Annotated in this window: 53 protein-coding genes, 2 tRNA genes and 1 pseudogene (1 of these 56 cut by a window edge); 37 read left to right on the top strand and 19 right to left on the bottom strand. The window is 65.5% G+C overall.

The features are described 5' to 3' along the window. A pseudogene (locus J2X37_RS10945) lies at window positions 1-188 on the bottom strand (biotin synthase); the annotation flags it as partial. Window positions 189-559: 371 nt separating this feature from the next. Here J2X37_RS10945 and J2X37_RS10950 point away from each other — a divergent pair. From J2X37_RS10950 to J2X37_RS10965, 4 genes are all read left to right on the top strand, one after another. Next, entirely contained in the window at window positions 560-1048 is a 489-nt protein-coding gene (locus J2X37_RS10950; RefSeq protein ID WP_310021115.1) for a PAS domain-containing protein, read from the top strand. 4 nt (window positions 1049-1052) lie between these two features. Beyond that, window positions 1053-1811, top strand: a complete 759-nt coding sequence (locus J2X37_RS10955; RefSeq protein ID WP_310021117.1) for a Crp/Fnr family transcriptional regulator — start codon at window positions 1053-1055, stop codon at window positions 1809-1811. Window positions 1812-1913: 102 nt separating this feature from the next. Next, the gene (locus J2X37_RS10960) at window positions 1914-5348 is read left to right on the top strand and encodes a CheR family methyltransferase (RefSeq protein ID WP_310021119.1); all 3435 of its coding nucleotides are present in this window, start codon (window positions 1914-1916) and stop codon (window positions 5346-5348) included. A 196-nt stretch (window positions 5349-5544) separates the two neighbouring features. Beyond that, window positions 5545-5925 carry a PepSY domain-containing protein gene (locus J2X37_RS10965; RefSeq protein WP_310021121.1) on the top strand — a complete coding sequence of 127 codons (381 nt, stop codon included), beginning with the start codon at window positions 5545-5547 and terminating at the stop codon, window positions 5923-5925. A gap of 87 nt (window positions 5926-6012) precedes the next feature. On the opposite strand, the gene J2X37_RS10970 is transcribed toward J2X37_RS10965, so the two are convergent. After that, window positions 6013-6270, bottom strand: a complete 258-nt coding sequence (locus J2X37_RS10970) for a DUF2171 domain-containing protein (protein ID WP_310021123.1) — start codon at window positions 6268-6270, stop codon at window positions 6013-6015. Between the two features lie 508 nt (window positions 6271-6778). Between J2X37_RS10970 and J2X37_RS10975 the strand changes: the two genes are divergently transcribed. Continuing rightward, on the top strand, window positions 6779-7837 hold the full coding sequence (locus J2X37_RS10975) for a ribonucleotide-diphosphate reductase subunit beta (RefSeq protein WP_310021125.1): 1059 nt from the start codon (window positions 6779-6781) through the stop codon (window positions 7835-7837). A 159-nt stretch (window positions 7838-7996) separates the two neighbouring features. Beyond that, the gene (locus J2X37_RS10980; RefSeq protein WP_310021127.1) at window positions 7997-8827 is read left to right on the top strand and encodes a hypothetical protein; all 831 of its coding nucleotides are present in this window, start codon (window positions 7997-7999) and stop codon (window positions 8825-8827) included. 301 nt (window positions 8828-9128) lie between these two features. Here J2X37_RS10980 and J2X37_RS10985 read toward each other — a convergent pair whose 3' ends face one another. Next, complete coding sequence (locus tag J2X37_RS10985) at window positions 9129-10040, bottom strand: IS1595 family transposase (protein ID WP_310021129.1); 912 nt, start codon at window positions 10038-10040, stop codon at window positions 9129-9131. Between the two features lie 441 nt (window positions 10041-10481). Between J2X37_RS10985 and J2X37_RS10990 the strand changes: the two genes are divergently transcribed. Both J2X37_RS10990 and J2X37_RS10995 read left to right on the top strand, forming a co-directional pair. After that, window positions 10482-11288 (top strand): class I SAM-dependent methyltransferase, encoded by an 807-nt coding sequence (locus tag J2X37_RS10990; RefSeq protein ID WP_310021131.1) that lies wholly within the window; start codon window positions 10482-10484, stop codon window positions 11286-11288. A gap of 157 nt (window positions 11289-11445) precedes the next feature. After that, window positions 11446-11808 (top strand): zf-TFIIB domain-containing protein, encoded by a 363-nt coding sequence (locus tag J2X37_RS10995; RefSeq protein WP_310021133.1) that lies wholly within the window; start codon window positions 11446-11448, stop codon window positions 11806-11808. 53 nt (window positions 11809-11861) lie between these two features. Here J2X37_RS10995 and J2X37_RS11000 read toward each other — a convergent pair whose 3' ends face one another. From J2X37_RS11000 to J2X37_RS11010, 3 genes are all read right to left on the bottom strand, one after another. After that, window positions 11862-12209 carry a DMT family protein gene (locus tag J2X37_RS11000; protein WP_310021135.1) on the bottom strand — a complete coding sequence of 116 codons (348 nt, stop codon included), beginning with the start codon at window positions 12207-12209 and terminating at the stop codon, window positions 11862-11864. A gap of 222 nt (window positions 12210-12431) precedes the next feature. After that, on the bottom strand, window positions 12432-13205 hold the full coding sequence (ppk2, locus tag J2X37_RS11005; protein ID WP_310021136.1) for a polyphosphate kinase 2: 774 nt from the start codon (window positions 13203-13205) through the stop codon (window positions 12432-12434). Continuing rightward, window positions 13205-13621: a hypothetical protein gene (locus J2X37_RS11010; RefSeq protein WP_310021138.1), complete on the bottom strand. Its 417-nt coding sequence runs from the start codon at window positions 13619-13621 to the stop codon at window positions 13205-13207. The genes ppk2 and J2X37_RS11010 overlap by 1 nt, the downstream gene beginning before the upstream one ends. A 131-nt stretch (window positions 13622-13752) precedes the next feature. Here J2X37_RS11010 and J2X37_RS11015 point away from each other — a divergent pair, with 131 nt between their 5' ends. Further along, entirely contained in the window at window positions 13753-15405 is a 1653-nt protein-coding gene (locus tag J2X37_RS11015; protein ID WP_310021140.1) for a lysine--tRNA ligase, read from the top strand. A gap of 1 nt (window position 15406) precedes the next feature. Next, on the top strand, window positions 15407-15799 hold the full coding sequence (locus tag J2X37_RS11020; RefSeq protein ID WP_310021142.1) for a metallopeptidase family protein: 393 nt from the start codon (window positions 15407-15409) through the stop codon (window positions 15797-15799). A 30-nt stretch (window positions 15800-15829) separates the two neighbouring features. Here the strand turns inward: J2X37_RS11020 and J2X37_RS11025 are convergent, their stop codons facing one another. Then, window positions 15830-16504 (bottom strand): 2OG-Fe(II) oxygenase, encoded by a 675-nt coding sequence (locus J2X37_RS11025; protein ID WP_310021144.1) that lies wholly within the window; start codon window positions 16502-16504, stop codon window positions 15830-15832. Between the two features lie 123 nt (window positions 16505-16627). Here J2X37_RS11025 and J2X37_RS11030 point away from each other — a divergent pair, with 123 nt between their 5' ends. Continuing rightward, window positions 16628-17185, top strand: coding sequence for a cytochrome b (locus tag J2X37_RS11030; protein WP_310021146.1), 558 nt, complete (start codon window positions 16628-16630; stop codon window positions 17183-17185). Between the two features lie 74 nt (window positions 17186-17259). Here the strand turns inward: J2X37_RS11030 and J2X37_RS11035 are convergent, their stop codons facing one another. Both J2X37_RS11035 and ettA read right to left on the bottom strand, forming a co-directional pair. Next, on the bottom strand, window positions 17260-18219 hold the full coding sequence (locus J2X37_RS11035; RefSeq protein ID WP_310021147.1) for an RcnB family protein: 960 nt from the start codon (window positions 18217-18219) through the stop codon (window positions 17260-17262). A 176-nt stretch (window positions 18220-18395) separates the two neighbouring features. Beyond that, complete coding sequence (ettA, locus tag J2X37_RS11040) at window positions 18396-20069, bottom strand: energy-dependent translational throttle protein EttA (RefSeq protein ID WP_310021149.1); 1674 nt, start codon at window positions 20067-20069, stop codon at window positions 18396-18398. 207 nt (window positions 20070-20276) lie between these two features. On the opposite strand from ettA, the gene J2X37_RS11045 reads away from it, so the two are divergent. Then, the gene (locus J2X37_RS11045; RefSeq protein WP_310021151.1) at window positions 20277-20876 is read left to right on the top strand and encodes a beta/gamma crystallin-related protein; all 600 of its coding nucleotides are present in this window, start codon (window positions 20277-20279) and stop codon (window positions 20874-20876) included. A 57-nt stretch (window positions 20877-20933) separates the two neighbouring features. Here J2X37_RS11045 and J2X37_RS11050 read toward each other — a convergent pair whose 3' ends face one another. From J2X37_RS11050 to J2X37_RS11065, 4 genes are all read right to left on the bottom strand, one after another. Beyond that, window positions 20934-21482, bottom strand: coding sequence for a superoxide dismutase family protein (locus J2X37_RS11050; protein ID WP_310021153.1), 549 nt, complete (start codon window positions 21480-21482; stop codon window positions 20934-20936). A gap of 158 nt (window positions 21483-21640) precedes the next feature. Continuing rightward, window positions 21641-21717, bottom strand: a tRNA-Pro gene (locus J2X37_RS11055). 39 nt (window positions 21718-21756) lie between these two features. After that, window positions 21757-21829, bottom strand: a tRNA-Ile gene (locus tag J2X37_RS11060). Window positions 21830-21885: 56 nt separating this feature from the next. Beyond that, entirely contained in the window at window positions 21886-23547 is a 1662-nt protein-coding gene (locus J2X37_RS11065) for a histidine kinase dimerization/phospho-acceptor domain-containing protein (RefSeq protein ID WP_310021155.1), read from the bottom strand. 257 nt (window positions 23548-23804) lie between these two features. On the opposite strand from J2X37_RS11065, the gene J2X37_RS11070 reads away from it, so the two are divergent. After that, window positions 23805-24266 (top strand): Lrp/AsnC family transcriptional regulator, encoded by a 462-nt coding sequence (locus J2X37_RS11070; RefSeq protein WP_310021157.1) that lies wholly within the window; start codon window positions 23805-23807, stop codon window positions 24264-24266. A 40-nt stretch (window positions 24267-24306) separates the two neighbouring features. Then, window positions 24307-25218, top strand: a complete 912-nt coding sequence (locus J2X37_RS11075; protein WP_310021159.1) for a sulfotransferase domain-containing protein — start codon at window positions 24307-24309, stop codon at window positions 25216-25218. A 374-nt stretch (window positions 25219-25592) separates the two neighbouring features. Here the strand turns inward: J2X37_RS11075 and accC are convergent, their stop codons facing one another. The 3 genes from accC to J2X37_RS11090 form a co-directional block, all read right to left on the bottom strand. Continuing rightward, complete coding sequence (gene accC / locus J2X37_RS11080; protein WP_310021161.1) at window positions 25593-26942, bottom strand: acetyl-CoA carboxylase biotin carboxylase subunit; 1350 nt, start codon at window positions 26940-26942, stop codon at window positions 25593-25595. Window positions 26943-26955: 13 nt separating this feature from the next. Further along, window positions 26956-27447 carry an acetyl-CoA carboxylase biotin carboxyl carrier protein gene (gene accB / locus J2X37_RS11085; protein WP_310021163.1) on the bottom strand — a complete coding sequence of 164 codons (492 nt, stop codon included), beginning with the start codon at window positions 27445-27447 and terminating at the stop codon, window positions 26956-26958. Between the two features lie 101 nt (window positions 27448-27548). Further along, window positions 27549-27962, bottom strand: a complete 414-nt coding sequence (locus tag J2X37_RS11090) for a holin family protein (protein ID WP_310021165.1) — start codon at window positions 27960-27962, stop codon at window positions 27549-27551. Between the two features lie 133 nt (window positions 27963-28095). Between J2X37_RS11090 and J2X37_RS11095 the strand changes: the two genes are divergently transcribed. The 4 genes from J2X37_RS11095 (at window position 28096) to maiA (ending at window position 32069) form a co-directional block, all read left to right on the top strand. Continuing rightward, complete coding sequence (locus tag J2X37_RS11095; protein ID WP_310021167.1) at window positions 28096-28683, top strand: GNAT family N-acetyltransferase; 588 nt, start codon at window positions 28096-28098, stop codon at window positions 28681-28683. A 139-nt stretch (window positions 28684-28822) separates the two neighbouring features. After that, window positions 28823-30121 carry a homogentisate 1,2-dioxygenase gene (hmgA, locus tag J2X37_RS11100; RefSeq protein ID WP_310021169.1) on the top strand — a complete coding sequence of 433 codons (1299 nt, stop codon included), beginning with the start codon at window positions 28823-28825 and terminating at the stop codon, window positions 30119-30121. Then, complete coding sequence (fahA, locus tag J2X37_RS11105; protein ID WP_310021170.1) at window positions 30118-31425, top strand: fumarylacetoacetase; 1308 nt, start codon at window positions 30118-30120, stop codon at window positions 31423-31425. Before hmgA ends, fahA begins: the two co-directional genes overlap by 4 nt. Next, window positions 31422-32069 carry a maleylacetoacetate isomerase gene (gene maiA / locus J2X37_RS11110; protein ID WP_310021171.1) on the top strand — a complete coding sequence of 216 codons (648 nt, stop codon included), beginning with the start codon at window positions 31422-31424 and terminating at the stop codon, window positions 32067-32069. Before fahA ends, maiA begins: the two co-directional genes overlap by 4 nt. Here the strand turns inward: maiA and J2X37_RS11115 are convergent. Continuing rightward, window positions 32066-32959, bottom strand: a complete 894-nt coding sequence (locus J2X37_RS11115; protein ID WP_310021173.1) for a LysR family transcriptional regulator — start codon at window positions 32957-32959, stop codon at window positions 32066-32068. The genes maiA and J2X37_RS11115 overlap by 4 nt on opposite strands. A 118-nt stretch (window positions 32960-33077) precedes the next feature. On the opposite strand from J2X37_RS11115, the gene J2X37_RS11120 reads away from it, so the two are divergent. The 18 genes from J2X37_RS11120 (at window position 33078) to J2X37_RS11205 (ending at window position 52301) form a co-directional block, all read left to right on the top strand. Further along, the gene (locus J2X37_RS11120) at window positions 33078-34190 is read left to right on the top strand and encodes an S-(hydroxymethyl)glutathione dehydrogenase/class III alcohol dehydrogenase (RefSeq protein WP_310021175.1); all 1113 of its coding nucleotides are present in this window, start codon (window positions 33078-33080) and stop codon (window positions 34188-34190) included. Window positions 34191-34225: 35 nt separating this feature from the next. Next, complete coding sequence (locus J2X37_RS11125) at window positions 34226-34621, top strand: VOC family protein (protein ID WP_310021177.1); 396 nt, start codon at window positions 34226-34228, stop codon at window positions 34619-34621. 11 nt (window positions 34622-34632) lie between these two features. Continuing rightward, complete coding sequence (fghA, locus tag J2X37_RS11130; protein ID WP_310021689.1) at window positions 34633-35472, top strand: S-formylglutathione hydrolase; 840 nt, start codon at window positions 34633-34635, stop codon at window positions 35470-35472. Beyond that, a complete protein-coding gene (locus tag J2X37_RS11135; RefSeq protein ID WP_310021179.1) occupies window positions 35469-35891 on the top strand; it encodes a ketosteroid isomerase-related protein in 423 nt (140 codons plus the stop codon). Before fghA ends, J2X37_RS11135 begins: the two co-directional genes overlap by 4 nt. Beyond that, on the top strand, window positions 35878-36294 hold the full coding sequence (locus J2X37_RS11140; protein WP_310021181.1) for an NAD(P)H-dependent oxidoreductase subunit E: 417 nt from the start codon (window positions 35878-35880) through the stop codon (window positions 36292-36294). The genes J2X37_RS11135 and J2X37_RS11140 overlap by 14 nt, the downstream gene beginning before the upstream one ends. Continuing rightward, entirely contained in the window at window positions 36291-37832 is a 1542-nt protein-coding gene (locus J2X37_RS11145) for an NADH-ubiquinone oxidoreductase-F iron-sulfur binding region domain-containing protein (protein ID WP_310021184.1), read from the top strand. Before J2X37_RS11140 ends, J2X37_RS11145 begins: the two co-directional genes overlap by 4 nt. Continuing rightward, complete coding sequence (gene fdhD / locus J2X37_RS11150) at window positions 37829-38644, top strand: formate dehydrogenase accessory sulfurtransferase FdhD (protein ID WP_310021186.1); 816 nt, start codon at window positions 37829-37831, stop codon at window positions 38642-38644. Before J2X37_RS11145 ends, fdhD begins: the two co-directional genes overlap by 4 nt. Next, a complete protein-coding gene (gene fdhF, locus J2X37_RS11155; protein WP_310021188.1) occupies window positions 38644-41508 on the top strand; it encodes a formate dehydrogenase subunit alpha in 2865 nt (954 codons plus the stop codon). Before fdhD ends, fdhF begins: the two co-directional genes overlap by 1 nt. Continuing rightward, complete coding sequence (locus J2X37_RS11160) at window positions 41505-41780, top strand: formate dehydrogenase subunit delta (RefSeq protein ID WP_310021190.1); 276 nt, start codon at window positions 41505-41507, stop codon at window positions 41778-41780. Before fdhF ends, J2X37_RS11160 begins: the two co-directional genes overlap by 4 nt. 90 nt (window positions 41781-41870) lie before the next feature. Beyond that, window positions 41871-42713, top strand: a complete 843-nt coding sequence (locus J2X37_RS11165) for a cytochrome b/b6 domain-containing protein (RefSeq protein ID WP_310021192.1) — start codon at window positions 41871-41873, stop codon at window positions 42711-42713. Then, entirely contained in the window at window positions 42710-43459 is a 750-nt protein-coding gene (locus J2X37_RS11170) for a molybdopterin-dependent oxidoreductase (protein WP_310021194.1), read from the top strand. The genes J2X37_RS11165 and J2X37_RS11170 overlap by 4 nt, the downstream gene beginning before the upstream one ends. Window positions 43460-43643: 184 nt before the next feature. Next, a complete protein-coding gene (locus J2X37_RS11175; protein WP_310021195.1) occupies window positions 43644-44813 on the top strand; it encodes a class I SAM-dependent methyltransferase in 1170 nt (389 codons plus the stop codon). Continuing rightward, entirely contained in the window at window positions 44810-45181 is a 372-nt protein-coding gene (locus J2X37_RS11180; RefSeq protein WP_310021197.1) for a hypothetical protein, read from the top strand. The genes J2X37_RS11175 and J2X37_RS11180 overlap by 4 nt, the downstream gene beginning before the upstream one ends. 120 nt (window positions 45182-45301) lie before the next feature. Beyond that, window positions 45302-45949, top strand: a complete 648-nt coding sequence (locus tag J2X37_RS11185) for a GntR family transcriptional regulator (RefSeq protein ID WP_310021199.1) — start codon at window positions 45302-45304, stop codon at window positions 45947-45949. A 236-nt stretch (window positions 45950-46185) separates the two neighbouring features. Beyond that, a complete protein-coding gene (locus J2X37_RS11190; protein WP_310021201.1) occupies window positions 46186-47127 on the top strand; it encodes a hydroxymethylglutaryl-CoA lyase in 942 nt (313 codons plus the stop codon). Then, the gene (locus J2X37_RS11195; protein ID WP_310021203.1) at window positions 47120-49183 is read left to right on the top strand and encodes a hydantoinase/oxoprolinase family protein; all 2064 of its coding nucleotides are present in this window, start codon (window positions 47120-47122) and stop codon (window positions 49181-49183) included. The genes J2X37_RS11190 and J2X37_RS11195 overlap by 8 nt, the downstream gene beginning before the upstream one ends. 17 nt (window positions 49184-49200) lie before the next feature. After that, window positions 49201-51093: a hydantoinase B/oxoprolinase family protein gene (locus J2X37_RS11200; RefSeq protein WP_310021205.1), complete on the top strand. Its 1893-nt coding sequence runs from the start codon at window positions 49201-49203 to the stop codon at window positions 51091-51093. Further along, window positions 51090-52301, top strand: coding sequence for a CoA transferase (locus J2X37_RS11205; protein WP_310021207.1), 1212 nt, complete (start codon window positions 51090-51092; stop codon window positions 52299-52301). Before J2X37_RS11200 ends, J2X37_RS11205 begins: the two co-directional genes overlap by 4 nt. Window positions 52302-52393: 92 nt before the next feature. Here the strand turns inward: J2X37_RS11205 and J2X37_RS11210 are convergent, their stop codons facing one another. Next, window positions 52394-54793, bottom strand: a complete 2400-nt coding sequence (locus tag J2X37_RS11210) for a TonB-dependent receptor domain-containing protein (protein ID WP_310021210.1) — start codon at window positions 54791-54793, stop codon at window positions 52394-52396. Window positions 54794-55180: 387 nt separating this feature from the next. On the opposite strand from J2X37_RS11210, the gene J2X37_RS11215 reads away from it, so the two are divergent. Then, a complete protein-coding gene (locus J2X37_RS11215; protein ID WP_310021212.1) occupies window positions 55181-56239 on the top strand; it encodes an LLM class flavin-dependent oxidoreductase in 1059 nt (352 codons plus the stop codon). 34 nt (window positions 56240-56273) lie between these two features. Here the strand turns inward: J2X37_RS11215 and J2X37_RS11220 are convergent, their stop codons facing one another. After that, window positions 56274-56764, bottom strand: partial view of a UDP-N-acetylmuramoyl-tripeptide--D-alanyl-D-alanine ligase gene (locus J2X37_RS11220; protein WP_310021214.1) — the end only. 1144 nt of this gene lie beyond the right edge of the window; only the last 491 of its 1635 coding nucleotides appear in the window; the start codon falls outside the window, past its right edge — the gene reads right to left on this strand; its stop codon occupies window positions 56274-56276.

Below are 56764 nucleotides of genomic sequence, written 5' to 3' on the forward strand. Positions count from 1 at the left end.
TAGCCGCAGTCCTCGGCGCAGCCGCCGGTCTTGATCGACAGCAGCGTGGAAAGCTGGACCTGGTTCGCCGGATGGTTGGCGCGGTGCACCTCGGCAGCGCGGAAGACCAGCTCGGTAAACGGCAGGTCGAACAGCGCGGCGATTTCCTCGCGCGTCCAGTCGCTGCGGGGCGTGGCGGATGCGGTCATGCGAATAAATCCCGTACCAGTCGTGTGGAGGCCGTTTGGCCGCGTTCGCGTCCCCGGTCAATTGCCTGCGGCGCCAAGACGATGGCTCCCGCAAAAAGCAGGACTAGGATCGGACGGCATCGCCTTTTTTAAAGAACGCCCTGCTGGTTTTCGGCGACCGATCCCGTCGCGATGTGCTGAAACAATTCAACCTGTCGCAAAAACCGGAACCGATGACGTTCTGTTCGACTTTAACAAATGTCTATCTTCGTGGCGCGCTTCCGCTAAGGCAGCGCGCGGGTCGTCATCAAGTCGTGCACTGGGAAAAAAACTCGACAATGCCGTTTGAAGCCATGAAGGACTTCCTGAACGCGAGCGGTATTGCCTTGAGCATGGCCGACGCGAGGGCGAAAGACTTCCCGCTGGTCACTGCCAACCCCGCTTTCTGCGCACTGACCGGGTATGAGGTCGATGAGATCGTCGGGCGCAATTGCCGGTTCCTGCAACCGGAGAGCGGTGCCGGGCCGGTCCGGCAGCGCATGCGCGATTTCCTCCACGACGACTCACAGCGCGAGGCGCGGTTCCTTCTGCCCAACGTGCGCAAGAACGGAGAGCGGTTCCTGAACCTGCTCTACATGACCAAGATCCGCGAGGGTGCAAAGGATGCCTACATCCTCGGTTCGCAGTTCGATTTCAGCCGGCACGACCGGCGCGGCATCGACGGCTACGACCAGACCCTGCGCCAGGACGTGCGCGAACTCGGCGTGCTGACCGGCGAGATGGGGATGGTGACGCTCGGCACGTTCCGGTCGCTGGCGACCAGCGCGGCGATCATCGCCGAAGCGCGCCTCGATCCGAACCTGGCCGGAATGCTGGAGTGATGGCGTGGACCTGACGCGCTATCCCAAGACCGGGCGATTCATGGCAGGCCGCGTGCGCCATGCCATGCGCACGCGGGAAAAGGACCTTCTCGAGGACATGATCGAGAAGACCGAACTCTACACCAGCCCGACCGCAATCCTCAAACGCGGGCAGATGGTGAACCAGAGCACGATGCTGATCGACGGTTTCATCGCACGTTCGATCACGCGCGGCGGCAAGCGGCATATCGTCGGTATCCACGTCCCGGGCGATTTCGTCGACCTGCACGGCTTCGCGCTCAAGCGGCTCGACCACGACATCGTCACGGTGGGCCACACGCTCGTCGGCTTCTGCCCGCACGAACGGATCGTCGAAGTGATGAAGACCGAGCCGCACCTGACGCGGCTGCTGTGGTTCGCGACACTGATCGATGCGGCGGTCCACCGCGAGTGGATCCTCAAGCTGGAACAGCTCAACGCCGACGGGCGGCTCGCGCACCTGATGGCGGAGCTCTGGCATCGGCTCAACTTCGTGGGCATGGCCGAACCGCAGAGCTGCGCCATGCCGCTGACGCAGGTGGAACTGTCCGACGCCTGCGGCACCACCGCGATCCACATGAACCGCACGATCCGTTCGATGCGCGAGGCCGGCGTCATCGATTTCGCCCGCGGGCGGGTGATGATCCCCGACATGGCGCGGCTGGAGGCGCTGGCCCATTTCGACACCTCCTACCTCTATGGCGACGGCGATCTGTTCATCGGTCATGCGCTCGACCTGAAGTAGCGGGTCTGAAGAGAGAGCCGCCTTGCCGGCGCGGCAGCCGGTTGGGGGCTGTTTCAAAAGCTGTTGTGACTTGCCGGGTGCACTAGTATCCCGCTGAATAGAATGGGTACGCAAGACAGCTCGCAGCACGTAGACAGGGCGGATTTCCCCGTCGTCGGGGTCGGCGCTTCGGCCGGGGGGCTGGAGGCGCTGCGCGAGATGCTCGGCGGCTATCGCGGCGCGCCGGGCATGGCCTTCGTCATCGTCCAGCATCTCGACCCCAATCACGAATCGCTGATGGCGCAGCTGATCGACCGCTACACCACGATGCCCGTCCGCCAGATTGAGGGCGGGGAGACGATCGAGGTCGACAACGTCTACGTCATCCCGCCGGGCCACGGCCTGTCGGTCGAAAACGGCGTGCTGCGGCTGACCGAGTTCACCGACCCGCGCGGCATGCGGCGGCCGATCGACGATTTCTTCGAGGCGCTGTCAGAGGATCTCGGCCCGCGCTCGGCCTGCGTCATCCTGTCGGGCACCGGCGCGGACGGAAGCCGCGGGCTGCGCGCTATCAAGGAACACCACGGCATCACCATCGCGCAGCAGCCGGAAGACGCGCGCTATGACGGCATGCCGCTGTCGGCGGTCGGCACCGGGCTGGTCGATTACGTGCGTTCGTCGTCCGAAATCATCAATTGCCTTCGCGAGTTCTTCGACAGGGTCGAGGGCGGGCCGGACACTGACACGGCCAGCTACGTGTCCGACCATATCGAGGACCTGTGCACCGCGCTGCGCGACCAGATCGGGCACGATTTCACCGGCTACAAGCGCAACACGCTGGCCCGCCGGATCGAGCGGCGGATGCAGGTGCTGGGCATCCACGACCTGTCGATCTATCTCACCCGCATCCGCAACGATCCGCAGGAATGCCAGGCGCTGTTCCGCGACCTGTTGATCAACGTCACCCGCTTCTTCCGCGACACCGATGCCTTTGCCTCGCTGCGCGAGAACGTGATCCGCCCGATGGTGCGCGAGGCCGACAGCCATACCGACCTGCGCGTCTGGATTCCGGGCTGCTCGAGCGGGGAGGAGGCCTACACCATCGCCATCCTGCTGGCGGAAGAGATGCGCGACCAGAACCGCCACGTCCCGGTCCAGGTCATCGCCAGCGACATCGACGACCAGATGCTGCGCATCGCGCGCGAGGGGATCTATCCCATCGCCGCCCTGGCCGACATCCCCGAACCGATGCGCAGCCGCTACACCGTCGGGCATGGCGATACCTTCGCGATCTGCGCCCCGGTGCGCGAGATGGTCCGTTTTACCCTCCACAGCGTGATCAAGGATCCTCCGTTCGGCCGGATCGACCTGATCAGCTGCCGCAACCTGCTGATCTATTTCGACGACCAGTTGCAGCGATCGGTGCTGCCGCTGTTCCACTACGCCCTGCGGCCCGAAGGCTGGCTGTTCCTCGGCCCTTCGGAAACGATCGGCCAGCATGACGATCTGTTCACCCCGATCGACCGCAAGAACCGCATCTTCCGCCGCGATTCCAGCTTCACCAGCTATCCGCTCGAACTGCCCAGCATGATCAATCGCCAGCCGCATCGCAGCGAACGGCCGGGGCGGCGGGTGCGCGATGCCGGCGGCAAGGAAAGCGACGCGCTGCGCAAGCTGACCGCCACCTATTCGCCGGCAAGCCTGCTGGTCGACCGCGAGGCGTCGATCATCAGCACCTGGGGGCCGGTAGGCCGCTATTTCGATTTCAGCGCCGACCGCGACCGTCGCCTGCACGCGACGACCCTGGCCAAGCCGGGCCTGCGCGAAGTGCTCGGCGTGCTGGTGCGCCAGGCGGCGGAGGACGGCCAGCGTCATGTCGCGCGCGAGGTTTCGGTGCAGACCGATTTCGGCACGCAGCAGGTGCAGATCGTCGCCGATCCGGTGCGCGACGGCACCGTCCTCGTGGTCGTTCGCGAAACCGGCCCGTTCCGCCCGCAGGACGAAGGCGACATGGTCGAACTGGCGCAGAGCGACGATCAGGTCCACCTGCTCGAGGACGAATTGCGCCTGACCCGTCATCGCCTGCGCTCGACGGTGGAGGAACTGGAGACCGCGAACGAGGAGCTGAAAAGCTCCAACGAAGAAATGATGTCGATGAACGAGGAGCTTCAGTCGACGAACGAGGAGCTGACCACGGTCAACGACGAGCTGAAGAACAAGATCGACCAGGTCCTCGTCGCCAAGTCCGATCTCGAGAACTTCTTCGATTCGACCCAGCTTGCGGTCATCGTCCTCGATTCGGGCATGATGATCCGCAGCTTCACCGACGCGGCCTGCGACCTGTTCCCGTTCCAGCCCGGCGACCGTGGCCGCCGGCTGGCCGATGTCACGACGCTGCTCGACAGCACCGAGTATCTCGAGCTTGCCCGTATGGTCGCGCGCACCGGAGAGCAGGCCGAGGCGCGTGCCCGCGTCCCCTCGCTCGATCGCGACTATGCGCTGCGCGTGCTGCCCTATCGCCGCCCCGACAACAGCATCGACGGGGCGACGCTGGTCTTTACCGACATCACCGCGCCGCTGGCTCTGGAACGGCAGCTGACCGAACAGCGCGAGCGGCTCGAACTCGCGATCCGGGTCGCGCGGATCGGGGTGTGGGAATACGATCCGGCAACCGGCATGACCCGTCTCGATGACGTGGAGCGGGAGCTGCTCGATGTCGGCGCCGACGCTTCCGGCGACATGGAGGCGATCCTCCAGCGCGTGCACCCGGAGGATCGCGACGCGGTCAATTCCTCGCTGCGCCGCGCGATGGACGGGACTGAGGATTACGACCAGACCTTCCGCATCGTCACACGGCAAGGGCGCGACCGCTGGCTGCACGGCCTCGCCCGGCGCGTCCGCGTCGGCAACGAGAACCGTTTCATCGGCGTGACCTACGACATTTCGAAGGAACGGGCCGCGCTGGCAGAGCGCGACCTGATGCTGCGCGAGATGAACCACCGCATCAAGAACCTCTTCGCCGTCATCGGCGCGATGGTCTCGATCAGCGAGCGCGAGGCCGGGGACGTGGCGGGCTTTGCCGAGGATCTCAAGCGCCGGATCGCCGCGATGGGCCGCGCCCACGCCCTGACCCAGCGCCGGAAGGTGGACGAGCCGGTGTCGATCAGGGAACTGCTCGAAGTGGTCCTGACCCCGGCGCGCGGCGAACAGGACATCGCCATCACCGGCGAAGAGGTGCTGATCCCGGTCAGCAGGCTCACGCCGCTCGCGCTGATCTTCCACGAATGGGCGACGAACGCGACCAAGTATGGCGTCCTGGCGAGCGAGGGCGGGCGGCTGTCGATCGACATTTCGGCGCAAGGCGACACGGTCGTCGTCGACTGGCGCGAATCCACGCCCGAGCGGTCGAAGATCGTCGAGAGCAAGGGCTTCGGCACGCGGCTGGTCGAGGCATCGGTGCGCCAGCTCGACGCGAAGCTCGACGGCAGCGAGACCGAGACCGAGTTTCGCCGCCGCCTTGCCCTGCGCGACCTGACGGTGGCCGAACCCGCCGAATAGGCGAAAGCGCCTTTCGGCTCGGCTCGGATACGCGCCACCTCAGCTCCGGCAAGCCCCGGCCGGTGATGCGCCTTGCGCGAAAACGACGGCGGAACGTCGCGCAGATACAATTCGCGACATAGGGCTGCTTGCCGGGACAGGTGCTGCGCGTCTAGCTCGCTGCGAATCGTTCGCAACAAATGGCAAAGGTATCTCGATGCGCAAATGGCACCGCTGGCTGTCGGTCTTCTTCGGCGTCTTTCTTCTGTGGATCGCCACGACGGGCGTGTTGAGCCAGGTCGCGGTGCTGTGGCCCTCGAACCGGCCGCCGGCTGAGCTGACCACGCCGCCGCCGGGCTTCGTCTGCCCGGAAGGCTGGCGCTGCATGCCGCCGCGGGCGGAAGGGGGCATGACCTCGCTCGTCGGGCTGTTCCACCACCTCCATTCGGGTGAGACGTTCGGTCCCATCGGCACCGCGATCTCGGTGCTGTCGGGCCTCGTCATGATATTCTTCTCGTTCTCCGGCCTGTGGCTCTACATCCGCATGTGGCGCAACCGGGCGGATCGGAAGCTGGCGCCGCGCTGGTTCTGGAAATAGGCCGGAACGCGAAAGGCTCCCTGCCGCGCGCATGCGGGGCAGGGAGCCTTGGCGTGACGAACCTGCGTTCGTCTGCGTGAAGCGGCCTCAGGCCTCTTCGATGAACAGGTCCGCCGCGTTGGCACCGTTGGCCGACAGGCGCACCTTGTCGCACTCTACATCGGCGACGAGGCCGAGAGACAAGTAGTGGTGGTGCCCGGCGTGGCTTTCGCCTTCGAAGCCGGCGCTGCTGTCCTTCTTGGTCAGCTTGATGCGATCGCCTTCGATCGCGTCGACAGTGCCGACGTGCACGCCGTCTGCGCCGATGACTTCCATGTGTTCGCGGATCTGATCCTTGGTGCTCATGTATGTTCTCCTCGGGTCGCAGGCACGCCATGTCCGCGGGCGGACCGAGTGCCAGGGGTTGCGACCCGTTCACTCCTTTGGGTCGGGACCGCCCGGGGGCGAAGGGGAAGGACACTCCCCGGGCGGCTTGCATGGTAAACGGCTGAACCGCCGCGCCCGTTCCGCCCGTTCTGCCCCATTCGTGCCCCATTCGCGCCGAGTGCGACGACCCGCCAGCCGTGTGCGACGAGCGGCCTTGGCTAAAGGCCCTGCCCGCCGCGCCGACCGGGGAAGCGGGACGCAGCCTAGCACAGCCGGACCCACCCGCACAGCACCCCCTCACCGCGATCAAGACCACTGGCGCACAGCCGGCGCCATCCCCATATTCTCCACATCCATTTCGCGCGGGGCGGATATGCCGCTGGGGAAAAGACGCTAGAGCTACCCCTTGGACCCCCGGTGCCATGCTATATCTTGTGGCTCGGCCCGAATTGGCCAGATTCCCGTTTCCCGCGTCCGGAGGACAAAGATGTCGCTGCTCGAAGCCCGCAAGACCTACAAGCCCTTCGAATATCCCTGGGCCTACGAGTTCTGGAAGCGCCAGCAGCAGGTCCACTGGATGCCCGAGGAAGTGCCGCTGGGCGAGGATTGCCGCGACTGGGCGCAGAAGCTGTCGGACCACGAACGCAACCTGCTGACGCAAATCTTCCGCTTCTTCACCCAGGCCGATGTCGAGGTGCAGGACTGCTACCACGAGAAGTACGGCCGCGTGTTCAAGCCGACCGAGGTCAAGATGATGCTGGCCGCGTTCTCCAACATGGAGACGATCCACATCGCCGCCTATTCGCACCTGCTCGACACCATCGGCATGCCCGAAAGCGAATACGGCATGTTCCTCGAATATGCCGAGATGAAGGACAAGCACGACTACCTGCAGCAGTTCGGCGTCGACAGCGACGAGGATATCGCCCGCACGCTGGCCATGTTCGGCGGCTTTACCGAAGGGCTGCAGCTTTTCGCCAGCTTCGCCATGCTGATGAACTTCCCCCGCTTCAACAAGATGAAGGGGATGGGCCAGATCGTGTCATGGTCGGTGCGCGACGAATCGCTGCACTGCGAGGGGATCACCCGGCTCTTCCACGCCTTCGTCGCCGAACGCGGCTGCCTGACCAAGGCGGTGAAGGAAGACATCATCGACTGCTGCCAGAAGACCGTGCGGCTGGAGGATGCCTTCATCGATCTCGCCTTCGAGCAGGGGCCGGTCCCGGGCATGAGCGCGAAGGAGATCAAGCGCTACATCCGCTACATCGCCGATTGGCGCCTGGGCCAGCTCGGCCTGCCCGAAATCTACATGATCGACGAACACCCGCTGCCTTGGCTGACCCCGCTGCTCAACGGGGTGGAGCACGCCAACTTCTTCGAAACGCGCGCCACCGAATATTCGAAGGGCGCGACCAAGGGCGACTGGAACACCGTCTGGTCCAACTTCGACAACCGCCGCGCCGGTGCCAAGGCCGCGGCCGGCGCGAACGACGTGGTCGAGGACGAGGGGCCGGGGCTATTCGGGGATACGCAGGCGGCGGAGTGAGGGCGTGTCGGACGATACAGCGACGGAAGCCGGAGGCGAAGAATTAAAGGAAAGCGCGACTTCGAAGCAGCAATACAACTCACGGGGTGTATCCCCTTCGCATACGGAATTGACGTAACGCGCTGATCGACATAGCTTCCGCCCAAATGGGGGGACAACGTGTCGCAAGCGATTAGCCTTAAGTTCGAACTTGCTGCGGATCGATCTGCCGATCTCGAAATAATTTCTGAGGCGGCCATTGCTTGGGTCGAAGCGCTGCGAGCCGCAGCACAAGCTGTTGATGAAAAAACGGACGTTCGGGTTCGCCTTGTGAACGTCGAGAGGCGAAGTGCGCTTTTCAATGTTTTAGGCGAATGGTTCGATCGAGCCGCCGATAAATGGGAGGCCGCTCCAAGGCGAGCGAAGTTGATCCGCGCCCTAACGATCTTCACCATTGTCAGCGGCTACCCAACTTACCAGGCATATTTCGGAGATGGGTTTGGAGAGGAGGAGCGAAAGCAGCTCGACCGTATCGAAGCCGCATGCCAGAAAGATCCTGCGGTCACAGCAGCAAGGCAAAAGTTTTTCCGGGTTATTGAACGTGAGCCTGCGGTCACCGCGGTATCATTGAAAGCGCATCCTGATGCGGAGCCCTATGCGACCATTCCGAGCACGGAGTTCGCAGAAGCCGGGGGCCTGTTTATGCCGGAGGAAGAATTGCCCTCCGAACGCGTAGGCCGCACGGTTATGGAGGTGGTGTTAGTCAAGCCTGCCTTGGTGGCCAAGCCAAGGAATTGGACTTTCAAATTGGAAGGGTTTGGCGAGTTCGATGCAGTGATGCGTGATCCTGTCGTCTTACAGACTGTCGGAAGCAATGGCTTGGACGGCATGAAAGAAGGTATGCGCATGACCGTCCGCATTGAAACGCGAGAAGTGCTCTCCAATGGCAAATGGAGGCCATCTCGAAACGGGAGATCGATAATCCGAGTGATATCGCCGAAATTGAACTAACGCTCACCGGGCATTAGAAAAATCGACGCAACAAGGCCTATCAACGCGACACATGCGACGATAAATGTAAGCCCCGGCGACAGGTGCCAAAACCCAAAAAGGCCAATCAGCGCGGTCAACGTGATCGCTAGGCCAGATAGCCATGATCGCCGAGTCTCAACTTGGTTGCTGGGTGGGCGCGACATTCAAATCTCCATGTGATAGAATCGCATGATGCTCACCCTGAAACAAGCCCTAGAGACCGGAAAATTAGACCAGTTCATCGCCGAACACGAAGGCGAGATTGGCGATCTGGATGCCTTCAATCGGACTGTGAAGGCAATGGCCGGAAAGTCGAAAGAAGTTCCGGAAGCATCGTCTCCGGACGGTTCCGACGATTGAAGCGATACTCGAATTCCTTGACGTAGCGGTTCAGGTGCTTGGCGCTCACGCTGGTGTGAGTGCCGTTGATCGAGCATTTCAGGTGCCGCCAGAAATTCTCAATCCCGTTTACTGAAACCGTCTCGGCAAGGCGGTAATCGTAATAGGCATATTCCTCCGCGCCGTGGTTCACGCGGGCGTGGCGATAGCCGTGATCGGCAAGGTTCGCGTAGCTACGGAGTTCGTCGGTGTGGACGTTGCCGCCGACTTCCACATTCGCCGTGACGAAGGGCTCCAGAGTTTCGCGGCGCTGGTTCGGCACTACTTGCGCCACAACGTCGCCGCCGCGCTCCAGAGCGCCCACCACCACCGTCTTTGCCGCGCTGCCCCGGTTGTGCTTGCCCTTCTTGACGCCGCCCATGAGCGTTTCGTCAATCTCGACGTTCGTGCCGGGTCCGCCAATGGGGCGGTCGCCGTCAACGTCCGCCATATGCTCGCGGATAAGCGCGGCCATGCGCCATGCAGTCTTGTAGGTCACGCCAAGCTGGCGCTGCAATTCCTTGGCGCTGACACCGTGGCGCGTCGTCGTGAACAGGTGGATCGCATAGAACCACAGTTGCAGCGGAGTGCGGGTCTTTTCGAACGGGGTGCCCACGGTCGGATGCAGGTGATGACCGCACCACTGGCAGGAATAGGCGCGCTCGGCCTTGATCCGGAACCACTTGGAAGGGCGATCGCACTTGGGGCAGGTAAAGCCTTCGCCAAAGCGAACGTCGAACAGATGCTGGAGGCAGGTTTCGTCGTCAGGAAACTTGCGAAAGAACTGCGCAGTGGTGAGGGGCTTCGTTGTCATACCCCATTTTATACATCACCGAATTACGTATGGCAAGGGGATACACCCCAAAAGATGATACGCTCCAGAAGGTTGTTGAAAAATTGATTACCGAGGACCGGAATGTAGAAACGACTGAACCGTCGTCCACAGACACTAGCTCCGAAGTGATAAAGGCGCTCATCGATAAAATTCCTAGTATCACTGCTAGGTGATCAATTGAGCAAGGAGGACGGTTAATACGATCTGCCTGCGGGAGGGGTTAGGGTTGGGCGCGGAGCAGCGCCGCGCCAGCCGCAAGCCCTGACCAGCGAGCGCAGAGACCGCCCATCCCGCTGCGACTAAGGCCCGCTGCGCGCGCCAAGTCTCGCTGCCCCTCCCGCTGGCGGAAGTATTGGCCCGTCTTTCCGCGCTGCCGGACTTGGCGTAAACTACCCCCCTCATCGCGAGGGGAGAGCGCCGATGACCAAGCCGACCAACGATGTCGCCTTCGCGGGTTCGATTCCCGCGCTTTACGAGGAATGCCTCGTTCCCGTGATCTTCCGCCCCTATGCGCAGGACCTGGCCGCCCGCGCCGCCGCGCTGGCGCCGCGCCGGGTGCTGGAAATCGCCGCGGGCACTGGCATCGTCACCCGCCTGCTGGCGGAGGCCTTGCCCGATGCCGAAATCTTCGCGACCGATCTCAACCCCGACATGCTGGCGATTGCGGAGACGCGGTGGAGCGCGCCGAACCTGTCGTTCCGCGTCGCCGACGCGCAGGACCTGCCCTTTGCCGACGACAGCTTCGACCTCGTCGTCATCCAGTTCGGCGCGATGTTCTTTCCCGACCGGGTCAGCGCCTATGCCGGGATGCGCCGGGTGCTGGCGCCGGGCGGCACGCTGCTGTTCAACGCTTGGGACTCGCTGGCGGCCAATCCGGGCAGCGACGTGATCCAGCGCGCTATCGCCGCCGCCGTGCCCGAACCCAAACCCTCGTTCCTGCCGCGCACCCCCTTCGGCTATCACGACATGGCGCAGATCGAGCGCGACTTGCGCGCCGCCGGGTTCGGCGACGTGGCGGTGGAGCGGGTGGAAAAGACCTCTCCCCCCGCGACCGGCGCCCTGCTGGCACGCGGCCTTTGCCTTGGCAGCCCGGTCTTCGGCGAACTGTCGCTCCATGGCGATGCCGCCCGAGACGAAGCGCTCGCGGCCGCGATCGCCGCGGCGGAGGCGGCCGAGCCCGACGACGGCTTCGCCATGTCGGCGCTGGTCGCGATGGCGCGGGGATAGCGGGCAGACGAACGGGTTTCCGAGGGCGGGATGGCCGGTCATCGACAAACGCCCTTCTTCGCACGACCGGCGGCTTGCCCTTGCCCGTCACGCCGCTTGATGGCGCGTCGTGGCTCCCCATCTCGGGTTCTCCCGTCAACAGGAGTTTCGACACCTCATGCGCACCGAAGACCAAGTCGCCGCCATGTCCTGCCCCGTCTGCCGCGTGCCGCTGTCGATGAGCGACCGGCAGGGGATCGAGATCGATTACTGCCCCCAGTGCCGCGGCGTCTGGCTGGACCGCGGGGAGCTCGACAAGATCATCGAGCGCAGCGCCCCGCCCGCCGCTCCGCAGGCTGCCCAACCGCCCCAGGCTCCGCAAGCCCCGCGGGCGCCCGCCGCGCCGATGCCGCCGCAGGGGCCGTGGGACCAATCCGGCTACCCGGACCGTGGCTACGGCGAGGGCGGCTACGGCCATTCGGGCTATGGCCACAAGGGCTACAAGAAGCGCAAGAGCTGGCTCGAAGAGATCTTCGACTGAGCCGCCGCAGCATCGCATCGAGGGGCCGGGCAGCGCGCGTTGCCCGGCCCCTTTCACTTGCCGATGAACAGGAAGCCCACCGCAGCCATGATGCAGGCGAAGGCCGCGAAGTGCCGCCAGCTCAGCGCCTCTCCCAGGAACACCACCATGAACACGCCGAAGACGGTGAGCGCGATCGCCTCCTGCGTGATCTTGAGCTGGCCCGGCGTCCATCCGGCGACATAGCCGATGCGGTTCGCGGGCACGGCAAAGCAGTATTCGACGAAGGCAAGGCCCCAACTGACCGCGATGACCATGCCGAGCGGGCGGGCGTGCGCCACCTCCGGCCCGCCGCGCAAGTGCCAGTACCACGCGGCGGTCATGAAGATGTTGGAGACGAGGAGCAGCAGGATCGTGGGCATTGCTCGCCCTTGCACCGGCCAGCGCGCCGAAGAAACGGTTTTCCTACAGGCCCGCGATTTGCCACGATGCCGGCGGCCGTTTCCGGCCCTGCCGATGGGCGGTCGGTGCGCGGGCCAGGTGTCACCTGTCGCCTTGGCGAGCAAGGCCGTGAAAACAGGCGATTTTCCGGTCTCGGCGCAAGGCGACACGGTGTCGCCTTTGTCACCCTGCCGACCGGTGGTTCAGTCCTCCACCGGGTTATCGGGGATCGGACGGATCGCGGTAAAGGCCTCGTCCAGCGGCGGGGCGGTGAGTTCGGGCCAGTCGATCGGTTCGGGATCGACCGCGGTGTCGGGCAGCCGGTCGAGCAGGTGGCGGATCAGCGTCAGCCGCCCGCGCTTCTGGTCGTTGAAATCGACCACCGTCCACGGCGCCCAGACGGTGCTGGTGGCGGCGAACATGGCCTCTCGCGCGGCGGTGTAGTCGGCGAAATGGGCGCGGGCGGCGATGTCGGTGGGCGACAGTTTCCAGCGCTTGAGCGGATCCTCCAGCCGCTCGCGGAACCGCTCTTCCTGATGCGCCTGGTCGCAGGAGAGCCAGTATTTGAACAGGCGGATGCCGTCGTCGACCAGCATCTTCTCGAAGATCGGCGCGGCCTTGAGGAAGGCTTCGACCTGCGGCTCGGTGGCCCAGCCCATGACTTTCTCGACCCCGGCGCGGTTGTACCAGCTGCGGTCGAACAGCACGATCTCTCCGGCGGAGGGGAGGTGGGGGACGTAGCGCTGGAAATACCACTGCGTCCGCTCCTCCTCGCTCGGCCTGGGCAGGGCGGCGATCCGGCACTGGCGCGGATCGAGCCGGCCGTGGATCGCCTTGATCGCGCCGCCCTTGCCGGCCGTGTCGCGGCCCTCGAAGATGACCGCGATGCGCTCGCCCCTGACCTGCGCCCAGCGCGCCATGCCCGACAGTTCGAGGGTAAGGGCGTCGAGCGCATCCTCGTAGGCCTTGCCCTTCATCAGCGGGCGGTCTCCACCGGGCTGATCGTGGCGACCATGTTGCCGTCGCAGCCGACTATGACGCTGGAATAGGCCGGAAGCGCGGGCGCGATCTCCAGGCGCACCTGCTGCCAGCCGCCGGGCCGGTCTGCACCCCGAACCGCCAGCACCGCGCGCTGGCCGGGCGGCATCATCCGGTCGGTCGGCCCGGCGGTCAGCGTCGCTTCCGCCCCGGCGGGAAGCAGCACTTCGCCCTGGACGATCAGGGTCGGCGTGGCACCGGGGCCGGGCAGGGCGCTGACCCACGCATTCCAGCCGCGGGTTTCGATGGGGCAGACGGGCGGGGCGATGGGTTCCTCCGCTCCGGTCGTGGCACAGCCGCCGGTCGCCAGCAGGATGGGGGCGGTGAGGAAGGAGAGGAGCTTGGCGGAATGCATCGGGGCCGGGCCTTTCGGTTTTGCTAGGCTGGCAATGAACGACAGTCCGGGCCGACAGGCAAGGGGCGAGAGCGAACTGCCGCGCAGCTTCCCCCTTGAATCTTGAAGCCGCGAAGGCCAAACGCCACGCGATGACGACACCGAACCAAACCGCGCTGCAGGCCGCGGCCGCAAACTCCAAGGCATGGCCCTTTCAGGAGGCGCAGCGGCTGGCCAAGCGTTTCCCGGATGGAAAGCGCGATGATCAGGGCAATCTGGTGCCGGTGCTGTTCGAAACGGGGTACGGCCCATCGGGCCTGCCGCACATCGGCACGTTCCAAGAGGTGCTGCGCACCACCTTCGTCCGCCGCGCCTACGAGGTGCTGACTGGCGGACATCCGACGCGTCTGGTCGCCTTTTCGGACGACATGGACGGCCTGCGCAAGGTGCCCGACAATATCCCGAACGCAGGGCTGCTGGCCGAGAACCTTGGCAAGCCGCTGAGCCGGATCCCCGATCCCTTCGGTACGCACGAAAGCTTCGCGCACCACAACAACGCGATGCTGCGCGATTTTCTGGACAGGTTCGGCTTCGATTATGAGTTTGTGTCGGCCAGCGACCGATACAACTCCGGCGCTTTCGACGATGCGCTGCGCAACGTGCTGCGGCACTACGACGCGATCATGGGCGTGATGCTGCCGACCCTGCGTGCCGAGCGGCAGGCGACCTATTCGCCGGTGCTTCCGGTTAGCCCGACCACCGGCGCGGTCCTGCAAGTGCCGATCGAGGTGATCGACGCCGAAGCGGGCACGATCCGCTTCGCCGACGAGGACGGCAGCACGATCGAACAGTCGATCCTCGGCGGCAAGGCAAAGTTGCAGTGGAAGGTCGACTGGGCGATGCGCTGGGTCGCGCTGGGCGTCGATTACGAGATGTGCGGCAAGGACCTGACCGACAGCGTGACGCAATCTGGCAAGATCGCGCGCATTCTTGGCGGTCACAAGCCGGAGGGCATGATCTACGAACTGTTTCTCGACGCGAATGGCGAGAAGATCTCCAAGTCCAAGGGCAACGGTCTTACCATCGAGGAATGGCTGACCTACGGCAGCGAGGAGAGCCTCGGCTTCTACCTGTTCCGCGAGCCGAAGAGCGCCAAGCAGCTCCATGTCGGCATCATCCCCAAGGCGGTCGACGAATACTGGCAGTTCCGCGAGAAGCTGCCGAGCCAGCCGGTCGAACAGCAGCTCGGCAACGCGGTCTGGCACCTGCTGGGCGCCAACGGAGGGCATAGCGAAGGCGAGCTCGCCGGTGCGGGCGACAGCCTGCCGGTGACCTATGGCCTGCTGCTCAACCTCGTCGGCGTGCTGGGTGCGGATGCCAGCCGGGAACAGGTCTGGTCGTATCTCGGCAACTACATCCACGACCCTGACCCCGCCGACCATCCCGATCTCGACGTGCTGGTCGACCGGGCGCTTGCCTACAACCGCGATTTCGTCGCCCCGACACTGATCAAGCGCGCCCCCGCGGCGAACGAGGCGCGGGCGCTGGAGGCGCTGGATGCGGCGCTCGCCGGGTTCGATGCCGAAACGTCGGCGGAGGATTTGCAGACGGCGGTCTATGAAATCGGCAAACGGGAGGAGTTCGGCTTCGAAAGCCTGCGCGACTGGTTCAAGGCGCTCTACGAAACGCTGCTCGGTTCCTCGCAAGGGCCGCGCATGGGCAGTTTCATCGCGCTCTACGGGGTCGGGAACACCCGCCGCCTGATCGTCGAGGCGCTGCAGCGCGCAGGGGTTGCGCAAAGCTGACATGGCCGGGCACGCTCCCGATGCGGCAATCTTCGAGACGCTGGCGATAGCCGCGCTGAAACGGCTGCCCGAGCCGTTTGCGCAGCACCTTGCCGATATCGTCATCCGCATCGAGGAATTTGCCGATGCTCAGACGCTGGCCGATCTCGAGATCGAAAGCGAATGGGACCTGACCGGGCTCTATCACGGGCGCCCGTTGACCGAGCAGTCGATCTGGGACGGTGGCGACATGCCGCCGCAGGTCACGCTCTATCGCCAGCCGCTGCTGGCCGAATGGTGCGAGACCGGCGTGACGCTGCAGGCGCTCGTCACCCATGTCGTCGTGCACGAGATCGGGCACCACTTCGGCCTGTCCGACGAGGACATGCACGCCCTCGAAGAGGCGGCCGGCTGAGCCCAAGAGGGAAAGTCGGTGTCGGCCCGGTCAGTACCAGGGCCGGGCGCGATACCAGCGGGTCACGACGTATTTCGTCCCGGCGACCACCGGGGTTCCGGCGTGCAGGGTATCCATGTTCACCTTGCCGTTGGTGTCGGCATTCGCCCAGATGATCAGCGTGCCCTGCTGCGGCGGGATTGCGATCTGGACCTTGGGGAATTCGGTCGCGCCGCCCGCTTCGACATCGTTGAGGTAGACCATCAGCGTCCAGGCCCGCTGCCCGCCCATCGCGACCTCTCCCTTGAAATAGGGCTGGCGGGTGTCGAACCAGTCATGGTGCGCCTTGAACTCCTGCCCGACGGCATAGCGCTGGCCCTGCATCGTTTCGCCCCAGCGTTCCTCGACCCCCAACAGGTCGTCCATCCTGCGGTGCAGCGAGCGGACGAAGGGATCGTCGGCGTTGAGATCGCCCGAATAGCTGGTTCGCGCACCCTTGCCGTAATCGACGTTGAACACGGGCGAGGGGCGGGCGGTGCGATCGATCATCTCCATGACCCGCTCGCATTCCTCCTTCGAGAAGAAGTCGGCCACGCCGAACAGCAGCAGCTTGTCGTCGTGCAGGACCTGCACGTCGGGATCGGCGTGCAGCCGTTCGATCACCGCGCCGACCATCGCGGCCAGTTCCTTGCGGTTCGTATCGTCGGTTCGTCCGTGCTTGCCCATCGTGCGGTCTTCTGTCTTCCGGCCTTGCGGCAAGGCCATTGCATCAAAAGTCAAAGTTGCAGAACCGGAGCCCGGCGCTAGGATCGCGCCGACATCCGTCGCTTAAGGGGTAAGCACAGCAACATGGAAACAATCAACACCCGAAGCCCCCGCTATACGGCGTTGGCCATCATCCTCCACTGGCTGATCGCCATCGCGCTGATCGTCAACTGGCGCCTGGCCGAAGCGGCAGAGCATCTCGAAGGACCCGCCGCGGCGGTTTACATGAACCCGCACAAGGCGCTTGGCATCACCGTCCTGATCCTCACCGTCCTCCGCATCATCTGGCGCCTGATGAACCCGCCGCCGCCGATGAACGACGATTACAAGCCGTGGGAGCGGATGCTGGCCAGGGCGACCCATGCCATCTTCTACATCCTGATGATTGCGATCCCGCTGCTGGGTTGGCTGGCAAGTTCGTCGTTCGGGTACGGTGTCGACATGTTCGGCCTGTTCCAGGTGCCCGCGCTGCCTGTGCCGAACAGCCCCGACGACGGCAAGTTCATCATCGGGATCCACAAGGCACTGTGGACGCCCATGATGATCCTGATCGTCCTGCACATCGCCGGCGCTCTGAAGCACCAGTTCATCGACCGCGACGGCGAACTGGGCAAGATGATCCCGGGGCTCGCCAAGCGCTGAGCGCAAACGAAGACGACCCCCCAGGCGGGAGCCTGAGGGGCCGTCACTTCCGGTGAAGGTCTGCGACCCTGACCTTACCAGAAGAAGTCGTAGATCACGTCGACCACTTCGCCGCTGTAGGTATCGACCAGCAGCGCGTCGTCGTAATAGCGGACCCAGCGATAGGGGCCGTAGGCTTCGGGCAGGCGATAGCGCCACGGATCGTTGATCCAGTACCGCGAGCTGTAGAACAGCGATCCCAGCGAGAAGCCGATGTAGAGCCGGCGATAGCTGTAGTCGCGATAGGGCGAGTAGTAGCGGCCCAGGCGATACAGGTCCCGGTTCGAGGCGCGGTAACGATGCCAGTCGTACCGGTGATTATCGCGCCAGCGGTTGTCCCAGCGGCGGTGGTCGCGGTCGGCATCGCGGTAACCGTCGCGATAGCTGCCGTTGCGGTCGCCTGTGCGGACGCCGTCGCGATAACCGTCGCGGTAGCTGCCGTTGCGGTCGCGATCGCGATAGCTGGTGTTGCGATCGCGCGTGTTGCGGAACCGGTCGCCGTCGCCACTGTTGGTGCGGCCCTGCCAGGTCCGATCGGTCGTGGCATTGCGCTCGACCGTGCGGGCGGGACGAACCTGCTCGCTGCGGTCCGAACGGTTCCATTCACGGCCCGACCGTGTCTGCGCGGTTTCGCTACGGCGCGAGGACTGGTTCCAGTCGCGACCCGAACGCTCGCTCGAACGCGCCTGTCCGGTCTCGCTGCGCCGCGCAGACTGGTTCCAGTCGCGGCCCGAGCGTTCGGCGGAGCGGGCTTCGCCGCCGCCGCTGCGGCCGGAGCGTTCCCAGCCGCCGGACTGCCGGCCCTGCGAACGCGAAGTGTCCTGCGCGGAGGCGCGGTTTCCGCCGCGATCCGATTTCAAGCCGCCGCGCTGTTCGCGTTCGGCCAGGTTGGCGGAAGCGGTGGTGCTTTCGACCTGCGGGCCGCGGATCGTGGAAGCCGCCTGCGCAATCGGTGCGCCGGCCAGCATGCTGGTGGCGAGAAGGGCTCCCGTCACAGCCTTTAAGGTCTGAACCCTGAACATTGATATTCTCCAAAACCTGGGGCGCTGGCTAGCGCTCACTTGGTCGCAGGATTGTATCTAGATCGGTTCGTCTGTCGCAGTGCTGAACCGCTCTGCGGATCGCCGTTCATGTTTCTTCACAGGAACATGAACGGCGTTCTCGTTGAAAATCAGCGGGTAAGCTTCTTGTACGCGAGGCGCGTCGGCCGATCGGCGGCATCGCCAAGCCGGCGGCGCTTGTCTTCCTCGTAAGCCTCGAAGTTGCCTTCGAACCATTCGACGTGGCTGTCGCCCTCGAACGCGAGGATGTGAGTCGCGAGACGGTCGAGGAAGAAGCGGTCGTGGCTGATGACCACGGCGCAGCCTGCGAAGTTCTCGATCGCGTCTTCCAGCGCGCCCAGCGTCTCGACGTCGAGGTCGTTGGTCGGTTCGTCGAGCAGGAGGACGTTGCCGCCCGCCTTCAGCATCTTGGCCATGTGGACGCGGTTGCGTTCACCGCCCGAAAGCTTGCCGACGTTCTTCTGCTGGTCCTGGCCCTTGAAGTTGAACGCGCCGACATAGGCGCGCGTCGACATGTCCTGCCCGTTGACCTTCATGTAGTCGAGGCCGTCGGAGATTTCCTGCCAGACGTTGTTCTTGGGGTTCAGGTGATCGCGGCTCTGGTCGACATAGCCCAGATGCACGGTCTGGCCGATCTCGACCGTGCCGCTGTCGGGCTGCTCCTTGCCGGTGATGATCTTGAACAGCGTCGACTTGCCCGCGCCGTTGGGCCCGATCACGCCGACGATGCCGCCCGGCGGCAGCGTGAACGAAAGGTTCTCGAACAACAGCTTGTCGCCATAGGCCTTGGAGATGTTCTTGGCCTCGATCACCTTGCCGCCGAGGCGTTCGGGCACCTGGATGACGATCTGGGCCTTGCCGACGCTGCGGCTGTCCTGTGCGTTCTGCAGTTCCTCGAACTTGCGGATACGCGCCTTCGACTTGGTCTGGCGGGCGGCGGGCGTCTGCCGGATCCATTCGAGTTCGCGGGCCAGCGCCTTTTGCTTGCCCGATTCCTCGCGGCTTTCCTGCTCGAGCCGCTTGGCCTTCTTCTCGAGGTAGGTCGAGTAGTTGCCCTCGTAGGGATAGTACGATCCGCGATCGAGCTCGAGGATCCAGCCGACCACGTTGTCGAGGAAGTAGCGGTCGTGGGTGATCATCAGCACCGCGCCGGCGTATTCCTTGAGGTGGTTTTCCAGCCACTGCACCGATTCGGCGTCGAGGTGGTTGGTCGGTTCGTCGAGCAGAAGGATCGACGGCTTCTGGATGAGCAGCCGGGTGAGCGCGACGCGGCGCTTCTCACCGCCCGACAGATCCTTGACCGACCAGTCGCCCGGCGGGCAGCGCAGCGCTTCCATCGCGACTTCGAGCTGGTTGTCGAGCGTCCAGCCGTCGACCGCGTCGATCTTGTCCTGCAGCTCGCCCATTTCCGCGCCCAGCGTGTCGAAATCGGCATCCGGCTCGCACATCAGGGCGCTGATCTCGTTGAAGCGGTCGACCATGTCGGCCACGCCGCGGGCGCCGTCCTTGACGTTCTCGAGCACGGTCTTGCTCTCGTCGAGCTCCGGCTCCTGCTCGAGGTAGCCGACGGTGATGTTCTCGCCCGGCCACGCCTCGCCGGTGTAGTCGGTATCGACCCCGGCCATGATCTTGATCAGCGTCGACTTGCCAGCGCCGTTGGGACCGACGATGCCGATCTTAGCACCTTGGTAGAACTGCAGGTTGATGTTCGACAGCACCGGCTTCTGCGCGCCGGGAAAGGTCTTCGTCATGTTCTTCATGACGTATGCGTACTGGGCGGCCATGGTCGTCCTCTGGGCGTATCCGGGAATTCGGGAGTTGCCGCGCAGATAGGGGCAATGCGGGCTTCGGGCAAGGGACTTGGGCCGGCAAGGGACTTGGGCGGGCAAGGGATCGGGGCCGGGCGAGCAACCCTCCCTCCCGGTGGGAGCTTGGCTAAGGCCCCGTTTGGGTGCCACAATGGCCAAACAAATGGAGAAGGGGGCTTCGACATGAATTTTGCAGGAACAATGGTCGCCGGTCTGGCTGTCGCAACCGCGCTGGTCATGGGCATGGGCGGCGATGTGCGGGCGCAGGACGATCGCTCGCTCCGGCCTGATGCCGAGGCGGAAGCGATCATATACCGCAACGCCGGCTACAACGGCCCGGCCGTGAACGTCTCGCGCCCACAGCCCGATCTTGGGCTTTCGTGGACGGTGACGTCGATCCGCGTGCGCAGCGGGCGATGGGAACTGTGCGAGCGACCTGACTACAAGGGGGTATGCCGCACCTTCATCGCGGATAATCCGATCATCATGCGCGGCGGCATCCGCGTCCAGTCGATGCGCCCGCTGGGCTGGACCGATCAGTGGGCGCCGGGCGACAATCCGTCCATGCGGGGAAGGGATGCGCAGTTCTATCCTGCGCCTGCTCGGCACGGTCGCCGCGTGGCCGTGTGCCTGACCGGCCAGAGCCAGCCATCCTGCGCGGCCCGCGTTGCGGACCAGTTCTGCCGGGCGATGGGCTACGATCGTGCCGCACACAGCGACAGGGAAACGCTGGGCCGCCGTGCCTACCTTTCCGACACGTTGTGTGTCGGCATGAAGCGGTGATGGAACGGCGGGGCGGGCGGCCCATGACGGACCGCCGCGCCTGCCGATCGGCTGTCCTCAGGCCGACTTGAACACGCCGCAGGCGATGCGCGCGCCCGCGTTTCCGGTCGGCTGCGTGGTCTGATCGTCCGGGTCTGCATGGATGACGAAGGCGGACCCGTCGGCGTCGAGGAGACCGGTCCAGGTACCGTTCGACGATCCCGAGAGCAGCCCGGTTCCCGCCGCATTCACCGTCATGTTACCGGTATCGCCGGCATGGGGATTGGGTGCGGCGCTCATGGTGCCGTGATTGGCGTTGGTCGGATTCCAGTGCCCGCCCGCGCTGGTGAAATCGGGCGCAGTGCAAGTTCCGACCGCGTGAATGTGCGCGCCATGAACGCCAGCGGGCAGACCCTCGACCGCGACGCGAACCTTGAGATCGCCATCGGTGCCGGTCACGGTCGCAAGGCCGACGACCTTGCCGTTCGCGTCAAGAAGCTGGGCCGTGGCGACTGGCAGTCCGATCGGAGGGGTATCCCCATCAGTGGTGACGCAGGCAGCGAGACCGAGCGGGGCCAGAAGGACGAAAGCTTTGCCGAGGGAATGCATCGTGAAATTGGTCCTCATGAATAGGGGGCGAGAGCCCCAAGACTAGGGACGCGCCGCCCCAAGGCAAGGTTTGACTGCCACCGATCGTTTCAGGGAAGGGTTTGTCCAAGGGGCCTGCCCCTGAATCGGCCCGGTCCCGATCCGGGCTGGCGATCACGGTCTGCCGAGAGTTGAAATGGTCGGGGAGACAGGATTCGAACCTGCGACATCCTGCTCCCAAAGCAGGCGCGCTACCGGGCTGCGCTACTCCCCGACCTTTCGCAGCTTGCCGTTGTCGGCAGGCGAAAAACGGTGGGCCCGGCAGGATTCGAACCCGCGACCTAGCCGTTATGAGCGGCCAGCTCTAACCGCTGAGCTACAGGCCCCTGGGCTGCGCGACTAGCCGGGGCGGCCTGCCTTGGCAAGCGCCGACATCACGCGCTCAGGCAGCGGCTTCGCTTTCTTCGCTGAAGCTCTCGTTGGCGAAGGGCAGCGCCAGAACCAGCCGCCCGTCCTTGCGAAGCAGGCTGCCCCCGGCGGCGCGTGCCTCTGCAGTGAGCAGGCGCATGGCAAAGCCGCGGCCCAGGAAGCCCACGGCCAGCTCGCTGCCCGCGTCCGGCCCCGCCTGGGCGCCATAAAAAGCCGCGTCGTCCAGCGCGGCCAGCGCCGCGGACAGGGTCAGCGACAGCGCGATCGTCCCATTGTCGCGCGACGTGGCCAGCGCCAGCCGCTCCCCCGCTTCGGCCGATACCGCCACAACGCTCAGCAGGCGCCAGATCATCCGCTCCAGATCAGGTTCCGCGACGGGTACGATGGTGCCGGCATCGCCCACGTCCGCGACGAGATGCGCGCCGCGACCTTGCAGGATCGGCCGGACCTGATCGACCATTGCCACCAGCAGCGGATCGAGCGCGGTGCGACCTGCGTCCAGTGGCCGGCTGCCCAGTCGCAGCCGGATCAGCCGATCGACATCCTCGAGCCCGGCCAGAAGCGCGGCCGTCTCTCCCGCGATGCCGGCGGCGAGCGAACGATACTGGTGCGGGACTGGGCCGAACAACTGTTGCTGGATGATCTCGGAAAAGCCCTGCAGGGCGTTGATAGGGGTGCGAAGTTCATGGAGCGCCTGCCGCACGAGGTCGCCGCGCGGATCGCTGCGCCTGCCGACTACGCGGGTGAGGCGGGCATGATGGCCGAGGAACCGGCCCACCGGATCGAAGTGCGGTGCCGCGTCGAGCCGCCATTCGCCCGAGATCGCGGGGGAGGCGGCAACCTCGACCCGTCCGTTGCGTACCGCCTGCTGGCGGCGCAGCGCGGTGGCCGTCGCCTCGTCGAGACGGGCGGCGGCATCGGCGCTGGCCGACAGCAGAAGGCCGGAGAGCATCGGTCCGAGATGACTCGTCGGACCGATGCGCCCCTCGGGGGAAATGGTGCAGTCGATCTCGCGCGGGATCGCCAGGGGCGGCGGCGCGGCCTCTTCGACTTCGGCTGGTTCAGGATCGCCGGCGCCGAGGACCTGGCGCATCGCCTGTTCGCGGCGCTGCAGGCGGAAACGCTCGATCCTGGCGACGATGTCGCCGATGCCGGTAGCCGGTTCTGCCGATATCGGGGTCGGTCCGACCCTCGTGGGCACCGGCGCGCTCGGCGTCAGGTCGTCCGCGGGGCTGGTGCGGGATGCCGTGCGCTGGACCAGGACTTCGCCGCGATCTTCGGCACTGCGCGCCCGCTCGTCGGTGCGGATCTTGCGCACCTTGCCGCGCAGATCGTCATCGAGCACGCCGACGAGAACGGTCCAGCCGGCCTCGTCCAGTTCGGCGGCGGCAATGGCGGCACCGGCCACCTGGTCCTCGCCCTCGCATAGCTGCGCGACCAGCGGGGGAGAGCGCAGGCGGACGGCGGGATCGGCAATGATGGCGGCCCGCTCGTCGGCCGGAATGCGGCGGGCAAGGGCGGAGAGGCGCAGGAACGCGGCGGCAACCAGCGTGCCGTCCGCCACGGCCTTGCCACTGCCCAGGATGTCGACGAGCTGGCGATATTGCGAACGCATCCCTTCGTCGCTGTCGGCAGCGACGTCGAGCACGGTACGCAAACGGTCGTCCAGTGTCATGTCATCCCCTGCGGAGCGTCACCGGGGTCCTTCGACGAAGAGACCATTTGCGAAGATTTCGCTCCAACATCGGACGTAGCTTTACGAAAGGTTTCCGCAAAGGGGCGCTCTTGCGGGCGTCGCAAAGTGATACAGCCGCGAGGTGGAACAAAAATTACGGGAAAGCGGGTTTCGAGGCTTTGGAACTTGCGCATCCGTGTCTGGATGTTGCAAGACCCAGTGGGCGCAGGAAGCGCGATGCGACGGATTTGGCGGGCATGAATTTCGACGAGATCGACCAGCGGCTATTGGCCGAACTGCAGGCCGAAGGCCGCATCACGAACGTGGAGCTGGCCAGCCGCGTCGGGCTGACCGCCCCGCCGTGCCTGCGCCGTGTCCGCGCGCTGGAGGAAAGCGGCGCGATCCGCGGCTATCATGCCGAACTCGACGCGGCGACGCTCGGCTTCACCATCACCGTCTATGCGATGGTCAGCCTGAAGAGCCAGGCCGAGGACGCCTTGCGCGCTTTCGAGGATCATGTCGCGACGCTGCCCGCCGTGCGCGAATGCCACATGCTGAACGGCGAGATCGATTTCATCCTGAAGATCGTCAGCAAGGACCTGCAGAGCTTTCAGGAATTCCTGACCAGCAACCTGACGCCCGCGCCCAACGTGGCCAGCGTGAAGACGTCGCTGGTCATCCGCACCTCGAAGAACGAGCCGGGCGTACCGCTGGAATGATCGCGGCCCGGGTGCCGGGCCTGGCTAGGGGAGCGGGTCGATGAAGGAAGGCGACGAAACGGGCGAAATGGGCGGGGGCGCGCTGGCGCCGTGGATACGGCCCGACATCCAGCAGAACATCAGGTGGCGGAGCGGCGACATCGTCGTGTCCGTTCCGCCCAAGAGCGGCACGACATGGACGATGAACATCGTCTACCAGTTGCTCAACGGCGGGACCGCCGATTTTCGCGACATCTACGAGGAAGTGCCGTGGATCGAGTTCCTTCCCGGTCCGGACGCGGGCATCGATGCGGTGCTGGAGCGGATCGACCGCATGCCGACCGACCGCCCGCGCGTCTTCAAGTCGCATTCCGCGCCGTCCATGCTCCCGTACAGGGACGACGTGCGCTACGTCGTCGTCGGCCGCAATCCGGAAGAGGCAGTCGTCTCGTTCTTCCCGTTTCTCGCCAAGCATTCCGAGGAATGGAACGCACTGTGGGGCATGCCTCCCGGTGCGCTGACCTGGCCCGATTTCCCCACCTTCTACGCCGAAATGATCGCTCCGGGCGTGCACAGGGGCGCGTTTTACGACTTCGCCAATGCGTGGTGGTCGTATCGTGACCGCGCCAACGTGCTGTTTCTGCATTTCTCGGAGATGAAGGCGGATCACGAAGGATCGATCCGCAGGATCGCCGACTTCCTCGGCATCGTGCCCGCGCCGGACGAATGGGCGCGCATTCTCGAATACACCTCGTTTGAATGGATGAAGCGGCACGAGGACAAGTTCGAGGCGATCACCGCCGGTACGATACCGGTGCTGACGCGAGGGGCGATGGTGCGCAAGGGCGAGGCCGGGGCCGCCGGGCAGGACGGCATGACACCCGAACTGGCGGCGGACCTGCGCCGCGCGGGCGAAGATACGTGCGAGCCCGACGTGCTGGCGTGGCTATACGGCGAGGCAAGGCGGGGATGACCGAGGGTACAGGCCGTGAGCACGGCCGTGACCCGCATCCAGTCGGCACGGACCATCCGCCAGCCGCAATGGCCAAACACTTGCTTCAGCATGATGCGGCGGGACACTATCCTCGCGACCGCATCCGGTGACCGCGCTTGCCATACGCCGGCCACGGACATCAGGTTGAACGTAAGGGTCGGGGCTACCTCTCGGCGCAGGATCTGTTCGAGTTGCGCGACCGTCAGCCCGGTTTCGCGCAGCTGTGTCCGGCAAGCCACGCGATATCCTGCTCGGTGTGCGAGGTGCCGAGAAACGGATTCGCTAGCGCCGTCTGCGCCGTGAGGCGGGTTGGAACGGATGCGGCGGGCGGCATTCGGGTCTGCCGCGACCGCTCAGTTCTCCCGCTTTGCCAGCCAGTCCTCGAGCCACTTGATCGTGTAGTCGCCGTTCAGGAACTCCGAATCGCGGATTAGCTGCTGGTGCAGCGGGATCGAGGTCTGGATGCCTTCGACGACCATCTCCTCCAGCGCGCGCTTCAGCCGCATGATGCAGCCCTCTCGCGTGCGACCGTAGACGATGAGCTTGGCGATCATCGAATCGTAATAGGGCGGCACGCGGTATCCGGCATAGAGGCCCGAATCGACGCGGACGTGCATGCCGCCCGCCGCGTGGTAGCTGGTCACCAGGCCCGGGGATGGGGCGAACGTGAAGGGGTTTTCCGCGTTGATTCGGCACTCGATCGCGTGCCCGGTGAACCGCAGTTCCTCCTGCGCCACGGACAGCGGCTTGCCTTCGGCGACGCGGATCTGTTCGCGCACCAGATCGACGCCGGTGATCGCCTCGGTCACCGGGTGCTCGACCTGCAGGCGGGTGTTCATTTCGATGAAGTAGAACTCGCCGTTTTCCCAAAGGAACTCGATCGTGCCCGCGCCGCGATAGCCCATCGCGGCCATGGCATCGGCGCAGGTCTTGCCCATGCGGGCGCGATCCTCGGCGCTGATCACGGGCGATGGCGCTTCCTCGAGCACCTTCTGGTGGCGGCGCTGCAGCGAACAGTCCCGCTCGCCGAGGTGGATGGCCTGTCCGTTGCCGTCGCCGAAGATCTGGAATTCGATGTGGCGCGGGTTGCCGAGGTACTTCTCGATATAGACCGTGTCGTCGCCGAACGCCGATTTCGCCTCGCTGCCGGCCTGTTTCATCAGGGTTTCGAGCTGGTCTTCGGACGGGCAGACCTTCATCCCGCGCCCGCCGCCGCCGCTCGCCGCCTTGATGATCACCGGATAGCCGATCGCTTCAGCGATCTGCTTCGCCTCCTCGAGGTCGGAGACCGCGCCGTCCGAGCCGGGCACCAGGGGCAGGCCCAGTTCGCCGGCCGACTTCTTGGCCGCGACCTTGTCGCCCATCGTGCGGATGTGTTCGGGCTTCGGCCCGATCCAGATCAGCCCGTGCGCCTCCACGATCTCGGCGAACTTGGCGTTTTCCGACAGGAAGCCATAGCCGGGATGGATCGCGTCCGCGCCGGAGATCTCGGCCGCGGAAATGATCGCCGCCATGTTGAGGTAGCTGTCGGTCGCCGAAGGCGGGCCGATGCAGATCGCCTGGTCGGCGAGCCGCACGTGCATCGCATCGGCATCGGCGGTGGAGTGCACTGCCACCGTCTCGATACCCATCTCGTGCGCGGCGCGATGGACACGCAGCGCGATCTCGCCGCGGTTGGCGATGAGAATGCGCGAAATCGTCATGCCCTGGCCCCGCTCAGTCGATCACGACGAGAGGCTGGTCGAACTCCACCGGCTCGCCATGGCCGACGAGGATCTTCGCGATGGTGCCGGACTTGGGCGAGGGGATCGCGTTCATCACCTTCATCGCCTCGACGATCAGGAGCGTGTCGCCGGCCTTTACCGCCTTGCCGACTTCGACAAAGTTGGCGGCGCCCGGTTCGGGCGAGAGATATGCGGTGCCGACCATCGGCGACTTGACCGCATCGACCGGCGCCGCGGCGGGCGCGTCGATGACGGGAAGAGCGGAGACCGCAGCGGGAGCGGCGGCGGCCATCGGCGGCGCCATCACCGCGGTGGCTGCCATCGCTGGAGCGGCGCGCGAAACCTTGATCTTGCGGTCTCCGTCCTCGACCTCGATCTCGGTCAGGCCGGTTTCGGCCAGCAGTTCGGCCAGTTCGCGCACCAGCGCGCTATCGACATTCATGCCGCCGGTACGGGTGCCGGCAGGGGTCTTGGCTTCGCCCATCAATTCCTCTTTCGGAGGTTGTCTGTTGGCGTAGCGCGCTACGCCGAGACGACACGGAGGGCAAGGGGCGTGACCGTTTTCCCCCACCGGCGGCATTCCCCTTACTTGTCGGCGCCCCTGATCTTCCCCCATTGGCGGGCGACCGTGTAGCCCAGGTAGCCGGTGCCGAAGAGCGCGTAGAGCGGTTCGGGAATGCCGTTGAGATAGCCGGTCATGCCATTGCCGATGCCTTGTGCCGCTTCGGGATCGAAGGCGGCGACCAGCCCCATCGGGATGGCGAACAGGATCATGACGTACATCACGTAGAGAAACCCGGGGCGGGCGCGGCTCGTCCACGGATCGGCGGACTGCGCTTCGGCGACGATGGCCGACAGCTGCGCCTCGATGATCTCCATCTCCTGCGTCCCCTCGAGCCGGAGGAGTTCGAGCTTGGCCTTCTCGCGGGCGGTCTTGTCGGGGATGACCCGGTCGATGATGTGGGTGAGCGGGCCGAGAAGCGAATCGAGTAGGGGCATGGCAATGCGGCTCCTGAGAATGCGGGGTATCGTCAGAAGCAGGCCGACGGCAGTGTAGGAAAATAAAAACCGTGGCGCGGGCGGAGCCTTTCGCCCATGCCTGCGGTGCGCGCGATGGCGGGGGAGCGAGGCCATGGCGGTGACGGTCGAAGCGATGAGCGGACCCGAGATCGAGCGGGCGATCGGCGACCTGGCACGCCTCAGGATCGCGGTCTTCGCCGACTTTCCCTACCTGTATGACGGCGACGCTGAATACGAGGCGGGCTACCTGCGTGAATTCCTCGCCGCGCCCGATGCGCTGCTGGTGGCGGCGCGCGATGGCGATCGGATCGTCGGCGCGGCCACCGCTTCGCCGATGCGGGCGCAAAAGCCGGAGTTCCGCCGACCGTTCGAGGAACGCGGACTGGATTCCGCATCGCTGTTCTATTTCGGCGAAAGCGTCCTGCTGCCCGCCTATCGCGGCCACGGCATCGACCACGCCTTTTTCGATGCACGAGAGGCGCAGGCGCTGCGCTGCGGCGCACGGGCGGCCTGTTTCGCCGCCGTCATTCGACCGGTAGACCACCCCGACCGGCCCGACGGCTATCGCCCGCTGTACGAATTCTGGCGAAGGCGCCGCTATGCGCCGGTGGACGGTTTCGTGGCGCATCTGGCCTGGAAGGAACATGGCGAGGAAGCCGAGAGCGAAAAGGCGATGCAATACTGGCTGCGAGAGTTCTGAGCGCACTTGGCGCGAGAGAAGGCCTGATCGTGACGAATTCCACCAATGCTTGCGTGATTTGAGGCGAAACTCTCTTGCCCATCGCTGCTATCGTGGCGGAAATGTTCGTCGGTTTGATCACCGGCAGGGGAAGGGCAGGATGCACGACTATCAGACCGGGTTCGGCAATCACTTCGAGACCGAGGCCATCCCCGGTGCCTTGCCGATCGGCCGCAACAGCCCGCAGCGCCCCGCCTTCGGGCTTTATGCCGAGCAGTTCTCGGCCAGCGCCTTTACCGCGCCGCGCGTCGAGAACAGGCGGGCGTGGCTATATCGCATGCGCCCGACCAGCCAGCACCGCCCGTTCGCCCCCTATGCCGGTGGGACCGGGATCGAGAGTGCGCCGGTCGGCCACGTGCCCGTCAGTCCGAACCGTTTGCGGTGGGATCCGCTGCCCATTCCGCCCGAAGGCGCCGATTTCGTCGACGGGCTGGTGACCTACGGCGCGAACGGCGATGTCGGCACCGGGGCGGGCATCGCGGTGCACCTCTACGCCGCGGACCGTTCGATGGAGCGCCGGGCCTTCCAGTCGAGCGACGGCGAAATGCTGATCGTGCCGCAGCATGGCACGTTGCATATCGATACCGAGATGGGGCGGCTGGACGTGCCGCCCGGCCATCTTGCGCTGATCCCGCGCGGCCTGCGTTTTCGCGTCGCGCTCGACGGTCCCTCCCGCGGCTATGTCTGCGAGAACTACGGCGCGCCGTTCCGCCTGCCCGATCTCGGCCCGATCGGTGCGAACGGGCTCGCAGGTCCGCGCGATTTCGAGACGCCGGTGGCCTGGTTCGAGAACCGCGACGAACCCTTCGAATGGATCCAGAAGTTCCAGGGCGCACTGTGGTCCACCACGCTCGATCGCTCGCCGTTCGATGTCGTCGCCTGGCACGGCAACGTCGCGCCCTGCCGTTATGACCTGGCCCGCTTCAACACCATCGGCACGGTCAGCTTCGACCATCCCGATCCCTCGATCTTCACCGTCCTGACTTCGCCGAGCGAGGTGCCCGGCACCGCCAACTGCGATTTCGTGATCTTTCCGCCGCGCTGGATGGTGGCCGAGGATACATTCCGGCCCCCGTGGTTTCATCGCAACGTGATGAGCGAATTTATGGGCCTGGTGCATGGCGAATACGACGCCAAGGAGGGTGGCGGCTTCGTGCCGGGCGGGGCGAGCCTGCACAACCAGATGAACGGACACGGGCCCGATGCCGAATCCACCCGGCGGGCCATGGAGGCGGAGCTCAGGCCGCACAGGATCACCGACACGCTGGCCTTCATGTTCGAGAGCCGCTGGGTGATCCGCCCGACCCGGCAGGCCATGACCAGTCCGCAACGGCAGGACGATTACGACGAATGCTGGGCCGGCTTTCCCCAGGCCGAACTGCCCGGCAAAGAAGGATGACGATGCCAGACCATACCCCGGACCATACCCATGACCCGAACGCGAGAAGCTGGGTCGGCGAAGCGAACGAACATCCCGACTTCCCGGTCCAGAACCTGCCCCTGGGCGTGTTCGCCCCGGCCGGGAGCGAGGACTGGCGCGGCGGCGTGGCGATCGGGGACAGGCTCGTGTGCCTGCGCGGTGCGGCGCCGCTGCTGCAAGGCCGGGCAGCCGACGCGGCGCGGCTGGCCGACGCCGGCTCGCTGAACGCCCTGTTCGCGCAGGGCAACGAAATGGCCGATGCCCTGCGCGAGGGCCTCTTCGCGCTGCTGACCGAAGCGGCGAACGCGGGCGAGGCGGAGAGGGTGCTGTTTCCCGCCGACGAGTGCCGGATGGCTGTCCCGTTCCAAGTCGGCGACTACACCGATTTCTACACCGGGATCGAACACGCCAAGAACGTCGGCGCGCTGTTTCGCCCCGACAATCCCTTGCTTCCCAACTACAAGTACGTGCCGATCGGGTACCACGGCCGCGCATCGTCGATCCGCGCGAGCGGCGCCGAGTTGATACGCCCGCACGGACAGATCCGCAGCGCCGAGGGCAAGCCGCCGCATGTCAAGCCGAGCGAGCGGCTCGACTACGAAATGGAGATGGCGATCTGGACAAGCGGCTCCAACCCGCTGGGCCAGCCGATTTCCATTGGCGAGGCGGGGCGGCACATCGCGGGGCTGTCGATCCTCAACGACTGGTCGGCGCGCGATCTCCAAGCCTGGGAATACCAGCCGCTCGGGCCCTTTCTTGCCAAGAACTTCCTTTCCACCGTCTCGCCCTGGCTGGTTACGAGCACGGCTCTGGCCCCGTTCCGAACCGCGCAGCCGGCACGGCCTCAAGGCGATCCAAAGCCGCTCGACTACCTGTGGGACGACGCCGATCAGCAGGCCGGCGCCTATAGCGTCGAAATGGAAGTGCTGATCGAGACTGCCGCGATGCGCAAGGCGGGCATCGCGCCGCATCGTCTCTCCAAGGGGCCGATGACCGCGATGTACTGGACCGCGGCGCAACTGGTGACGCACCATACGGTCAACGGATGCAATCTCCAGCCGGGCGACCTGCTCGGCACGGGAACGCTGTCGGGGCCGGACGCGGCCAGCTTCGGCTCGCTGCTCGAACTGTCGAACGGCGGCAAGAACCCGCTGTCCCTGACGGGCGGGGAGACGCGAACCTTCCTCGAGGACGGGGACGAGATCATCATGCGCGCCCACGCCCGTGCCGATGGCGCGAGGTCGATCGGCTTCGGCGAATGCCGGGGAAGGGTGCGCGGATGACGCTGGTCCTGCACGACTACTGGCGATCGGGGACCAGCTACCGCACGCGGATTGCGCTCAACCTCAAAGGCGTGTCCTACGACCGCGTCACGCACGATCTGCGCGCGGGCGAGCAGAAGGCGGCGGCCTATCTCGACCTCCAGCCGCAAGGGCTGGTTCCGGCGCTCGAAGTTCGGCCCGGCGTGGTGCTGCCGCAGAGCGTCGCGATCCTCGAATGGCTGGAGGAAGCCTATCCCGATCCCCCGCTGCTGCCGCCAAGCGCCGACGAGCGGGCATTGGTGCGCGCCATGTGCGCGGTGATCGGAAGCGACATCCACCCGCTCAACAACCTGCGCATTCTCAAGCAGTTAAAGGCAATGGGTCACAAACAGGACCAAATAGACGACTGGGCCCGCCAATGGATCGCGGAGGGTTTTGCCGCGCTCGACAGGATGATCGGCCAGTATGGGGAGAGGTACGCCTATGGCACGACGCCCACGCTGGCCGACTGCTATCTCGTGCCCCAAGTCTATTCGGCGCAGCGCTTCGGGACCGATCTTTCACCATACGACAACCTGATGGCGGCCTGTGACGCGGCCCTGGCGCATCCGGCGGTGATTGCCGCGCACCCCGATCGCCAGCCCGACGCCGATCCCATTGCCTAGGCGAATTGGGCCTTTGCTTCGTCCAGCCGTCCCTGCAACTGGGCGCGGAGGATCGCGACGAGGCCGCTGACCTTGGGCGAGAGATGCCGGCGGGTGGGATAGACGGCCCAGATCGGTTCGTCCTCCGGCCGTTCGTCCGCCAGCACTTCCTGCAGGCGCCCGGCGGCAAGGTGATCGCGCACGTAGAAAGCGGGAAGCTGGCACACGCCCATCCCGGCGAGACAGGCATCGACCACCGTCGCACCCGAATTGCACTGCCAGCGACCTTGCGGGCGATAGCTCTGCCCGCGCCGGAAATGCCAATGCGACGCCGATCCGAGCAGGCAGTCGTGCCCGGCAAGATCCGCGATGTCGCGCGGCTGGCCCCTTAGCGAGAGGTAGTGGCGCGAAGCGACCGTCACCAGTTCGCGCTGCGCGACGCGGGTGGCGATCAGCCGCGAATCCTCGAGATGGCCGGTTCGCACGGCCAGGTCGAAGCCGCGGCTGATGATGTCGACCACGTCGTTGTCGAGGTCGAGCGTCACCCAAAGCGCGGGATGCTCCTGCGCGAATTCGCGGACGAGAGGCGCGACGAAGCGTTCGCCGAGCGCGTAGGAGCAGGTCACGCGCAAGCTGCCGCTGGGCTGGCCCTGAGCCGCTATGCCCGCGATCGCATCCTCGCGCTCGTCGACGAGGCGCTGGCATCGTTCGAGGAAGATGCGCCCGGTTTCCGTGAGATGGACCGAGCGGGTGGTGCGGTTGAACAGCTGCGTCTGCAGGCGGCTTTCCAGCCGGGCGACGGCACGGCTCATGTGAGTGACCGATGCGCCGAAGGCTTTCGCCCCCGCGGTGAAGGAGCCGGCGCCGGCCACGGCGACGAATTCCTCCAACCCGTCCCAGCCGCCGATCATGACCAATTCTCCACTGTAACCTTGCGGGGATAATGCTTTGCGCAATTCGCGCATTATCACTGTCGGTGGCGAACGCTAGGCTCCACGCCGTTCGCGCACAGTCTGGGAGTCCGTTGCCATGAAAACCCGCGCCGCCGTCGCCTTCGAAGCGAAGAAGCCGCTCGAGATCGTCGAAGTCGACCTCGAGGGCCCCAAGGAGGGCGAAGTCCTCGTCGAGATCATGGCGACCGGCATCTGCCACACCGACGCCTACACTCTCGACGGGTTCGATTCGGAAGGCATCTTCCCCTCGATCCTCGGCCACGAAGGCGCCGGCATCGTCCGCGAAATCGGCCCCGGCGTCACCAGCGTAAAGCCCGACGATCACGTCATCCCGCTCTATACCCCCGAATGCCGCCAGTGTAAGTCGTGCCTGTCGGGCAAGACGAACCTGTGCACCGCGATCCGCGCCACGCAGGGGCAGGGGCTGATGCCCGATGGCACCAGCCGGTTCAGCTTCAAGGGGCAGCAGATCTTCCACTACATGGGCTGCTCGACCTTTTCCAACTTCACCGTTCTTCCCGACATCGCGGTGGCGAAGATCCGCGATGACGCGCCGTTCAAGACCAGCTGCTACATCGGTTGCGGCGTCACCACCGGCGTCGGCGCGGTGACCAACACCGCCAAAGTGCAGGTCGGCGAGAACGTCGTGGTCTTCGGCCTTGGCGGCATCGGCCTCAACGTCATCCAAGGTGCGCGGCTGGCGGGGGCGAGCAGGATCATCGGCGTCGACATCAACCCCGACCGCGAGGAATGGGGCCGCAAGTTCGGCATGACCGACTTCCTCAACACCTGGGGGATGAGCCGCGACGAGATCGTCCAGAAGGTCGTCGCGATGACCGACGGCGGCGCGGACTACACCTTCGACGCCACCGGCAACACCGAAGTCATGCGAACCGCGCTCGAGGCCTGCCACCGGGGTTGGGGCACCAGCATCATCATCGGCGTCGCCGAAGCAGGCAAGGAGATCAGCACGCGCCCGTTCCAGCTGGTCACCGGGCGCAACTGGCGCGGCACCGCGTTCGGCGGGGCCAAGGGCCGCACCGACGTGCCGAAGATCGTCGACTGGTACATGAACGGCAAGATCGAGATCGATCCGATGATCACCCACGTGCTTTCGCTTGACGAGATCAACAAGGGCTTCGACCTCATGCATGCGGGGGAATCGATCCGGTCGGTCGTGGTGTACTGACCGGGCGTCCCCGTCGAAGCATGGGAGATGGATGAATGTACAGTCACGTGATGGTCGGCACGAACGACATCGAAAAGGCCCGCAAGTTCTATGACGCGCTCCTGGGCGTGCTGGGCGCGGGCGAGCCGATGGTGAACGTCACCGACGACGGGAAGACCCGGCTGTTCTATCGCACGCCCACCGGCATGTTCGGCGTGGGCGAGCCCAAGGACGGCGAACCGGCGACGGTCGCCAACGGGGCGACCATCGGGTTCTGGTGCGAGACGCCCGAGCTTGTGACCAAGCTACACGACGTGGGCGTCGCCAATGGCGGCACTTCGATCGAGGACCCGCCGGGCGTGCGGCAGAGCAGCATGGGGCCGATGCACCTTTGCTATCTGCGCGATCCCGACGGCAACAAGTTGTGCGGCATGCACATGTCGGGGGCCTGATGGCGGAAACGCTGAACATCGAAACGAAGTCGATCAATCGCAGTCACGGCGGGGTGCAGGGGGTCTATTCCCACGCCTCCGCCGTGACGGGCACCGGGATGACCTTTTCGGTCTTCGTGCCGGACCACGAGCCGGGCGCAAGGCTGCCGGTGCTGTGGTACCTTTCGGGCCTGACCTGCACCCACGCCAACGTGACGGAAAAGGGCGAGTTTCGCGCTGCCTGTGCCGAGCACGGCGTCATATTCGTGGCGCCGGACACAAGCCCGCGCGGCGATGACGTACCCGACGACGAAGGCTATGATTTCGGCAAGGGTGCCGGGTTCTACGTCGACGCGACGCAGGAGCCCTGGGCATGGCATTTCCGCATGCGCAGCTATATCGAGCGCGAACTGCCGGACGTGATCGCGGCGAACTTTCCCGCCGACATGGACCGGCAGGGCATCACCGGCCATTCGATGGGCGGGCACGGCGCGCTGACCATATCGCTGCGCAATCCGGGCCGGTTCCGCTCGACCAGCGCGTTTTCGCCGATCGTTTCGCCGCTGAACTGCCCGTGGGGCGAAAAGGCGCTCGCCGGTTATCTCGGCGAAGACCGCTCGGCATGGCGGCCCTACGACGCCTGCGCCCTGATCGACGATGGCGCGCGGCTGCCTGACCTTCTGGTGGATCAGGGAACGGCGGACGATTTCCTGGAAGGTCAGTTGAAGACCCACCTGCTGCGGGAGGCGGTCGAACGCGCCGGCATGGCCGCCACCATCCGCATGCAGGAGGGCTACGACCACTCCTACTATTTCATATCCACCTTCATGGCCGAACACGTCGGCTGGCACGCCGAGAGGCTGAAGGCATGAGGACCGCCGACCTGCTGGCCAACTACTACGATGCCTTCAACCGCGGCGATGCGGACGCGATGCTGGCGCTCTTGACCGACGACGTCGTCCACGAGCCCAGCCAGGGCGTGCCGCGCCGCGGCAAGGCGGCGTTCGCCGAATTTCTCGGTCACATGAACCGTTCCTATGCCGAACGCGTCATCGAACCGGTGTTCCTGGCTTCGGACGATGGATCCCGCGCGGCGGCGGATTTCATGCTGGAGGGGCGCTATCTCGCCACCGATCCCGGCCTGCCGGATGCGCAGGGACAGACCTATCGCCTGCGCGTCGGTGCGTTCTTCGACATTGCGGACGGCAGGATTTCGCGGGTTTCCAATCACTACAATCTTGCGGACTGGCTCCGGCAGGTCCAGGCTCCCGCTAGCCATGGACAGGATTGACGAGATCGTTTCCCGCCATGCCGGGCGGGAATGGCCATTGCTGCCGATCCTGCACGACGTGCAGGCTGAACTGGGTGCCATCGACAGCGCCGCTGAAGCGCGCATCGCGCAATTGCTCAACCTGACCCGAGCCGAAGTGCACGGGGTGGTCAGCTTCTACCACGATTTCAGTGCCACGCCCGACCCGCGCCCGGTGGTGCAGGTCTGCCGGGCAGAGGCGTGCCAGTCGCGCGGGGTGGAAGCGATGATCCCGGCGGCCAGGGCGGCAGCGGCCGACCGGGTAAGGATCGAGACCGTCTATTGCCTTGGCCTGTGCAGCGTCGGCCCCAACGCGCGGATCGGCGATGAACTTCATGCCAGGCTCGATGCCGATGCGCTGGCAAGACTGGTGGAGCAGGCATGACCGGCACTGCCCGCATTTCCGACGATGCGCTGGCCCGGGCCTGCGGGGCGGACCGCGTTGCCGCCCGGTTCGAACAGCTCGGCTGGGCGGTGGAGCGGGTGTCGAGTTGGGGGATGCACTGGCTCGAACCGCTGGTCGAAGTGAACGGCATCGGCTGGGGGCCGGTGACAGTGGGCCGCGTGGCCGAAATCGCCGGGGGCGGGGCAGACGACCTGTGCATCGGCCCCATCGCCACGCATCCCTTCATCGCCGGGCAACAGCGGCTGACGTTCGCGCGCGCTGGACGCACGCGGCCCCTCAGCTTCGCCGACTATGCCGCGACCGGCGGCTGGGAAGGGCTGGACCGCGCCCGGCGAATCGGTGCGGATCAGGTGCTGGCCGAAATGGTGCAATCCGGCCTGCGCGGGCGCGGCGGGGCGGGCTTTCCCGCAGGTACCAAGTGGCAGACCGTGGCTGCGGCCCCCGGCGACCGCAAATATGTCGTCTGCAACGCGGACGAGGGCGACAGCGGCACCTTTGCCGACCGCATGGTCATGGAAGGCGATCCCTTCGCGCTGATCGAAGGCATGGCGATTGCCGCGTACGCCGTCGGCGCACAGCAGGGCTATGTCTATCTGCGAAGCGAATATCCCGATGCGATCCGCAAGATGGAGGCCGCTATCGCCCTTGCCGCAGGGCGCATCGCGCCGTTCCGCATCGAAGTCCGCGTCGGCGCGGGCGCCTATGTCTGCGGCGAGGAGACCTCGCTGCTCAATTCGCTGGAAGGCAGGCGCGGCGAAGTGCGTGCCAAGCCGCCGCTTCCCGCAATCGAAGGCCTGTTCGGCTGCCCGACAGTGGTCAACAACGTGCTGACGCTGGCCGCCGTGCCGCATGTCCTGCGCGAGGGCGGGGCCGCTGCCTACGAAACGCTCGGCATCGGGCGTTCGAAGGGCACCATGCCGATCCAGATCGCCGGCAACGTCAGGCATGGCGGGCTTTACGAGACCGCGTTCGGCCTGACCTTGCGCGAACTGGTCCACGACATCGGCGGCGGCACTGCCTCCGGCCGTCCGGTGAAGGCGGTGCAGGTCGGCGGGCCGTTGGGCGCCTACATCCACCCCGACCAGTTCGACATCGCTTTCGATTACGAGACCTATGCCGCCGCCGACGCGCTGATCGGGCACGGCGGCATCGTCGTGTTCGACGACAGTGCCGACATGGCCGCGCTCGCCCGCTTCGCGATGCAGTTCTGCGCCGCGGAAAGCTGCGGCAAGTGCACGCCGTGCCGGATCGGGTCGATGCGCGGCATGGAAACCATCGATCGCATCCTCGCCGGAGGTCGCGTGGCCGACCGGATCGAGACCGCGCCGCAGATGCACAACGCCCGCAAGTCGCCGCGCAGCCATGCCGAGGAAGTCGCCCTGCTCGAAGACCTGTGCGAGACGATGAAATTCGGTTCGCTTTGCGCGCTGGGCGGGTTCACGCCCTATCCGGTGCTGTCGGCCCTGCGCCACTGGCCGGAGGATTTCGGCCCGGTTCGAGAGGTGGTCGCGGCATGAATGGCACCGAACAGGCGCGCGTCATGCGGCTGGGGCTGGAAAACGTTAGCGACGGCGAACTGGTCCGTCCGCTGGCGATAGAGGCGCCGGTTGCGATCGAATACAACGGGCTGGGCTATGCGGTGATGATGGCGACGCCCGATCACCTCGAGGATTTCGCGCGGGGCTTCACCCTTTCCGAAGGTCTCGTCGACAGCGTGGCCCGGATCGAGGCGATCGACGTGCACGAGATCGCGGACGGCTGGATCGTGCGCATCGCGCTTCCGCCAGAAGCGATGGAGCCGGTGATCGCCCGCGCCCGCACCCGTGTTTCCGAATCGAGTTGCGGCCTGTGCGGCATGGACAACATCGCCGAGGTGTTGCGACCCCTGCCGCGCATTGCCGCCACCATCCAAACGACGCGCGAAGCGATCGCCCGCGCACTGTCGCGGCTGCACCATCACCAGCCGATGGGGCTTCGCACCGGCGCGATGCATGCCGCCGCCTTCTGCGCGCCAGACGGTACCATCCTGCTGGCGGCAGAGGATGTTGGCCGTCACAACGCGCTCGACAAGCTGATCGGCGCGATGGCGCGGGAAGGGCGCGATGCCGCCACAGGGCTCATCCTGCTGTCGGCGCGGTGCAGTTTCGAACTGGTCGAGAAGACCGTGCGCGCCGGGTGCCCGCTCCTCGTGACGATCTCGGCGCCGACCAGCCTTGCCGTCGATCGCGCGGCGCAGGCGGGGCTGGCGCTGGTGGCGCTGGCCCGGCGCGATTCGGTGCTGGTCTTCGGCGATCCGCAGCATGTCCTGCTGCAAGAGGGAGAAGCCTGATGGGGTACGCTAAGCAGCCCGATCTCGGCACTCCGCCGAGCGCGGGCGCGACGTTCGTTACCCTGACCATCGACGGCCGCGCGGTGACCGTGCCCGAAGGCACCAGCGTCATGCGCGCCGCGGCCGAGGCGGGGGGAGACATCCCAAAGCTCTGCGCGACAGACATGGTGAAGGGCTTCGGCTCGTGCCGCCTGTGCCTCGTCGAAGTGGAGAGCATGCGCGGCACGCCCGCTTCGTGCACCACGCCGGTCGCCGAAGGCATGGTCGTGCACACCCAGACGCCGCGGCTGGAAAAGCTGCGCCGCGGGGTGATGGAGCTCTACATCTCCGACCATCCGCTCGATTGCCTGACCTGCAGCGCCAACAACGATTGCGAGTTGCAGGACGCCGCCGCCGAAGTGGGCCTGCGCGACGTGCGCTACGGCTATGACGGCGCGCATCACATGCGGCAGGCCGACGACACCTCGAACCCCTACTTCGCGTTCGAGCCGGACAAGTGTATCGTCTGCTCGCGCTGCGTGCGCGCCTGCGACGAGGTGCAGGGTACCCTGGCGCTGACGATCGACGGGCGGGGGTTCGGATCGAAGATTTCCGCCGGCACCGCCGCCGACGATTTCCTGTCGAGCGAGTGCGTGTCCTGCGGCGCCTGCGTTCAGGCCTGCCCGACCAGCGCGCTCATGGAAAAGAGCGTCATCGAACTCGGCAAGCCCGAACGCTCGGTCGTCACGACATGCGCCTATTGCGGCGTCGGCTGCACCTTCCGCGCGGAAATGCGGGGCGAGCAACTCGTGCGGATGGTGCCGTGGAAGGACGGCAAGGCGAACCGGGGCCACTCCTGCGTCAAGGGCCGCTTCGCCTGGGGCTATGCCAACCACAAGGACCGGATCACCACCCCGATGATCCGCGATGCGATCGACCAGCCCTGGCGCGAGGTCGGCTGGGCCGAGGCGATCGACTTCGCCGCCGGCAGGCTGAAGGCTATCAGAGCAGAGCACGGCGCACGGGCGCTGGGCGGCATAACCTCCAGCCGGTGCACCAACGAAGAGACGTTCCTCGTCCAGAAACTGGTCCGCGGCGGGTTCGGATCGAACAACGTCGATACCTGCGCCCGGGTCTGCCATTCGCCCACCGGCTACGGACTGAAAACGACGTTCGGCACCAGCGCGGGCACGCAGGATTTCGACAGCGTCGAGCACAGCGACGTCATCCTCGTCATCGGCGCGAACCCGACCGACGCGCACCCCGTCTTCGCCAGCCGCATGAAGAGGCGCCTGCGCGGACAGGACGGGAGGCCGGCCGCCAGGCTGATCGTCATCGATCCGCGCCGCATCGACCTCGTCCGCTCGCCGCACATCGAGGCGGCGCATCACCTGCCGCTGCAACCCGGCACCAACGTCGCGGTGCTGACCGCGATGGCGCATGTCATCGTGACCGAGGGTCTGGTGGACGAGACGTTCGTGCGCGAACGCTGCGAGATCGACGCCTTCGAGGACTGGGCGCGGTTCGTCGCGGACGAGCGTCATTCGCCCGAAGTGCTCGAAGCGGTGACGCGGGTGCCGGCGGCCGACTTGCGAGCGGCCGCGCGGCTCTACGCCACCGGTGGCAACGCTGCGATTTATTACGGCCTTGGCGTCACCGAACACAGCCAGGGGTCGAGCACGGTCATGGCCATCGCCAACCTTGCGATGGCGACCGGCAACATCGGCCGCCCCGGTGTGGGCGTGAACCCGCTGCGCGGCCAGAACAACGTGCAGGGCGCTTGCGACATGGGCAGTTTCCCGCACGAATTGTCGGGTTATCGCCACATTTCCGACGCCCAGACCCGCGCGCTGTTCGAGGAGGACTGGTGCGTGACGCTCGATGCCGAACCGGGCCTGCGCATCCCCAACATGCTCGACGCCGCGGTCGACGGCACGTTTCGCGCCATCTACATCCAGGGCGAGGACATCCTGCAGTCCGATCCCGACACCCGCCATGTCGCCCAGGGGCTGGCAGCGATGGACTGCGTCATCGTCCACGATCTCTTCCTCAACGAGACTGCGAGCTACGCCCACGTCTTCCTGCCGGGCAGCACCTTCCTGGAGAAGGACGGCACTTTCACCAATGCCGAACGCCGCATCCAGCCGGTGCGCCGGGTGATGGACCCGGCCAATGGTTACGAGGATTGGGAAGTGACCCAGCTCCTCGCCCAGGCGATGGGCCTGGACTGGAACTACGCCCACGCCAGCGAGATCCTCGCCGAGATCGCGCGCCTGACCCCGACATTCGCGGGCGTATCGTGGAAGAGGTTGTGCGAGGTCGGCTCGCTGCAATGGCCGGTGAACGAGGCGTTTCCCGATGGCGCTCCGGTCATGCATGTCGACGGCTTCGTGCGCGGAAAAGGCCACTTCGTCGTCACCGAATACGTCCCGACCGACGAGAAAACCGGCCCGCGCTTTCCGCTGCTGCTGACGACGGGTCGGATCCTGTCGCAATACAATGTCGGCGCGCAGACGCGGCGCACGGCCAACACCGCCTGGCACCCGGAGGATCTGCTGGAAATGCATCCTTCCGATGCCGAGAACCGGGGCTTGAAGGACGGTGACTGGGCCCGCCTAGCCAGCCGCAAGGGCGAGACGACGCTGCGGGTGAAGGTCACGGAACGCGTCGCGCCGGGCGTGGTCTATACCACCTTCCACCACCCCGAAACGCAGGCCAATGTCGTCACCACCGAGTTCTCCGACTGGGCCACCAACTGCCCCGAATACAAGGTGACCGCGGTGCAGGTCATGCCCAGCAACGGGCCGACCGACTGGCAGGAGGACTACGCCGGCTTTGCCGAGCGTTCGCGCCGGATCGACCATCTGCACGAGGCGGCCGAGTGAGCGCGCGGGACCGCCTCGTCTACATGGCCAACCAGATCGCCCGCAATTTCGAAGCGATCGGTCACGATGCCGCGGCGCGGGCCACGGCGGACCACATCGCGCAGTTCTGGGACCCGCGGATGCGGGCGGCGATCGCCGGAGACGAAACGGATTTGTCGGACACCGCCGCGCGCGCCTTCGCGATCCTGCGCGAAACCGGCGAACCGGCTCCGCAGACCCGCGCGACCGTCTTCAACGCGGCAGACGGAGGCGGGCGTTCCGACGCGGGCTGACCGGCAGGGCTTGCCGCTTCACCCTTTGTCGCGCAAGGTGCCTGCCACTGTCATCGCGGCAAGGATGCGCCGGTTGCTAGGTTCTCTCTCTTGAACGAAACGCCGCCCGACGCCGGGGCCGCGTCGGCTCCGGTCTTGGTCCGGCGGCACCGCCTGTCGACGCGGGCCTGGCACTGGCTGAATGTCGTTGCGGTCTTCACCCTGCTGATGAGCGGGCTGACCATCTTCAACGCCCATCCGCGCCTCTACTGGGGGCAGTACGGCGCCAACTTCGATCGCCCCTGGCTGAAGATCGACGCGAGCCGCGACGGCAGCCGCGGTTATGTCCAGGTGGGTTCGCTGAGGATGGAAACGACCGGCGTGCTGGGCGCGTGGGAAAAGGACGGGAGGCTGTCCAATCGCGCCTTTCCGCACTGGATGACGCTGCCTTCGCACTACAGCCTTTCCGAGGGGCGCAAGTACCATTTCCTCGGTGCTTGGCTTCTTGCGATCGCGGGTGTGCTCTACCTTCTGTGGTCGCTGCTCAATCGCCACGTGATGCGCGACCTGCTGCCCCGCCGCGGCGAGCTTGCCCCGGCGCACTTGTGGCAGGACGTGAAGGACCATGCCCGGCTGCGCTTTCCGCGGGGAGAGGCTGCGGCGCGCTACAACGTCCTACAAAAACTGGCCTACGTCTCGGTGCTTTTCGTGATCCTGCCGGTGATGGTTCTGACCGGGCTGGGCATGAGCCCGACGATGAATGCGGGATGGGGCGGGATACTCGACCTCTTCGGCGGGCGGCAATCGGCCCGGTCGGTCCATTTCATCGCCGCGATGGCGCTCGTCGTGTTCATCGTCGTGCACCTGCTGATGGTCGTCTTGGCCGGGCCGGTGAACGAGGTGCGCTCCATGATCACAGGGCGCTTTCGCCTGCCGCCGGAGAAGGGCCGATGACGTTTTCGCGACGCCGGATGATCGCCGGGATGAGCGCCGGTCTGACCTTGGGCGGCTGCCAGAAGATCCTCGAGGCCGGGCCGGTCGACGCGCTGGCCACCTCGCTGGACACGTTCACGATGCGGGCGCAACGGCTGGTCGTGCCGCGCACCGCGCTGGCCCGCGAATACAGTCTTGCGGAGCGCAGTCCGATTTTCCGCGCCAACGGATCGCGCACCGCAGACACCCCGGAATATCGCAGGCACCTTGCCGAGAATTTCGCCAACTGGCGGCTGACGGTAACCGGTCTCGTCGGAAACCCGCTCAGCCTGCCGCTGTCGCGGCTGCGCCAGATGCCGGCGCGTACGCAGGTGACCCGACACGATTGTGTCGAGGGCTGGAGCGCCATCGGCCAGTGGACGGGCACGCCGCTGAAGCTGATCCTGGACCTGGCGCGGGTGGCAGGCACGGCGCGATACATCGTTTTCGAGTGCGCCGATCTGTTCGGCACGACGCCCTATTACGAAAGCATCGACCTGATCGAGGCCTATCATCCGCAGACCATCCTCGCCTGGCGCATGAACGGCGAACCGCTGCCCGAACGCCACGGCGCGCCCTTGCGCCTCAGGGTCGAACGACAGCTGGGTTACAAGCACGCCAAATTTGTGCGCGGCATCGTGGCGACCGATGATCTCGGCCGCTTCGGCGCGGGCAAGGGCGGGTTCTGGGAAGACCGGGCCGGTTACCAGTGGTGGGCGGGGATATAGCGGACATCGGTCGCGCGACGGACTCACGAAATGGATACCGTCTTTGCGTGATGCGACCAGCATCTCCATGCGGATTTTCTTCGCCTAGCCCAGTCATACCGCGATATTCGAGCAAACCGCGATTGACACGACTCGCCAAATCCTGTGCAAATAATGTATCCAATTTCCGCATGGAGGGAATGTCATGGAGCCGATCGAGCTGAAGTCCCAATATCGCCATGCCCTGCTGCCGGAGCCGAGCAGCGAGGAATTGTCGCGGCAGGATTTCGTCAAGAGCCTGAAGTTCCATCTCGCCAGCACGATCTCCACCGGCAACAAGAACGCGTTCGACGGTCGCGCCGCGCGTCGCTTCGAGAAGGCCGAGGGCCGCCCGCCCGAGACGATGCACGACGTCCGCAGGGCGATGCAGGGCGATCCCTACTTCAACTTCTGGAGCGCCCTGCAGCGCAACAGCCAGGAAATGATGTGGAAGTCGGTGCAGATGCCGGTCGAACGCCAGCTTGGGGACCTGATCGAACGGGCGGCTGGCGATGAAGGGCCCGGCTCGCTCACGCTCGACCCCGACGTCGCGGTTCCGGCCTATCACACCGCGGTCGATATCCACTGCATGCCGGGCGGCTACCACACCGAATTCACCGAAAACGACGTCGCCAACGGCGCCGTCTACGACCGGGCGGTCTACATCTACGCCATGGGGCGGATGGGGCCGTTCAATTCGGACATCGGCGACACCGCCATTGCCCTCATCAAGTCGCGCTTCCCCGACCTGAAGCCGCGCCGGATCCTCGACATGGGGTGCGCGGTCGGCCATTCGACGCTGCCCTATTGCGATGCCTGGCCGGAAGCGGAGGTGCATGCCATCGATGTCGGCGCGCCGGTCCTGCGCTATGCCCACGGGCGGGCTCGCTCCCTCGGCTACCCGGTTCACTTCAGCCAGCAGAACGCGGAAAGCACCCGTTTTCCCGACGGTCATTTCGATCTGATCGTCAGCCATATCCTGGTCCACGAGACCAGCGCGCGAGCGATCCGCGCGATCATGCGCGAGGCCCGCCGCCTGCTTGCACCCGGCGGCGTGGTCCTGCATGGCGAGACTCCGCCTTATCGCGACCTGCCGGCCTACGATGCCTTCATGCTCGACTGGGACACGCGCAACAACAACGAGCCGTTCTGGGGCGCGAGCCACGAGATCGAACCCGCCCGGATCGCCGCCGAAACCGGCTTCGATCCGGACAAGGCGTTCGAGGCCTACCAGCCCAGCGCGTTTGAAGCGGCGGAGCAGGAGCGGACCAAGGTGTTCCAGGGCGGCGACTTCGGCGGGGGCGGTGCCTGGTACTTCTGGGGGGTGCAGAAGTGAGCGGACAGGCGGACGGCGCGCGGATCGAGTTGCAGAAGAAGGCGAAGGGAGAGCGGCCCGCCTATTTCTCCGACCCCGCGATCGACAAGATCCTCTCGATCACGATGGCCCTTGCCGGCGAGGTTGCGGTCATGCGCGACCGGCTCGATACGGTCGAACGGCTGCTGGAGGGCGGCGGTCCGGTCACGCAGGAAGCGATCGAGGCCTATCGACCCGACCCGTCGGTCCGCGAGGAGCGCGACGCGATCCGCGAGCGGTTTCTCGAGAACATCCTGCGCATCGTGCACCAGGAGCGGGAGGAACTGGCGCGCAAGGCAGAGGAGCGGGCGCCCTATGGCGAAGCGGTCCAACTGGTCGAAGCGCTCTGACCCGCCGACGCGCTAATGCCGTGGCGCGCTTCGTGTGCGGCGGGAAAAGAGCTTCGTATGGATTGCAATTTCGGGCGGACCGAACGATCTGCCGACATCACGGGAAGTCGGGAACGGTGAATGTCGAAAGCGTCTGACAGGGCCTATCATGCCATTCGCAGCAGTATCCTTTCGGGAAAGCTGCTGCCCGGCGAGCAGATCGTGGAGGAGGCCCTGGCCGAACTGGTCGGCCTGTCGCGTACGCCGGTGCGTGATGCCTTGCGCCGGCTTGAGGCGGAGCTCTTGGTCGAGCGCAACGAGACCCAGCGCACGTTTGTCGCGAACTGGTCGCTCGCCGACATATCGGACGCCTTCGAATTGCGCGCCATCGTCGAGGGGCGCGCTGCGCGACTCGCGGCGGCGCGGATGACCGAAGAAGCGCTTGTCCGGTTGCGCGATGCGAACGAGATCGTCCGCGAGGCGGTCGAGTGCGATCGGCCCGACGTCGCCATGTTCCTCGAGGGCAACCGGGCTTTCCACACGGCCTTGGTCGAAGCGGCCGATTCGCGCCGGCTGTCCGCGCTGTTGAGCACGCTGATCGAGCAGCCGGTCATCTGGCGTACCGCGCACCATTACGATCATTCGTCGCTCAAGCGCTCGCACCTCGATCACCGCGAACTGATCTCGGCCTTCGAAAGGCGCGACGGCGCATGGGCTGAGGCGATCATGCGCAGCCATATCCTGCGGGCCTATCACGTCTATTGCGACGCGCACGCGCAGATTGCCTGATGATTTGTATACAAGAATGCGGAGTCGGCTTGACCCGGCAATCCCGAAAAGATCGTTTCCTATGAACTGCTAAGGCGAATATAGCGTCGCTTGTTCGCGTGTCGGTTACAAAAACCGATTGCGAAGCCGGCGTCGATATGTACACTAAACGTCGGAATGATGAAGGTCGCACGGTTTCGCGGAGCCGTGTAACGTCCGGGGTCCCGATGGCTCCGACTTTCGTGTTTGGAGCAGCCATGATCGCCGGGCGTCACAGTGTCGAAATGGTCGAAGTGGCCCCCCGCGATGGCCTTCAGAACGAAAAGGCGCTGATAGCCACTGCCGACAAGCTGGAACTGATCCATCGCGCGATCCGCGCGGGCAGCCGCCGGATGGAGGTGGCCAGTTTCGTCAATCCGCGTGCCGTACCGCAGATGGCCGATGCCGAGGCCGTGTGCGAGGGTTTGCCGAGCCGCGACGACGTTACCTACATCGGTCTCGTGATGAACGCCCGCGGCGCGCAGCGAGCGATCGCGACCGGGCGGATCGACCAGCTCGGGGCGGTCTCCGTGGCGACGGATACCTTCGCCATGGCCAACCAGAAGCAGACCAGCGACGGATCGGTCGACGCCGCCCGCGAGGTCATCGCGATGGCGCGGCAAGCCGGCTTGACCGGCCAGGTCACGATTGCCGCGGCGTTCGGGTGCCCGTTCGAAGGGGAGGTCGGCGAAGACAGGGTCATCGCCATGGCCCTTGCCCTGGCCGAGGCGGGGCCGGTCGAAATCGGGTTGGCGGACACCATCGGCGTTGGCAATCCGGCGCAGGTTGCCGGCCTTGTCGGCCGCATCCGGCGGGAGCTTCCCGACATGGCGCTTCGCGTCCATTTCCATAACACGCGCGGCACCGGCCTCGCCAATGTCTGGACCGCTGTCGCGCAAGGCGTCAGCACCGTCGATGCCTCGATCGGCGGGCTCGGCGGCTGTCCTTTCGCACCGGGGGCAGCCGGCAACGTCTGCACCGAAGATGTCGTCTACATGCTGGAACGCGGCGGCATCGCGACCGGCCTCGATCTCGACAGCCTGATTGCCACCAATGGCTGGCTCGCCGGGGTCATGGGGCGAACGTTGCCGGGAATGGTCGCCCGCGCACCGAGATCTCCCAAGCAGTCCGCAAGCACAGGATGCCTCGAAAATGGATGAACGCGGTGCCGGGTACCGGCTGGGTGTCGACGTCGGCGGCACGTTTACCGACCTGCTGCTGCTGGAAACCGGCACCGGCCGGTTCTGGCGGCACAAGACGCCCTCGACCCCGCACGACAGTTCCGAAGGGATCCTGAACGGCGTTTCGGCGATTTGCGAAGTCGCCGGGATTTCGCCGGCCGCCATCGAGTATTTCCTGCACGGCACGACCGTCGCCACCAATGCCGTGCTGGAGGGCAAGGGCGCCCGGGTCGGCCTGGTGACGACCGAAGGCTACCGCGACATCCTTCAGATCGCGCGCAGCTTCGTGCCCGGGGGCCTTGCCGGCTGGATCGTCTGGCCAAAGCCCGAACCGCTCGCCGCGCTGGAAGACACGGTGACGGTCAAGGGGCGGCTGAACGCCGCTGGGGAGGAAGTTCGCCCTCTCGACGAGGCCGATGTCCGGGAAAAGGTCCTGCATCTCAAGGCCAACGGGGTCGAGGCGATCACCGTGAGCCTTATCAATTCCTACGCCAACGGTGCGCACGAACGGCGCGTCGGCGAAATCGTCGCCGAAATCATGCCCGGCGTGCCGATCTCCCTGAGCCACGTGGTCCTGCCGGAAATGCAGGAATACGAGCGGGCCCTGACGACCGTGGCGAACGCCTCGGTCAGGCCCGTGGTGTCGCGATACATCTCCAATCTTCGCAACCGTCTCGCCGCCGAAGGCATGGCGGGCAAATTGTCGCTGCTGCGGTCCGACGGCGGGTTGATGAGCAGCGAGAAGTCGGAGGAGCACCCGGTCAACATCCTGATGAGCGGCCCGGCAGGCGGCGTCACCGGCGCCCAGTGGGTGGGGCGCAATGCCGGGATCCGGAACATCCTGACGCTCGACGTGGGCGGCACCAGCACCGATGTCGCGCTGATCGAAGATCTGGAGGCGCGCCGCCAGCGCACGACCGAAGTCGGCCACCTGTCGGTCCGCGCCTCGGCACTTGACGTCAAGACTGTCGGCGCGGGCGGCGGCTCGATCGCCTATGTTCCCGAACTGACCGGCGCGCTGCGCGTCGGGCCGCAGTCGGCGGGCGCCGTTCCCGGCCCGGTCGCCTATGGCAAGGGTGGCACGTTGCCGACCGTGACCGATGCCAATGTCGTGCTCGGCTACCTGCCGGAAAACCTTCTCGGCGGCACCTTCAAGCTCGACCGCGACGGCGCGAAAAAGGCCGTGCAGACGATCGCCGACGCGCTCGGGATCGGGCTGATGGAGGCGGCGCGCGGCATCATCGACATCGTCAACGAGAACATGTTCGGTGCGCTTCGCATGATCTCGGTGCAGCAGGGATACGATCCGCGCGACTTTGCCCTGATGGGCTTCGGCGGCGCGGGTCCGCTGCATGTCAACGCGGTCGCGCGGCTGATGGGAAGCTGGCCCGCCATATCGCCGGTCTCGCCGGGCGTGCTCTGCGCGCTGGGCGATGCGACGACGCGGATGCGGACCGAGACTGCCCGTTCATGGTCGCAGCTGGCGACGGAGACCAGGGCCGACGATCTGATCGGCGTGCTGGCCGAAATGGCCCGCCAGGTGCGTGACGAGCTTCTGGCCGATGGCGTTCCCGAGGACGAGATCGTCACCAGCTTCGAGGTCGACGTCCGCTACGCCGGACAGGCGTTCGAGGTTCCGCTCTCGATCAGCGCCGAATTGCTGGAAACGGACGGCATCGACGGCATCCTCGCCCGCTTCGATGCCGAACACGAACGGCTGTTCACCTTCAACATGGAAAGCCCCCACGAGATCGTGAACCTGAGGGCGGTGGGTCTTGGCAAGCGGCTCGATCTGCCCGCCGCGCGGCTGGAGGAAGGCGATGGCGATCCGTCCGGGGCAAAGCTGCGCGATCACGTTCTGTGGATGGACGGGCGCGAACAGGCGGCGGTCATCTACGACCGCGCGGGCCTGCGTGCCGGGGACCGGATCGTCGGGCCCGCCATCGTCACCGAGATGGATTCGACAACCCTGATCGAGAGCGGTTGTGTCGCCACCGTCGATCCGATTGGCAACATCCTCATCAATCCCGCCTGACGGAAGGGGAGCAAGTCATGTCCGCGCAGATCGTTCAAGCCAACGACACGCCTTTCGCCAGGGTCGCGATCGATCCGGTGACGCTCGACATCATCGAAAACGCGCTGCGCAACGCGCGGGTGGAAATGGACGCGACCCTCGTCCGCACCGCGATGTCGCCCGGCATCCGCGAACAGGGCGATGCCTTTCCCCTCATCGCCGATCATCTCGGCCGGATGATCGTCGGCCAGTTCGGCAGCTACATCGGCCCCTTCCTCGAGGAATACGCGGGAACGGTCGAGGACGGCGACCTCATCTTCCTGTCCGATCCCTATTCCGTGGGCGGGGCGATCAGCCATTCGAACGACTGGCTGGTGCTGCTGCCCGTGTTCAAGGACGGCAGGCTGATCGCCTATACCTCGATGTTCGGGCACCAGTCCGACATCGGCGGCAAGGTGGTCGGCTCGATGCCGATCAAGGCGCATTCGATCTTCGAGGAAGGCGTGCGTATCCCGCCCGTCAAGATCTGGCGCAAGGGCGAGTACAACGCGGACCTGATCAAGCTGGTCATGCACCAGACCCGCAAGCCGGATTGGTGCGCGGCCGACCTCAACGCGCTGATCGCGTCGTGCCGGGTGGCCGCCCGGCGGGTGATCGAGATGGCCGAACGCTTCGGCGACGATGTCTACGTCTCTGCCACGCAGGAACTGCTCGCCCGCAACCACCGCGCGATGAAGGCGCTGCTGTCGCAGGCCGTGAGCGAGGAACCGGTCAGTTTCGAGGACTACATCTGCGACGACGGGATGGGCCATGGCCCCTATCGCATCCGCTGCACCATGTGGCGGGAGGGCGAGCGGGTCGTGCTCGATTTCGCGGGCACCGATCCGCAATCGGCGGCGTCGATCAATTTCTACCTGAACGAGAACATGTTCAAGATGTTCTTCGGCATCTACATGATCATGGTCTTCGATCCGCAGATCCTGTTCAACGACGGTTTCTACGACCTGATCGACGTGCGCATTCCCGAAGGATCGCTGCTGAAGCCCAAATTCCCCGCAGCGCTTTCGGGCCGGACCCACGCGCTGGGCCGCATTTTCGACATCCTGGGCGGGCTGCTCGGTCAAAAGACGCCGGAATTCCTCAATGCCGCCGGTTTTTCGTCGAGCCCGCACTTGTTCTATTCGGGAAACGACACGCGGCCCGGCAAGCACAACGAGTGGTTCCAGCTGTTCCAGATCGGCTTCGGCGGCATTCCCGGCCGCCCGCTCGGCGACGGGCCGGACGGGCACTCGCTGTGGCCCGGTTTTACCAACGTGCCCAACGAATTCCTCGAACGCTATTTCCCGATGATCATCGAACGATACGAGACGGAGCCGGATTCCGGCGGCGCGGGCCTGCATCGCGGCGGCAACGGCATCCACATGACCTACCGCTTCATCGCGCCCGGCACGATCTCGGTCCATGACGATCGCTGGTTCGTGCCGCCATGGGGCGTCAACGGCGGGCGACCGGGCGCGCGGGCGCGCAAGATTCTCGAAAAGGCGGACGGAATACGCATCGTCATCGGCAACAAGGTCGAGGACATCGAGGTCGATGTCGACGATCAACTGCACTTCATCACCTGGGGCGGCGGCGGCTGGGGCGACCCGCTGGAGCGAAACTCGGACGTGGTGGGCAAGGAGATCCGGCAGGGCCTGGTCACGCCGGCGGGCGCGCGCGCCTACGGCGTGATTGCCGACGATGAGGGCGCCATCGACCTTGCTGCGACCGATGCGCTGCGCAGCGAGATGCGCGCCGCGCGCGGCGAATTGCCGCTGTTCGACAAGGGCCCGCCGATCGAGGACCTTCGCGCGCGTTGCGAGCAGGAGACCGGCCTCGTCGCCCCGATCCAGCCCCGCTGGACCCACACCGAAGCAGGACAGATTGCATGAGTTTCGAGACCGGACCGGGCGCGCTCGGCGACATTCGCGTCGTCGAGCTGGGGCAATTGATCGCCGGGCCTTTCTGCGGCCAGTTGCTGGGCGACATGGGGGCCGACGTCGTCAAGGTCGAGCCGCCGCTGGTGAACGGCGTCGGCGGCGACCCGATGCGCGACTGGGGTCAGGGCGACGACAAGGTGCAGTGGGAGCTGATCGCGCGCAACAAGCGTTCGGTCTCCGCCAACTTGCGGGTGCCCGAAGGCAGGGCGCTCGTTCGCCGCCTGATCCGCCATGCCGACGTCGTCGTCGAGAATTTCAAGCCCGGCACCCTGGAGAAATGGGGTCTCGATCCGCAAGAACTGCTCAAGGAGCAACCCAGCCTCATCGTCGCGCGCATGTCTGGATACGGCCAGACCGGTCCCTATTCCACGCGGGCCGGCTTCGGCGGCATCGGCGAGGCCATGGGCGGTTGGCGCTATATCGTCGGCGAGGAGGACAGGCCGCCGTCGCGCATGGGCGTGTCGATCGGCGATTCGCTGACCGGGACTTACGGCTGCCTCGGCATTCTCGCCGCGCTGCACGTGCGGGAAAGGACCGGCAAGGGGCAGGTGATCGACGCCGCGCTCTACGAGAGCGTGCTGCAGGTGATGGAAGGGCTGGTCATCGAATACGACCGCGCCGGGATCATCCGCGAACGGTCCGGATCGGTGCTGAAGGGCATCGCCCCGTCCAACGTCTACTCCGCCAAGGACGGACCCTTCATGATCGGCGCGAACAAGGATTCGCTCTGGCAGCGCCTAGCCGCCGCGATGGGCCGGCCGGAGTTGGGGCACGACCCGCGCTACGCCACGCACGTCGCGCGCGGCGAGCGCCAGGACGAACTCGACGCCCTGATCAACGAATGGACCGGCACGCTCACCATGGCGGAGCTGGACGCGCTGATGATCGAATACGCGGTTCCGGCGGGCCGGGTCTATCGTGCGCCGGACATGCTGGAAGACCCGCATTTCCAGGCGCGCGAGGCCATCGTCGAGGTGGAGACCGAGCGGTTCGGCCCGCTGAAGATGCAGTCGACCTTTCCCCGCCTCTCCGCCACGCCGAGCGGCATTCGCCGTCCCGCGCCGTCGAGCGTGGGCCAGCACAATGCCGAGATCTACGGCGAACTGCTGGGCATGAGCGAGAGCGAGATGGGCGAGCTGGCGGAGCGCGGCGTGATCTGAGCGATCAGGGACGCCGCTGCCCGACGATCCCCTATGCCTGACTGCCGCGGACCAGGCCGGAATTTCCGGCCTGGTCCGGGCCAATCACTCCGTCAGAAGTCGAAGCCGACCTCGACACCGATCGTCCGCAGCGATCCCGGCGTCACGAACGAGCCGCCGAATTCGGGCGCGGGAATGATTTCCTCGAGATAGCGCTTCTTGAAGACGTTGTTGGCAAAGGCGGCGATGCGCCAGTTGTCTGCCTTCAGCCCGCCACGCAGGTTGACGATCGAATAGGCGTCGCGCCGGGTGCGCGAGTATTCGCCGATGCCGAGGCCCGGGAAGAAGACGTCGAAGATCGTCCGGCGCTCCTGGTCCTGCACCGTGTGGAACCACGTCGGCCCGGTCAGGCGATAGTCCGCCTTGAAAGTCAGTTCGAGCGCGTCGTTCAACGGCTGTTCGATCAGCATGCCCAGGTTCAGCGTGTAGTCGGCCGAATAGGGCGACTTGTTGCCGACGGTGTCGGGGCGAACCGAATTCTTCAGGATCTTGCTGTCGAGCACGTTGCCGCCGGCATCGAGCGTCAGCCAGTCGGCGACCCGCCAGTTCAGCCCGAATTCCGCGCCCATCAACCGGACCTTGTCGATGTTCGAGATCGTTCGCAGCAGGCCGAAGGTGCCGGTGTAATATTCGAAGAACTGCATGTCCTTTACCATGTTGCGATAGGCTGCGCCCGACAGGGTCAGGTCGCCGCCCAGCAACTCGGCCTTGAAGCCCAGTTCGATGGCGTGCGACACCTCCTTGTCGTAATCGTCGCCGACGCCGATGTTCGATCCCATGAGGTCGTTGAAATAGATGTCGATCAGGGCCGCGCTGCCCTGGCTGTTGAATCCGCCCGCCTTGAACCCGACGCCGTAGTCGGCGTAGATGCTGAAGTCGGGCGTCACCTCGAACCGGACGTTCGCCTTGGGCTGCAATTGCTGGTAGGTCGCCGACTGCGACGAAAGCGTGCCGACGTCATAGCCGGGATTGATCGAACCGCCCGTGATCGGATCGGTCACGTCGGGCACCAGCGGCTTCACGCTGCGTTCCTCGCGGTCGTAGCGCAGTGCGCCCGACAGGATCAGCCGATCCGAAACCGTGTATTCTAGCGATCCGAAACCGGCATAGACATCGGTCAGCAGCTTGTCGTCGAAGAGCTGGGTGGTCGGGTTCTGGCCATCGGCCGGGACGTAGAGTTCGCGCAGGATGTCGCCGCCGGTATCCTCGTTGATCGCGGTTCCGTAGCGGCGGTTGATGTGCAGGTAATAGGCGCCCAGCGACCATTGCAGCGCGCTTGCGTCGTCGGAAGCAAGGCGGATTTCGGCGCTGTAGTCCTTCTGGTCGCGCACCGTGACCTGGTAGCCGTCGCAAGTCGTCGGGCCGAAGGCGCCGAGGATCGATGCGCCGGGGGTCGGCGCAAGAAACAGCGGCGAGGGCAGGGTGACGCCATCGGCGAAGAGTTCGGCCACCGAATTGATGCACGATTCCCGCCCGTTGAACCGGCCGAGCGCGGCGGCGGTGGCGTCGGCCGCGAAGGTCTCGTCGATCTGGTTGAACGACCCCCAGGCCGAGAGACGCATCCCGCCGAGGTCGTAGTCGAACTTCAGCGAGGCCTCTTTGGTGGTCTGCTTGTCGATGCTGGGGATGTTGCGCTGGAACGTGAAATCGTGATCGTTCACGTCCAGGTAGAAGTCCGGATTGGCGAAGACCTGCGCAAATGACGGCAGAGCAAAGACCGCATTGAACTTGAGCGCCGCGGCGGTCACCTCGCCGTAACGGACCTTGGCGTCGATGCTGAGATCGTCGGTCGGTTCGAAGACGAGGCGGGTGCCCACGCTCCATTCCTCAAGCTGGTCGATCGTGTTGCCCTGGGTGCGCGGATCGGGGCCGGTGTTCTTGTAGAAACCGTCGGTATGGCGATAGCGACCGAACACGACGGCGCCGATCGTGTCGCTGACGGGGCCGGATACCGATCCCTCCAGCAACTGGCTGTCCTGCGTCGCCCAGTAGGCGCGGCCCGAGAATTCGAGGACGTCGGAAGGCTTCTTGGTGGTGAGGACGATCGCGCCGGCGGTCGCACCGCGCCCGTAATAGGCACCTTGCGGGCCCTTGAGCACTTCGAATTGCTGCATCGCGCCCATGTACTGGTTCACAGCCGCGGTGTTCGTCTTGAGGATGCCGTCGACGACAAGCGCCACGTTGTTCTCGGCATCGCGCGCGCCGTTGACGCCGCGGATGTTGATCTGCGCATCGCCGACCTGCGCCGCGTTCGACACGATCGTTACGCCCGGAATGAACGCGATCGCCTGTTCGGTCGTCGCGATCCCGGAATCGGCGAGCGCTTCGGCCGTGAGCACGGAAATGGAGGCCGGCACGTCCGACAGGGCCTCGCTCTGCCGGCGGGCGACGACGGTGATCGTGGAGTCCGAGTCCTGGTCGCCGGAATGAACGGCAGGGTCCGTCTCGTTCATCTCCTCGGCAAGGGCGGGAGTTGCGATCGCAAACGGAGCCAGAGCGATTCCGGCCAGAATTCTCGAACGAATCATGCGCATAAGTGCTGCCCTCACGTTGCTGCTGGTGATCCCTGGTCTTTTTTCCTCAGTGATGACGAGAATATGATCATGCCGAATTTATGTATACAAGAAAAATGTTTCCTTTCTAATCCGTCGAGCGGACCCATGGTGGGAAGTTGAGAAATTATCGGTTATATCGCAGTTAGTTAGAGATCGTACCTGGAATGCGCCTTGTTGCCGCCTTGCATCAATCGCACAAACATGATGCTATTTGGATACAAAGGATCAGACCGGCGAACGCGCTCGCCGCGCCGAATCCTTGGCGGCATCGATAGGGGTCCAGCGATGAAATACGGCGTCTTTCTGCCCAGCGCCCGCAACGGGTTCATGCTCTCCGAGGCGGCGCCGCTTTACGACCCGACATTCCAGCACAACCTCGATACGACGCTGGAGGCCGAGAAGCAGGGTTTCGATTTTGCCCTGTCGATGATGAAGTGGAAAGGGTTCGGCGGTTCCACCGGGTACTGGGACAGCTGCCTCGAAACCTTCACGCTGGTTGCGGCGATGGCGGCGCGGACCAGTTCGATCACGCTCATTCCTTCGACCACGCTGCTGACGACGCATCCTGCGGTCTGCGCCCGGATGATCGCGACGATCGACGATGTCGCCCCGGGTCGTGTGGGGCTGAACGTGGTCACCGGCTGGAACCATCTCGAATACGAATCGATGGGCCTGTGGCGAGGGGCGGATTATTACGAACAGCGCTACGACTTCGCGGCCGAATACATCGAGATCGTGAAGCGGCTCTGGCTGGAGGACGATGTTCACCACGCCGGGCCGTTCTTCGAACTGAACGGCGCGACGGTGAATCCCAAGCCCAGTCGGATGCCGACCATCGTCAGCGCGGGCCAGTCTCCCAAGGGTCTCGATTTCACGGTCAACCACGCCGACTTCAGCTTCGTGATGACGGGGCTGGAGAATCTCAGGAAATTCACCAGCGCCATGAACGCCAAGTCGGCCGAGATCGGGCGCAGCGTCGGCACGCTTCCGCTCTATGCCGTGATCACCGCGCGCAGCGATGCGGAAGCGCAGCGGATTGCCGAGGACGTGGTTGCCCGCGCCGATCGCACGGCCATCGGCAACATCCTCGGCAGCGCCTCGCTCGACACCAACGAGGGCGGGTCGAGCGCCCACTTGCAGGCGGCACTCTCGCTGCCGGTGGAGCAGGGGAACATGGCCTTCATGAGCTTTCCCCTGCTGCACGGCACGCCCGAGACGGTGGCCAGCAAGATCAACGACATCGTCGCCGAAACCGGGGTGCCCGGCATCATGCTGAGCTGGCTCGATTTCGTTTCGGGCATCCGCGAATTCGGCGAAAAGGTCGCGCCGAAGATCCGCTACTGATCGAAGGACGGCGCCGGCCGGCTAGAGCATCCGGCTAGAGCAGCCGGCGTTCCTCCAGAAGGTCGGGCAGGTCGTTTTCGTAGAGCACGACGTCCTCGGCTCTCGCCTCGCTTTCCAGCGCACGGCGTGCGTCGGCGAAGCTGGCAACTTCGATGGCGGGCTTGCCCTTGGCGGCGAGCGCGGTGGTGAAGCTGCCGATGCGGGACGGGTTCACCGCGTAGACCAGGTCGGCCAGATCGGCGGCGTATTCGCCCAGCGCGGCGTGGACGCGGTCGTGCTCGATGCCCAGCTCCGCGATGCCCGGCGTCACCAGGATCGCCCGCCCGCCGCGCTGTCGGGCCAGTTCCGCGGCAACCGCAACCGCGTTGCGGAAGCCCGCCTCGTTCGCATTGTAGGCGTCGTCGAGAATCAGGGCTTGGCCGGGACTTTCGCGTTTTTGCAGGCGGTGGGGGACCTGCTCGACATCCGGCGTGACCAGCGGGATGCGATTGGCGATCGACGGATCGATGATCCACGCCGCCGCCA

The sequence above is a fragment of the Croceicoccus sp. BE223 genome, assembly GCF_031457155.1.
GTDB lineage: Bacteria > Pseudomonadota > Alphaproteobacteria > Sphingomonadales > Sphingomonadaceae > Croceicoccus.

Excerpts from the sequence above, each read along its gene's own strand:
- J2X37_RS10950 (WP_310021115.1), top strand. The coding sequence starts at position 560 with ATGGCCGACGCGAGGGCGAAAGACTTCCCGCTGGTCACTGCCAACCCC.
- J2X37_RS10960 (WP_310021119.1), top strand. The coding sequence starts at position 1,914 with ATGGGTACGCAAGACAGCTCGCAGCACGTAGACAGGGCGGATTTCCCC.
- J2X37_RS10965 (WP_310021121.1), top strand. The coding sequence starts at position 5,545 with ATGCGCAAATGGCACCGCTGGCTGTCGGTCTTCTTCGGCGTCTTTCTT.
- J2X37_RS10970 (WP_310021123.1), bottom strand. The coding sequence starts at position 6,270 with ATGAGCACCAAGGATCAGATCCGCGAACACATGGAAGTCATCGGCGCA.
- J2X37_RS10975 (WP_310021125.1), top strand. The coding sequence starts at position 6,779 with ATGTCGCTGCTCGAAGCCCGCAAGACCTACAAGCCCTTCGAATATCCC.
- J2X37_RS10985 (WP_310021129.1), bottom strand. The coding sequence starts at position 10,040 with ATGACAACGAAGCCCCTCACCACTGCGCAGTTCTTTCGCAAGTTTCCT.
- J2X37_RS10990 (WP_310021131.1), top strand. The coding sequence starts at position 10,482 with ATGACCAAGCCGACCAACGATGTCGCCTTCGCGGGTTCGATTCCCGCG.
- J2X37_RS10995 (WP_310021133.1), top strand. The coding sequence starts at position 11,446 with ATGCGCACCGAAGACCAAGTCGCCGCCATGTCCTGCCCCGTCTGCCGC.
- J2X37_RS11000 (WP_310021135.1), bottom strand. The coding sequence starts at position 12,209 with ATGCCCACGATCCTGCTGCTCCTCGTCTCCAACATCTTCATGACCGCC.
- ppk2 (WP_310021136.1), bottom strand. The coding sequence starts at position 13,205 with ATGAAGGGCAAGGCCTACGAGGATGCGCTCGACGCCCTTACCCTCGAA.
- J2X37_RS11010 (WP_310021138.1), bottom strand. The coding sequence starts at position 13,621 with ATGCATTCCGCCAAGCTCCTCTCCTTCCTCACCGCCCCCATCCTGCTG.
- J2X37_RS11015 (WP_310021140.1), top strand. The coding sequence starts at position 13,753 with ATGACGACACCGAACCAAACCGCGCTGCAGGCCGCGGCCGCAAACTCC.
- J2X37_RS11020 (WP_310021142.1), top strand. The coding sequence starts at position 15,407 with ATGGCCGGGCACGCTCCCGATGCGGCAATCTTCGAGACGCTGGCGATA.
- J2X37_RS11025 (WP_310021144.1), bottom strand. The coding sequence starts at position 16,504 with ATGGGCAAGCACGGACGAACCGACGATACGAACCGCAAGGAACTGGCC.
- J2X37_RS11030 (WP_310021146.1), top strand. The coding sequence starts at position 16,628 with ATGGAAACAATCAACACCCGAAGCCCCCGCTATACGGCGTTGGCCATC.
- ettA (WP_310021149.1), bottom strand. The coding sequence starts at position 20,069 with ATGGCCGCCCAGTACGCATACGTCATGAAGAACATGACGAAGACCTTT.
- J2X37_RS11045 (WP_310021151.1), top strand. The coding sequence starts at position 20,277 with ATGAATTTTGCAGGAACAATGGTCGCCGGTCTGGCTGTCGCAACCGCG.
- J2X37_RS11050 (WP_310021153.1), bottom strand. The coding sequence starts at position 21,482 with ATGAGGACCAATTTCACGATGCATTCCCTCGGCAAAGCTTTCGTCCTT.
- J2X37_RS11065 (WP_310021155.1), bottom strand. The coding sequence starts at position 23,547 with ATGACACTGGACGACCGTTTGCGTACCGTGCTCGACGTCGCTGCCGAC.
- J2X37_RS11070 (WP_310021157.1), top strand. The coding sequence starts at position 23,805 with ATGAATTTCGACGAGATCGACCAGCGGCTATTGGCCGAACTGCAGGCC.
- J2X37_RS11075 (WP_310021159.1), top strand. The coding sequence starts at position 24,307 with ATGAAGGAAGGCGACGAAACGGGCGAAATGGGCGGGGGCGCGCTGGCG.
- accC (WP_310021161.1), bottom strand. The coding sequence starts at position 26,942 with ATGACGATTTCGCGCATTCTCATCGCCAACCGCGGCGAGATCGCGCTG.
- accB (WP_310021163.1), bottom strand. The coding sequence starts at position 27,447 with ATGGGCGAAGCCAAGACCCCTGCCGGCACCCGTACCGGCGGCATGAAT.
- J2X37_RS11090 (WP_310021165.1), bottom strand. The coding sequence starts at position 27,962 with ATGCCCCTACTCGATTCGCTTCTCGGCCCGCTCACCCACATCATCGAC.
- J2X37_RS11095 (WP_310021167.1), top strand. The coding sequence starts at position 28,096 with ATGGCGGTGACGGTCGAAGCGATGAGCGGACCCGAGATCGAGCGGGCG.
- hmgA (WP_310021169.1), top strand. The coding sequence starts at position 28,823 with ATGCACGACTATCAGACCGGGTTCGGCAATCACTTCGAGACCGAGGCC.
- fahA (WP_310021170.1), top strand. The coding sequence starts at position 30,118 with ATGACGATGCCAGACCATACCCCGGACCATACCCATGACCCGAACGCG.
- maiA (WP_310021171.1), top strand. The coding sequence starts at position 31,422 with ATGACGCTGGTCCTGCACGACTACTGGCGATCGGGGACCAGCTACCGC.
- J2X37_RS11115 (WP_310021173.1), bottom strand. The coding sequence starts at position 32,959 with ATGATCGGCGGCTGGGACGGGTTGGAGGAATTCGTCGCCGTGGCCGGC.
- J2X37_RS11120 (WP_310021175.1), top strand. The coding sequence starts at position 33,078 with ATGAAAACCCGCGCCGCCGTCGCCTTCGAAGCGAAGAAGCCGCTCGAG.
- J2X37_RS11125 (WP_310021177.1), top strand. The coding sequence starts at position 34,226 with ATGTACAGTCACGTGATGGTCGGCACGAACGACATCGAAAAGGCCCGC.
- J2X37_RS11135 (WP_310021179.1), top strand. The coding sequence starts at position 35,469 with ATGAGGACCGCCGACCTGCTGGCCAACTACTACGATGCCTTCAACCGC.
- J2X37_RS11140 (WP_310021181.1), top strand. The coding sequence starts at position 35,878 with ATGGACAGGATTGACGAGATCGTTTCCCGCCATGCCGGGCGGGAATGG.
- J2X37_RS11145 (WP_310021184.1), top strand. The coding sequence starts at position 36,291 with ATGACCGGCACTGCCCGCATTTCCGACGATGCGCTGGCCCGGGCCTGC.
- fdhD (WP_310021186.1), top strand. The coding sequence starts at position 37,829 with ATGAATGGCACCGAACAGGCGCGCGTCATGCGGCTGGGGCTGGAAAAC.
- fdhF (WP_310021188.1), top strand. The coding sequence starts at position 38,644 with ATGGGGTACGCTAAGCAGCCCGATCTCGGCACTCCGCCGAGCGCGGGC.
- J2X37_RS11170 (WP_310021194.1), top strand. The coding sequence starts at position 42,710 with ATGACGTTTTCGCGACGCCGGATGATCGCCGGGATGAGCGCCGGTCTG.
- J2X37_RS11175 (WP_310021195.1), top strand. The coding sequence starts at position 43,644 with ATGGAGCCGATCGAGCTGAAGTCCCAATATCGCCATGCCCTGCTGCCG.
- J2X37_RS11185 (WP_310021199.1), top strand. The coding sequence starts at position 45,302 with ATGTCGAAAGCGTCTGACAGGGCCTATCATGCCATTCGCAGCAGTATC.
- J2X37_RS11190 (WP_310021201.1), top strand. The coding sequence starts at position 46,186 with ATGATCGCCGGGCGTCACAGTGTCGAAATGGTCGAAGTGGCCCCCCGC.
- J2X37_RS11195 (WP_310021203.1), top strand. The coding sequence starts at position 47,120 with ATGGATGAACGCGGTGCCGGGTACCGGCTGGGTGTCGACGTCGGCGGC.
- J2X37_RS11200 (WP_310021205.1), top strand. The coding sequence starts at position 49,201 with ATGTCCGCGCAGATCGTTCAAGCCAACGACACGCCTTTCGCCAGGGTC.
- J2X37_RS11205 (WP_310021207.1), top strand. The coding sequence starts at position 51,090 with ATGAGTTTCGAGACCGGACCGGGCGCGCTCGGCGACATTCGCGTCGTC.
- J2X37_RS11210 (WP_310021210.1), bottom strand. The coding sequence starts at position 54,793 with ATGAACGAGACGGACCCTGCCGTTCATTCCGGCGACCAGGACTCGGAC.
- J2X37_RS11215 (WP_310021212.1), top strand. The coding sequence starts at position 55,181 with ATGAAATACGGCGTCTTTCTGCCCAGCGCCCGCAACGGGTTCATGCTC.